General features: G+C 38.4%; 47 protein-coding genes, 1 pseudogene and 2 riboswitches. Of the genes and pseudogenes, 36 read left to right on the forward strand and 12 right to left on the reverse strand.

What is annotated here, in order from left to right; translation table 11 throughout:
• The first annotated feature begins 370 nt into the window (after positions 1-370).
• Positions 371-1,228, forward strand: a complete 858-nt coding sequence (locus tag ABDZ63_RS00005; protein ID WP_343780772.1) for a MurR/RpiR family transcriptional regulator — start codon at positions 371-373, stop codon at positions 1,226-1,228.
• A gap of 307 nt (positions 1,229-1,535) precedes the next feature.
• Here the strand turns inward: ABDZ63_RS00005 and ABDZ63_RS00010 are convergent, their stop codons facing one another.
• The 3 genes from ABDZ63_RS00010 to ABDZ63_RS00020 form a co-directional block, all read right to left on the reverse strand.
• On the reverse strand, positions 1,536-2,384 hold the full coding sequence (locus tag ABDZ63_RS00010; RefSeq protein WP_343780774.1) for a PucR family transcriptional regulator: 849 nt from the start codon (positions 2,382-2,384) through the stop codon (positions 1,536-1,538).
• A 221-nt stretch (positions 2,385-2,605) separates the two neighbouring features.
• A complete protein-coding gene (locus ABDZ63_RS00015) occupies positions 2,606-3,967 on the reverse strand; it encodes a hypothetical protein (protein WP_343780776.1) in 1,362 nt (453 codons plus the stop codon).
• Positions 3,968-4,430: 463 nt separating this feature from the next.
• A complete protein-coding gene (locus tag ABDZ63_RS00020) occupies positions 4,431-5,666 on the reverse strand; it encodes an IS110 family RNA-guided transposase (RefSeq protein WP_343780778.1) in 1,236 nt (411 codons plus the stop codon).
• A 285-nt stretch (positions 5,667-5,951) separates the two neighbouring features.
• On the opposite strand from ABDZ63_RS00020, the gene ABDZ63_RS00025 reads away from it, so the two are divergent.
• The 3 genes from ABDZ63_RS00025 to ABDZ63_RS00035 all read left to right on the forward strand — a co-directional run bounded on the left by ABDZ63_RS00025 (position 5,952) and on the right by ABDZ63_RS00035 (position 7,238).
• The gene (locus tag ABDZ63_RS00025; RefSeq protein WP_343780781.1) at positions 5,952-6,338 is read left to right on the forward strand and encodes an SH3 domain-containing protein; all 387 of its coding nucleotides are present in this window, start codon (positions 5,952-5,954) and stop codon (positions 6,336-6,338) included.
• Positions 6,339-6,541: 203 nt separating this feature from the next.
• On the forward strand, positions 6,542-6,709 hold the full coding sequence (locus ABDZ63_RS00030; RefSeq protein WP_343780783.1) for a nucleoside triphosphate pyrophosphohydrolase family protein: 168 nt from the start codon (positions 6,542-6,544) through the stop codon (positions 6,707-6,709).
• Positions 6,710-6,836: 127 nt separating this feature from the next.
• Positions 6,837-7,238: a cytidine deaminase gene (locus ABDZ63_RS00035; RefSeq protein WP_343780785.1), complete on the forward strand. Its 402-nt coding sequence runs from the start codon at positions 6,837-6,839 to the stop codon at positions 7,236-7,238.
• A 154-nt stretch (positions 7,239-7,392) separates the two neighbouring features.
• Here the strand turns inward: ABDZ63_RS00035 and ABDZ63_RS00040 are convergent, their stop codons facing one another.
• Entirely contained in the window at positions 7,393-7,599 is a 207-nt protein-coding gene (locus tag ABDZ63_RS00040; protein ID WP_343780788.1) for a zinc ribbon domain-containing protein, read from the reverse strand.
• Between the two features lie 166 nt (positions 7,600-7,765).
• On the opposite strand from ABDZ63_RS00040, the gene ABDZ63_RS00045 reads away from it, so the two are divergent.
• From ABDZ63_RS00045 to ABDZ63_RS00115, 15 genes and pseudogenes are all read left to right on the forward strand, one after another.
• Complete coding sequence (locus ABDZ63_RS00045) at positions 7,766-8,701, forward strand: nucleoside hydrolase (protein ID WP_343780791.1); 936 nt, start codon at positions 7,766-7,768, stop codon at positions 8,699-8,701.
• Between the two features lie 156 nt (positions 8,702-8,857).
• Positions 8,858-9,145: a YhdT family protein gene (locus ABDZ63_RS00050; protein ID WP_343780793.1), complete on the forward strand. Its 288-nt coding sequence runs from the start codon at positions 8,858-8,860 to the stop codon at positions 9,143-9,145.
• Positions 9,142-10,584 carry a sodium/pantothenate symporter gene (gene panF / locus ABDZ63_RS00055; RefSeq protein WP_343780795.1) on the forward strand — a complete coding sequence of 481 codons (1,443 nt, stop codon included), beginning with the start codon at positions 9,142-9,144 and terminating at the stop codon, positions 10,582-10,584. Before ABDZ63_RS00050 ends, panF begins: the two co-directional genes overlap by 4 nt.
• 13 nt (positions 10,585-10,597) lie before the next feature.
• Positions 10,598-11,476, forward strand: a complete 879-nt coding sequence (locus ABDZ63_RS00060) for a DUF1028 domain-containing protein (protein WP_343780798.1) — start codon at positions 10,598-10,600, stop codon at positions 11,474-11,476.
• Positions 11,477-11,607: 131 nt separating this feature from the next.
• Positions 11,608-12,504: a ribokinase gene (gene rbsK / locus ABDZ63_RS00065; protein WP_343780800.1), complete on the forward strand. Its 897-nt coding sequence runs from the start codon at positions 11,608-11,610 to the stop codon at positions 12,502-12,504.
• A 93-nt stretch (positions 12,505-12,597) separates the two neighbouring features.
• Positions 12,598-12,680, forward strand: a riboswitch (cyclic di-GMP riboswitch).
• Between the two features lie 574 nt (positions 12,681-13,254).
• Positions 13,255-13,575 (forward strand): annotated as a pseudogene (locus ABDZ63_RS15800) (methyl-accepting chemotaxis protein); the annotation flags it as partial.
• 17 nt (positions 13,576-13,592) lie between these two features.
• Positions 13,593-15,059: an aldehyde dehydrogenase family protein gene (locus ABDZ63_RS00075; protein ID WP_343780804.1), complete on the forward strand. Its 1,467-nt coding sequence runs from the start codon at positions 13,593-13,595 to the stop codon at positions 15,057-15,059.
• A 171-nt stretch (positions 15,060-15,230) separates the two neighbouring features.
• Entirely contained in the window at positions 15,231-15,692 is a 462-nt protein-coding gene (locus tag ABDZ63_RS00080; RefSeq protein WP_343780806.1) for a flavin reductase family protein, read from the forward strand.
• A gap of 361 nt (positions 15,693-16,053) precedes the next feature.
• Positions 16,054-17,595, forward strand: coding sequence for a 4-hydroxyphenylacetate 3-hydroxylase N-terminal domain-containing protein (locus tag ABDZ63_RS00085; protein ID WP_425541923.1), 1,542 nt, complete (start codon positions 16,054-16,056; stop codon positions 17,593-17,595).
• A gap of 348 nt (positions 17,596-17,943) precedes the next feature.
• Positions 17,944-18,717 (forward strand): dioxygenase family protein, encoded by a 774-nt coding sequence (locus ABDZ63_RS00090; protein ID WP_343780812.1) that lies wholly within the window; start codon positions 17,944-17,946, stop codon positions 18,715-18,717.
• A 72-nt stretch (positions 18,718-18,789) separates the two neighbouring features.
• Positions 18,790-19,923, forward strand: a complete 1,134-nt coding sequence (locus tag ABDZ63_RS00095) for a muconate/chloromuconate family cycloisomerase (RefSeq protein WP_343780814.1) — start codon at positions 18,790-18,792, stop codon at positions 19,921-19,923.
• A gap of 2 nt (positions 19,924-19,925) precedes the next feature.
• On the forward strand, positions 19,926-20,402 hold the full coding sequence (locus ABDZ63_RS00100) for a DUF3237 domain-containing protein (protein WP_343780816.1): 477 nt from the start codon (positions 19,926-19,928) through the stop codon (positions 20,400-20,402).
• 34 nt (positions 20,403-20,436) lie between these two features.
• A complete protein-coding gene (locus ABDZ63_RS00105; RefSeq protein WP_343780818.1) occupies positions 20,437-21,258 on the forward strand; it encodes an alpha/beta fold hydrolase in 822 nt (273 codons plus the stop codon).
• 94 nt (positions 21,259-21,352) lie between these two features.
• Positions 21,353-22,045 (forward strand): CoA transferase subunit A, encoded by a 693-nt coding sequence (locus tag ABDZ63_RS00110; protein WP_425541922.1) that lies wholly within the window; start codon positions 21,353-21,355, stop codon positions 22,043-22,045.
• A 10-nt stretch (positions 22,046-22,055) separates the two neighbouring features.
• Positions 22,056-22,682, forward strand: a complete 627-nt coding sequence (locus ABDZ63_RS00115; RefSeq protein ID WP_343780880.1) for a 3-oxoacid CoA-transferase subunit B — start codon at positions 22,056-22,058, stop codon at positions 22,680-22,682.
• Positions 22,683-22,862: 180 nt separating this feature from the next.
• Here ABDZ63_RS00115 and ABDZ63_RS00120 read toward each other — a convergent pair whose 3' ends face one another.
• Positions 22,863-23,651: a carbon-nitrogen family hydrolase gene (locus ABDZ63_RS00120; RefSeq protein ID WP_343780820.1), complete on the reverse strand. Its 789-nt coding sequence runs from the start codon at positions 23,649-23,651 to the stop codon at positions 22,863-22,865.
• 112 nt (positions 23,652-23,763) lie between these two features.
• On the opposite strand from ABDZ63_RS00120, the gene ABDZ63_RS00125 reads away from it, so the two are divergent.
• Positions 23,764-24,660: an AEC family transporter gene (locus ABDZ63_RS00125; RefSeq protein WP_343780822.1), complete on the forward strand. Its 897-nt coding sequence runs from the start codon at positions 23,764-23,766 to the stop codon at positions 24,658-24,660.
• A gap of 80 nt (positions 24,661-24,740) precedes the next feature.
• Positions 24,741-25,586: a fumarylacetoacetate hydrolase family protein gene (locus tag ABDZ63_RS00130; RefSeq protein WP_343780825.1), complete on the forward strand. Its 846-nt coding sequence runs from the start codon at positions 24,741-24,743 to the stop codon at positions 25,584-25,586.
• Here the strand turns inward: ABDZ63_RS00130 and gltC are convergent, their stop codons facing one another.
• Positions 25,587-26,492, reverse strand: a complete 906-nt coding sequence (gene gltC, locus ABDZ63_RS00135; RefSeq protein ID WP_343780828.1) for a glutamate biosynthesis transcriptional regulator GltC — start codon at positions 26,490-26,492, stop codon at positions 25,587-25,589. It lies immediately after the preceding gene.
• Positions 26,493-26,634: 142 nt separating this feature from the next.
• Here gltC and gltB point away from each other — a divergent pair, with 142 nt between their 5' ends.
• The 5 genes from gltB to ABDZ63_RS00160 all read left to right on the forward strand — a co-directional run bounded on the left by gltB (position 26,635) and on the right by ABDZ63_RS00160 (position 35,513).
• Positions 26,635-31,155, forward strand: coding sequence for a glutamate synthase large subunit (gene gltB, locus ABDZ63_RS00140; protein WP_343780831.1), 4,521 nt, complete (start codon positions 26,635-26,637; stop codon positions 31,153-31,155).
• Between the two features lie 21 nt (positions 31,156-31,176).
• The gene (locus ABDZ63_RS00145) at positions 31,177-32,664 is read left to right on the forward strand and encodes a glutamate synthase subunit beta (RefSeq protein ID WP_343780833.1); all 1,488 of its coding nucleotides are present in this window, start codon (positions 31,177-31,179) and stop codon (positions 32,662-32,664) included.
• Positions 32,665-32,822: 158 nt separating this feature from the next.
• A complete protein-coding gene (gene proC, locus ABDZ63_RS00150; protein WP_343780835.1) occupies positions 32,823-33,614 on the forward strand; it encodes a pyrroline-5-carboxylate reductase in 792 nt (263 codons plus the stop codon).
• A gap of 79 nt (positions 33,615-33,693) precedes the next feature.
• Positions 33,694-34,680, forward strand: coding sequence for a nuclease-related domain-containing protein (locus tag ABDZ63_RS00155; RefSeq protein ID WP_343780837.1), 987 nt, complete (start codon positions 33,694-33,696; stop codon positions 34,678-34,680).
• Positions 34,677-35,513, forward strand: a complete 837-nt coding sequence (locus ABDZ63_RS00160; protein WP_343780840.1) for a coiled-coil domain-containing protein — start codon at positions 34,677-34,679, stop codon at positions 35,511-35,513. The genes ABDZ63_RS00155 and ABDZ63_RS00160 overlap by 4 nt, the downstream gene beginning before the upstream one ends.
• On the opposite strand, the gene ABDZ63_RS00165 is transcribed toward ABDZ63_RS00160, so the two are convergent.
• Positions 35,474-36,637 (reverse strand): M20 metallopeptidase family protein, encoded by a 1,164-nt coding sequence (locus ABDZ63_RS00165; RefSeq protein ID WP_343780843.1) that lies wholly within the window; start codon positions 36,635-36,637, stop codon positions 35,474-35,476. The genes ABDZ63_RS00160 and ABDZ63_RS00165 overlap by 40 nt on opposite strands.
• A gap of 129 nt (positions 36,638-36,766) precedes the next feature.
• Here ABDZ63_RS00165 and ABDZ63_RS00170 point away from each other — a divergent pair, with 129 nt between their 5' ends.
• The 5 genes from ABDZ63_RS00170 to ABDZ63_RS00190 all read left to right on the forward strand — a co-directional run bounded on the left by ABDZ63_RS00170 (position 36,767) and on the right by ABDZ63_RS00190 (position 42,348).
• Positions 36,767-37,156 carry a GntR family transcriptional regulator gene (locus tag ABDZ63_RS00170; protein ID WP_343780845.1) on the forward strand — a complete coding sequence of 130 codons (390 nt, stop codon included), beginning with the start codon at positions 36,767-36,769 and terminating at the stop codon, positions 37,154-37,156.
• Entirely contained in the window at positions 37,149-38,027 is an 879-nt protein-coding gene (locus ABDZ63_RS00175) for an ABC transporter ATP-binding protein (protein WP_343780847.1), read from the forward strand. Before ABDZ63_RS00170 ends, ABDZ63_RS00175 begins: the two co-directional genes overlap by 8 nt.
• Positions 38,017-39,003, forward strand: coding sequence for an ABC-2 transporter permease (locus ABDZ63_RS00180; protein ID WP_343780849.1), 987 nt, complete (start codon positions 38,017-38,019; stop codon positions 39,001-39,003). Before ABDZ63_RS00175 ends, ABDZ63_RS00180 begins: the two co-directional genes overlap by 11 nt.
• 208 nt (positions 39,004-39,211) lie before the next feature.
• Positions 39,212-40,702: a sodium:solute symporter family protein gene (locus ABDZ63_RS00185; protein WP_343780851.1), complete on the forward strand. Its 1,491-nt coding sequence runs from the start codon at positions 39,212-39,214 to the stop codon at positions 40,700-40,702.
• Positions 40,703-40,713: 11 nt separating this feature from the next.
• Entirely contained in the window at positions 40,714-42,348 is a 1,635-nt protein-coding gene (locus ABDZ63_RS00190; RefSeq protein ID WP_343780853.1) for an amidohydrolase, read from the forward strand.
• A 39-nt stretch (positions 42,349-42,387) separates the two neighbouring features.
• Here the strand turns inward: ABDZ63_RS00190 and ABDZ63_RS00195 are convergent, their stop codons facing one another.
• Positions 42,388-43,473 (reverse strand): AI-2E family transporter, encoded by a 1,086-nt coding sequence (locus ABDZ63_RS00195; RefSeq protein WP_343780855.1) that lies wholly within the window; start codon positions 43,471-43,473, stop codon positions 42,388-42,390.
• A 212-nt stretch (positions 43,474-43,685) separates the two neighbouring features.
• Between ABDZ63_RS00195 and ABDZ63_RS00200 the strand changes: the two genes are divergently transcribed.
• The gene (locus ABDZ63_RS00200; protein ID WP_343780857.1) at positions 43,686-44,135 is read left to right on the forward strand and encodes an IDEAL domain-containing protein; all 450 of its coding nucleotides are present in this window, start codon (positions 43,686-43,688) and stop codon (positions 44,133-44,135) included.
• A 238-nt stretch (positions 44,136-44,373) separates the two neighbouring features.
• On the opposite strand, the gene ABDZ63_RS00205 is transcribed toward ABDZ63_RS00200, so the two are convergent.
• Positions 44,374-44,502, reverse strand: coding sequence for an anti-repressor SinI family protein (locus ABDZ63_RS00205; protein ID WP_343780860.1), 129 nt, complete (start codon positions 44,500-44,502; stop codon positions 44,374-44,376).
• A gap of 21 nt (positions 44,503-44,523) precedes the next feature.
• Positions 44,524-44,606, reverse strand: a riboswitch (cyclic di-GMP riboswitch).
• 114 nt (positions 44,607-44,720) lie between these two features.
• Complete coding sequence (locus ABDZ63_RS00210) at positions 44,721-45,284, reverse strand: hypothetical protein (protein WP_343780862.1); 564 nt, start codon at positions 45,282-45,284, stop codon at positions 44,721-44,723.
• Between the two features lie 252 nt (positions 45,285-45,536).
• On the opposite strand from ABDZ63_RS00210, the gene ABDZ63_RS00215 reads away from it, so the two are divergent.
• A complete protein-coding gene (locus ABDZ63_RS00215; RefSeq protein WP_343780864.1) occupies positions 45,537-47,024 on the forward strand; it encodes an APC family permease in 1,488 nt (495 codons plus the stop codon).
• 443 nt (positions 47,025-47,467) lie between these two features.
• On the opposite strand, the gene ABDZ63_RS00220 is transcribed toward ABDZ63_RS00215, so the two are convergent.
• Both ABDZ63_RS00220 and ABDZ63_RS00225 read right to left on the reverse strand, forming a co-directional pair.
• Positions 47,468-48,454 carry an LCP family protein gene (locus ABDZ63_RS00220; protein WP_343780866.1) on the reverse strand — a complete coding sequence of 329 codons (987 nt, stop codon included), beginning with the start codon at positions 48,452-48,454 and terminating at the stop codon, positions 47,468-47,470.
• A 14-nt stretch (positions 48,455-48,468) separates the two neighbouring features.
• Positions 48,469-49,107 (reverse strand): YigZ family protein, encoded by a 639-nt coding sequence (locus ABDZ63_RS00225; RefSeq protein ID WP_343780869.1) that lies wholly within the window; start codon positions 49,105-49,107, stop codon positions 48,469-48,471.
• A 178-nt stretch (positions 49,108-49,285) separates the two neighbouring features.
• Here ABDZ63_RS00225 and ABDZ63_RS00230 point away from each other — a divergent pair, with 178 nt between their 5' ends.
• The 3 genes from ABDZ63_RS00230 (at position 49,286) to ABDZ63_RS00240 (ending at position 52,526) form a co-directional block, all read left to right on the forward strand.
• A complete protein-coding gene (locus ABDZ63_RS00230) occupies positions 49,286-50,425 on the forward strand; it encodes a sensor histidine kinase (protein ID WP_343780871.1) in 1,140 nt (379 codons plus the stop codon).
• Positions 50,426-50,548: 123 nt separating this feature from the next.
• Positions 50,549-51,235, forward strand: coding sequence for a response regulator transcription factor (locus tag ABDZ63_RS00235; RefSeq protein WP_343780873.1), 687 nt, complete (start codon positions 50,549-50,551; stop codon positions 51,233-51,235).
• A gap of 445 nt (positions 51,236-51,680) precedes the next feature.
• Positions 51,681-52,526, forward strand: a complete 846-nt coding sequence (locus tag ABDZ63_RS00240; RefSeq protein WP_343780876.1) for a DegV family protein — start codon at positions 51,681-51,683, stop codon at positions 52,524-52,526.
• Positions 52,527-52,773: the final 247 nt, after the last annotated feature.

Here is a 52,773-nt window from a genome sequence, read left to right on the forward strand (position 1 = left end):
ATTATACCTTCTACCAATAAATGGTTTAAAAACTTGTATCAACTTTTACACATAACTAAGGACTTGACTGATAAAAACGAGTGAACGCTGATAAAAACGAGTGAGCGCTGATAAAATCATGTGAGCGCTGATAAAAGTTTTTGAACGCTGATAAAATCGATTGAACGCCGATAAAAGTTGTTGAGCGCCGATAAAAATCGATTGAACGCTGATAAATGTTTTTGAGCGCCGATAAAAATCGAGTGAGCGCCGATAAAATCGAGTGAGCGCTGATAAAAGTTTTTGAACGCTGATAAAATACGTAAACAAATGATATATATAAGTTTTTTTAACTAGATAATTCATTATCGATCAAAGGGAGTTGAGGTCTTTGGCAGATTTAAAAGGTGGTTTAATTATTTTAAAGGAGATGGTAAGTTATTTACCAAACTCTGAACGAAAGATTGCTGAATATGTGATTGATTATCCTGAGGAGTCTATCCAGATGACAGCGATGGCTTTAGGTAAGGCGAGTCAAACGAGTAGTGCAGCAGTTATTCGCATGTGTAAATCATTAGGCTTTAAAAGTTTCCAAGAATTTAAATTACGTGTAGCTGGTGATTTGCAAGTAGAATCATCGACCGATTATCGCGATATCGAGCCGAATGAAAGTTATGATAATATTATTGAAAAAATGACGTCTAATACGGTTCAAACTTTAAAAGAGTCTGTTGATATCTTAGATTCTAACCGTTTGAAAGAAGCGGTTGATTCGTTAGCTCAGGCGGAATCAATTATTTTTGTCGGATTTGGCGCATCATATATTGCAGCAAAGGATGCTGAGCAAAAGTTTGTTAGAATCAATAAGCCTGTTCAAGCATTTTCTGACTTACATATGGCAGCAACGACAGTAGCTAACAAAGGAGAGAAGGATACTGTTGTCGGGATTTCTTTTTCTGGAGAGACAAAAGAAGTTGAAAAAGTGTTAGCTTTAGCAAAGAAAAACGGGACTAAAACGATTAGTATTACTAAGTATGGACGTTCAAAAGTTGCTGACCTTTCCGATATTCAACTGTACACATCAGCTGCAAGAGAAGCGACATTTCGAAGTGGCGCAACCTCATCTCGAATTGCACAGTTACATATAATTGATATGCTATTCATGTGCTTAGCTTCTAAGCAATATGAACAAGCCGTTGATTACATTGACCAGACAAGAGAAGCAATCTCATTTATAAAAGAAGATTAGAAAGGAGCTTGGGGCAAAATTAGTTGTCATAATTGAAAGTCCGAACGCTGATAAAAGTTGCTAAGCGCTGATAAATCTGTTTGAACGCTGATAAAAGTTGCTAAGCGCTGATAAATCTGTTTGAACGCTGATAAAAGTTGCCGAACGCTGATAAAAGAGTACCAAGCGCTGATAAATCTGCCTGAACGCTGATAAAATCTACCTGAGCGCTGATAAAATTATCCGCTTGGGTAACTGCTCATCTTACACAAGGTATTAAATGTTCGTATTTTTACAACTCTTCATTCCTTTTGTCCCAACAACTCTTTCACAATAAATATTTTATACAAATATAAGCTTTTACCCCATCCTCAAACTTCCTGACATCAAGGCCACTTAACTCATGGAACTTATCAATTCGTTTTTGAACAGTATTGCGGTGCATGTAGAGCGATTTGGCGACAACAGAAATATTGACTTGATGTTGGATAACCGTTTGGATCGTTTCGAGTAATTCAGGTTCACTGACGGCTTCTTTTAACACAGAGCTAACAAATACTTGAGCATCATCTTCGGTTAAACTGGTGATCATTTTTGGAATTAAAGCATCTGATTGCGTGATGACGGATTGACGAGTATGTTTTAGAAGGTCGAAAGCAACAGTCCGGACCCAATTGAATAATGCTGGTGCTGTATCGATCTCTTGATAAACTTCTGATTGAAAAATTGCTAATTTCAGCTCTAAATCACTAGAGAGAATATCAATGACTTCATGGAATTGTAGCGCTTCTTCACTTTCTTCTAAAGGTTCCAGCATAATCGGTGTTTGATTGTCTTCCCATATAAAAATTAATGGCTTACTCAACACATCTTCCATCGTCTCTTTTAAAAGCGACTGATTATAAGGTGACTTAATCATAAGTGCGACTATTCTAAAAGCGTTGATTTCAGCTGGTGGCACAGTAGATTCTCCAGTTAAAAAGTGGAGCCACGCTTGTTCTTCCTGTGATTTAATTTGGTTAGGAAGTAGTGTTTTTAAAAGCGTTTCTGACTCTTCTGTTAAGCTGTCAGTTGGAATGCCGTACATCGTCCCATGAATCACAAATGTAATATAACCATCTGTTGGTTGATTGAGCTGAGTCATACTTGGATAAAGTGCTTGTAATTGTTCGATCATTTCTCTCACTCCAACAAATTAATTATTCGTATTATAGCATGGATTGATTGGTTAAAGCATAAATCCATTTTATTTACATGAATCTTACCTCTTGGTGATTTTTCATTATGATAATCAGGCGAAATTCACGATAATCAGGCGAAACTCCCGATAATCGGGCGAAATATTAATTAATCAGGCGAACGCCTAATTAATTAAACGAACGCCTAAAAAACTTTTATCTATGAAACAAAATATAGAACAACAATCACGAGGTAACAAATACTCCATAGACTTAAAGCAAATGCTAGGTTACTTTTTGGTCCTATTGCAATGGGGTTACTTTGAGCTAGTCCAGACATTAATAAATTAAGTCCAGAGAAAGGTGAGGAAATGACAGACACCATCCAACTCGCCAGTAATCCAAAGCTTAATAGTAGATGATCATCAATGAATAATGGTGATGTGCTTAATGTAATTGATAATGCAGTCATCGTAATGATTGGGTGAACACCGACAAATGATAAAGCATTGACAACTACTAATAGGATCGGAATTAAAACAAGCACATGTGATATACCAAATAAGTCTATAAAGTAAATAATCCAATCACTAGCTCCTGCAGTCAATATAGCAGCACCAAATGCACCTGCCGCAATAAATAGTGATAATTCATTACCCATAGCAGGAAGCCTTTCTTGTGTAAAGTTATAAAAGCTTCTGGCTAGGCCTCGCGGTGATTGGTAAATAAGTCCCCAACCAATTGATAAAATAATAGCAATAAGCGGAATGATGGTTAATACAGATAAATCGAGAAAATACTCTATGACCATAATAACCGTTGTCATGACAATGATAATGACTAGTAATTCGAATAACTTCTTTTGTGCTTGTTGGATCGAAACTGAACTTTCTTTCGATTGATCTTGTAATGGAATGACTTCACTATGTTTCCGTTCAAATAAAGCCCCTAATAAAATCCCAACAATCGCCATGGATATACCGATCGGAAAGAGTTGGATCCACTCCACGTTAAAATATGAAATAATTAAAGCGACTGAAATAAAATAAGGTGACCACATGAACGCCATCGCAAAACCACGCCCTAAGGCACGCGCTCGAACCATGTTGTACGGTTTGTACGAATCGGTATCAGTCAACTGAAATAAGATTGGCACCGTTCCTAAATTCATGACGGAACCAACACCCATAAGCGAGACTTTAGTGTAACTATAAAGCTGCCTCGTCGTTTTAATATAATGGTTAAAGACCGTCTCTAAATAGACGAGATAGTTTCCTTGCTTAATCGGAATTGAAATTAATGGGACAAATATAAAAATAGCCAACACCGAAACGTTAGTGCTAAGGCCTAGTAACATGTTAGAAAGCCCTTCACCTTGAATAAAGAATAAGAATGATAACCCTAGTAAAGAACCAATTAATATCATCGGTACCTTCTTTAAGTATGGTAGAAAAGAAATGATTGTAATAAGTGCAAAAATACTAACTAAAATAGGGAGAAGGTCATGTTGGATAAACTCTGACAGTAAATATGTAACCCCCATTAGTAATGTTGAGGTAGGTCTAATGATGGCTGGTTTCAAAATATAGCTCCTTTCTCAAGTGGTTTAATAGATATTTTGGTATTAATTATAACATTACATTTATAAATCTAGCTTAATTATAGAGAAGTAGTTCAGTTTTGGTGTACAAAAGTGTAATTTGTACCCTTAATTGAACTGCATTTTTCATTACCTAATAAGGTTTGTACAAATTTGCTAATAGTTTATAAGCTTTCTTTTAAAGAAATACCTTCAAATTTTTTATCGGCTTCAAATGAAATAACAGCTTCAAATGTTTTTCTGAAACATAAAAATTCGATATTTTCGAACAATTAAGTGGAATGAAATGATAAAATAGTGGTTATTAACTAAACCAGCTAATAGTTGTCAATATTTTTCTCTAAAAATCTAAATTAGCTTATGATATACTAAATTTGCGCATGCCAAATAACCCTCCTGCAATTTTGGATTGGAAGGTTTTGGGGTATTTGATTAAGTTGTTTATTTAAGCAATATCTTGGAAGGTAGTATTACTTTTCAATAATGCGTAAATCCAATGTGATAACTTGTTTGCACATGCTATTATGGCTACCTTGTAAGGTTTCCCTTCTTCGCGCTTTTTATCATAAAAGGCTCGTAACTTCCTGTTACGTGGAATGATTTCATCCGTAGTTTTCTGTTTCCGAGAATCACGGATGGCGGAGCGAACTGCCATAAATAAGGCATGTCTTAATCGGCTAGAACCTCTTTTGGTGATTCGATTCACGGTTCCTTTGAATCGACCAGATTCATAAACTTTAGGATCCATGCCTGCAAATGCTACTAGTTTTTTAGGATTATCAAATAAATCTATCTCCCCAATTTCTGAAATAATCGTTGCCGCGATTTTTTCACCGATACCGGGTATGGATTGGATAATCTTACATTCTTCAATTTGATGTGCCAAAGCATCTATTTGATCCTCAAGTTTAGATAGATGCTTTTGGTACTCAAGCAACATCTTGATATACATTTCAATACTTATCATATGACTCTCATAGAGTGTTTCCTGAAATGGATCACGAAGTGCTGCTTCTATTAGCTTATCAGCCTTTGTAGCTGCCCAATCAGATGAGCGTCTTGGGCATAATTCATGAATGTGCTCAGCTAAAATATCTTTATCTCCCTGTAAAACATCTTTAGATGTTGGATAGTTTAATAGGGTAAATAGAGAAACGGTAGAATATAAGTCCCCAAAAACCCCACGATACTCAGGGAATACCTGATCCAACACAGAATGAAATTGTAATTTCGTTTGTACATATAAACCAGTAATATTTTCATGTTGTCGAGTAAGGTTACGTAAATTTAGTAATTGTATTCCACGTTTCTTTTGCGGCTCAAGGTCTTCTTTATAGTACAGCTCGCAGAGGTGTCTCGCGTCTATAACATCTGTTTTAACCTTTCGTAAACTAGAACTCTTTGCCTTATAAGGGATAAGTGGATTAACAATAATGGTTAAGTAACCCTTTTTATCTAAGAATTGAACAACTGGTGCTTGATAATGCCCGGTTGATTCTAGTACGACAGGAGGTCGTACTCCAGTATTATTTTCTATCTCGATTAAGAAGTGAAGCAATTTCTCTAGACCATCCAAGGTATGCGGTACTTTAAAACTAGTTTTATAAGGCTTCTTCTTATCTAGGAAACCTTGAATCTGGCTTTCTCCTTTAGCTACATCCAGACCTACTACTGGATTCATGGATTATCTCCTCCTAAGAATTATTTGCCGGTACCCCTAATTCTTCTTGTAGTATCACAGCTTCGCTTGTTATACGGGATCTTAGTCCCAACCAGCCTCAATCATGTTTCTACAAGTAGGGGGCGAACAGTTTAGCTGACGGGATCTATCTCCCACGAGCAGGGACGTTCTACCCCGGCTACAATGTAAATGATAAGACCTAATAAAATTAGGTCAACCAGCAATTTCTGGTTAATCTTATAATACGAACGAAGCAGGATTGTTAAAAAAGGGGGGCTGACAATTATGGGAGATGAAAAATATAAAAATGCTTATATAGTAACCAAGCAACATACAAGCAACTATCCCAACCCAATTAAACTTTTTAAAGGGCAGGTTGTTATTGTAGGTAAAAAGTATGAAGGCAAAGAAGAATGGAATAACTGGATATATTGTTACACTGAAGATAAACATTTAGAGGGCTGGGTACCCGAACAAATAATTCATATTCAAGGTGAGCAAGGGTTGATTTTAGAGGATTATATTGCAAAAGAATTAGAGGTTAATGTTTATGAACAGCTTATTAAATATAAGGAACTAAATGGTTGGATGTGGGTTAAAAGCCTAACTAATTCTGAAGAAGGTTGGGTACCTAAAGAAAACGTACAAGCAGTAAACGGAAATTTGTGCTAATGGGGGCGATTGTTCAATAAGGTCAGTCTCTTCGTAATAAGGAAATGGTTATGTAATTACGTTAAAAAGAGGAGAGTAAAATGAATAAGAATATTACTATTAAAGAATTGCAAAATTACATTAAGTAAAAAGATTACAAGCCAGAATTAAAAAACGCTTATTTGCAAAAATTAATTGAAGAAGTTGGAGAACTCTAGGAGGTATTGCGTAAGGATAAGAGATTGGAACAACAAGGTTCAATTAAAGGTACAATTGAAGAAGAACTTTATGATGTCTTATATTATGTCATTGGATTAGCTAATGTATATGATATTGATTTGGAAGCGTGTTTTAAACTAAAAGAAGAACTTAATAAAGAAAAATATAATTAAAGTTATTCAGCTAACGGGTGGCGGTTGTTCAATATAAGGGTTTGAGCTTGAGTTAACAAATTATAATATTGTAAATAGACAAATTCTGTTTCAGGTTTTTTAGATTAAAATGGAGGGGAGTATGAAAATGGACATCGAACAAAAACTTTATCAAGCAGCAATAGAAATGATTGAAAAAAGGTATCCTTCTGGTTGGGGTGGAGCCGCAGCAATGTATACCGAAGATGGTCTAATCTTAACAAGTGTATCGCCAGACGTGATCAACGCTTCAACTGAATTATGTATTGAAACTGGAGCAATTCTTGAAGCACATAAACACAATACTAAGGTTACACATACTATTTGCGTTGCAAGAGAAGATGAAAATGCTGATTTTACAGTTTTAACACCATGTGGGGTATGTCAAGAAAGACTATTTTACTGGGGGGAAAATGTAAAAGCTGCTGTAACTAATCCAAATAGCAAACTGGTTTATAAAACTTTAAAAGAAATCCAACCACATCATTGGTATAAAGCGTATAAAGAGTAATCTTATATAATATTCCAAACACAATTAAATATTGAAGTGACAATAAAAAACGAGCATCAAATTGCTATGCAACTCAACACTCATTTCAAATACATTTTTAATGTTTGTACTCCAAAACTGAACTACTTAATTCAAAGAGCGTGGCCTAAAATCATTATCCTCCAAAGAAAAAATCAATCACATTACCCGCTGTTGACGTTTGAGCATTATAAAATTCAGAGTAACCACAGTTCTTACAAAAGACGACGCGGAATTTATTGTTTTGAACATCAAATATTTTTGACAATCCGCCTCCAGTCATAGCAACTTCCTTTTGATCAGCGTCACGACTCCCACATTTGATGCAACCTTTTTCTTCCATATCATTTCCCCCTTTTTCTTACTGAATCCATTTCGAGAAAGGTTTTAAAACTCCTTGTAAGGTTTTAAAATTTGTCGGACAAGATGCTGTCTTTTGAAAGCGTTTGCTTGTAAACTGTAAATGCAAGCATAAAGTCGAATTAGAGATAAACATTGGAGGTAGGAAGATGGTAGAACAGCGTAGAGTGATTTTAGATTGTGATCCGGGACATGATGATGCTATATCCATGATTTTGGCAAATGCGAATGACAAAATAAAGATTGAAGCTGTGACAACAGTGGCTGGGAACGTTGAAGTTGATAAAACGACGCTTAATGCAAGGCGTGTTTGCGATATTATTGGGCTAGATGTCCCAGTTGCTCAAGGTTCAAATCGTCCAATGGTTCGTGAAACTCAAATAGCAGAATCAATCCATGGTGACTCCGGTCTTGATGGTCCGAACTTACCGGACGTGCCGAATACGCCAGTTGCAAGGAAGCATGCGGTTGATTTAATTATTGAAAAAGTGATGGAATCAGATGGTGATCTAACATTAGTGCCAACTGGTCCTTTAACGAATATTGCGATGGCGATGGTTAAGGAGCCTAAAATTGTTCCAAAAATTCAAGAGATCGTTTTAATGGGTGGTGGCACTTTTGGGAATTGGACACCAGCGGCAGAGTTTAACATCTGGGTTGATGCTGAAGCGGCTAAAGTGGTATTTGAAAGTGGCGTTCCAATCGCGATGTTTGGCTTAGATGTCACTCATCAAGCACAAGCAACAGATGAGACGATTGACCGCTTTGCTGCAATCGACAATCCAGTTTCAGAGTTTGTTGTTGAATTGTTGCGTTTCTTTAAAAAGACATATAAAGAAGTGTTTGGATTTGATGGAGCACCAATTCACGATGCTTGTACAGTTGCTTATTTAATTGACCCATCGATTTTTCAAACAGTTGATGTCCGTGTTGATATTGAAACTAAAGGTGAATTCGCTTATGGGATGACTTGTGTTGATTTGTTAGAAGTAACTGGGCGTACCCCGAATACGAAATTTGCACAGTCTCTCAATCAAGAAAAGTTTTGGGGACTTCTATCAGACGCATTAGCGACTTATAAGTAAGGTGAGAGCGAGTCCATAACGGCTCGCTTTTTCATTCCGGGTTATTCTAAAGTAAAGGTTTTCAGACTAAAATAAACTAATTCCAATGATTTTTGGGCTCACCTGTTTTACAATATAATTATTCATTACTTTAATTTGGTGAAAGGAGATGTTGAAATGCCAAAAGGGGAGAAGCGTACGGATTGGCGTTTTCGGATCGCGAATCGTGAAGCGTTAATTGGTTGTGGATTGGCAATTTTTAACATCATTTGGTGGTATGGGTTTGCTTATACTTTAGGTTCAAAGCCACCTTTAGAATATACATATATTTTGGGTTTTCCGGCATGGTTTTTCTTTAGCTGTATCGTTGGTTTTATAGTTATGGTATTCCTCGTTTTTTTAGTCGTTAAATTTGTGTTAAAAGAAGTGCCATTTGACGAAGAAGAGGGGAGTGAAAAACGGTGAATTGGGAAGTTTTGATTCCTCTTTTATCCCTGCTTGCGATCATATTCTTAATCGGGATGTGGTCGAATCGGAAAATGAAGCAGTCTTCATCTTTTTTAAGTGATTATTTCCTTGGAAGTCGAGAGCTTGGTGGGCTTGTTTTAGCGATGACAATGGCTGCTACATATGGGAGTGCGTCAAGTTTCCTTGGAGGACCAGGTGCTGCTTATTCAATCGGATTAGGCTGGGTCTTACTAGCGATGACGCAAGTGGCAACGGGTTATTTCGTTCTATTAATTTTAGGGAAGAAGTTCGCCATTGTAACTCGTAAATTTAAAGCGGTCACTTTAATCGACTTTTTGAAAGAACGTTACCAAAGTAAATCAGTTGTTCTTATTTCGGCATTTAGTATTGTTGTTTTCTTATTTGCAGCGATGGCCGCCCAGTGGGTTGGTGGTGCCTATTTAATCCAGACTGTTACAGGATTGTCCTATTTAGGTGCATTGTTTCTATTCGCGGTCGCTGTTTTGATTTATGTCATTATTGGTGGTTTCAGAGCGGTTGCGGTGACGGATGCGACACAAGGAATTATTATGTTCATCGGCACACTTGTTTTACTAATCGGTGTTGTGATTGCTGGTGGTGGCATTCCAAATATTATGAATGACTTAGTAACGGAGAATCCTAATCTTATCACACCATTTGGAAATGATGGGCAGTTAACCGCTGCTTATGTGACGTCATTTTGGATTTTAGTCGGTGTTGGCGTTGTTGGTTTACCGCAAGTGGCTGTACGTGCCATGTCTTACCGTGATGCTCGTTCGATGCACCGAGCACTTATGATAGGGACGATCGTTGTTGGATTTATTATGTTGAACATGCATTTAATAGGCGTGTTTGCTAGACCGGTGTTACCAGGAATAGAAGTAGCTGATCAGGTCATTCCGCTCATTGCCTTGGAAACTTTACCACCATGGGTTGCTGGGATTGTACTCGCAGCGCCATTAGCAGCAATGATGTCTACGGTTGATTCATTGCTATTACTCGTTAGTTCATCAGTTGTAAAAGATGTATACATCAACTATTTCAAGCCAAATGCTAATCGAGAGCATGTCAAGAAGGTTAGTATTGGCTTTACAGCGATCTTGGGTATAGTTGTATTTCTACTAGCTATTAACCCTCCAGAACTATTAATCTATTTAAATTTATTTGCCTTTGGTGGTTTGGAAGCAGCCTTTATTTGGCCGATTGTGCTCGGCTTGTATTGGAAATATGCTAATAAGCATGGTGCGATCGCTTCGATGGTTGTAGGAATTAGTTCATATATCGCTATTTATCAATATAATGAAACTTATGGTGACTTGTTCGGTGTACACGCGGTTACGATTCCTGTTATTTTATCTTTACTAGCATTTATAAGCTTTAGTTTAATATTTAAAAAAGAGCCTTACCAATTTTAAGGAGGTTTAACTCATGACGAAAATTCCTGATCGTTTAGTAGCGACATTTTCAATTGTCGGAAGAGACCCAGAAACAGGGGAGCTTGGTATTGCTGTACAGTCTAAGTTTTTAGGTGTTGGGGCAGTTGTACCTTGGGCTGAGGCTGGAGTTGGTGCAATTGCAACACAATCTATGGCTAATACAGCATACGGAAAAGAAGGATTACAGTTGCTTAAAGAAGGCAAAACAGCTAAAGAAGTGATGGACATTTTAGTGGAAAAAGACCCAGACAAAGCAATGCGCCAAGCAGGTATTGTTGATGCAGGTGGTGGTGTTGCGACATTTACTGGTGATGGCTGTTATGATTGGGCTGGAGGTAAAACTGGTGAGAATTACGCTGTTCAAGGGAATATTTTAGTCAGTGAAGAAACAGTTGAAGCGATGGCAGCAGGTTTTGAAGAGAAAGCAGGAGATGCGTTAGCTGAGAAATTATTACACGCTTTAAAAGAAGGGCAAAAAGCTGGTGGTGATCGTCGCGGTATGCAATCAGCTGCTCTATTCATTGTTAAGGAAAAAGGTGGATATGCAGGCTATAATGATCGTATGGTTGATTTAAGAGTAGATGAACACGAGACACCTATTAATGAACTGGAACGAATTTATCGCTTGCACCAACTATATTTCACACGAACCCAAGAGAAAGATATAATTAATATTAACGAAGAGATGCGCGAAAACTTAGTCAGACGATTAACTCAATTAAATTACTTACATGATGCGACAGATGTAACAGATGACACCTTTTACAAAGCATTAAGAAACTACATTCACACAGAAAACTTTGAAGAACGAGAACAAGAACAAGGGAAAATCGATTTAAAGTTATATCAATTTATTTTAATGGAAAAATAAATGAATGTGTGTGTCTAGTGCCTATGTTTTTCGCATAGGCACTTTCTAGGTTGTTGAACAGGGAAATTTCCCGGGAAATTTATATATTATTGTCGGCGAGTGTCATTATGGCGACTTTAAGGAGGGGCTATATGTCTTCACATGCAATTACAGTTATTGGAAGCATTAATATGGATTTAGTAACAGAATCAGATCAATTTCCGAATAAGGGCGAAACTATATTAGGTCAATCTTTTTCAATGATCCCTGGCGGAAAAGGGGCGAATCAGGCAGTGGCTGCTAGTAAATTAGGAGCCGACGTTAATTTAATTGGTTGCGTTGGAACTGATGCATTCTCCCAAACATTATCTGACCATTTTAAAAGCCAAGGGATCAATACAAATTATATAGAAGAAATAAGTGATCAACCAACTGGTACTGCTGCAATTACGATTGCAGAAAACGATAACCATATTATCGCAGTACCAGGAGCTAATTACTCAGTCACTCCTGAATTAGTCGAAAAGTATGAAGATGTCATTGCAGCTAGTGAAACGATTATATTACAGTTTGAAATTCCGATTGCAAGTGTTGAAAAGGCAATCGAGATCGCTCATCGTCATGAAGTGCGTGTTATCTTAAACCCTGCTCCCATACAACCTATTTCACGATCTGTTATGGAAAAGGTTGATTATATTACACCAAACGAACATGAGTTAACTCTACTTTTAGACGATGAAGAGAAGAAATCTTTTTATGAGCAAAATCTTGAAAAATTTATTGTTACTCACGGGTCAAAAGGTGTCCTTTACTATAAAGAAGGAGAAGAGCATTTAGTACCAGCATTCTCAGTAGACGTAGTTGACACAACAGGTGCTGGCGACTCATTTAACGGTGCACTAGCTGTGGCGTTAACTAATGGTGAAACGCTAGAAGAAAGCTTGCGGTTTGGTAATGCGGTTGGAGCTTTGTCTGTTAGTAAACTCGGAGCGCAGACTGGGATGCCGATATTGAGTGAAGTTAGAAGGTTTTTAGAAGACCAAGCATAAATCTCAAGTCGTATCTTTATTAAAGCTTTTGAAATTGTGTTAATATCTTTTTGTATAGGTATTTTTTTGCATTTAATAACACATATGAGTGAACCGATAAGATGGCAAATCACTTGAAAGAGTGAGTCGCAAAGTTACGGACCTAAAGTGCTGACTAAGGTGGCCGAACTGCCGGGAATTAAATCAAACGGTTTACCTCTAGAAAGGAAATTGGGAGGTTATAGTTTGGAAACGAAGCAACAAAACGATAGTTTATTAGATGCGTTTCAAAAAGTCGCACCATTATTAAATCCTTTATTACAAGATGATGTGACAGTTGGAATATATGATACAGAGAAGTTATTGTTAAACATTCCGGGTGAAACATTCCAACTGCCGGTTAAACAAGGTGATCTTCTTCAAGAAGGAGATATTATTACTAAAGCCATCCAAGAAGGAGAATCACAAACGATGAAGGTACCTAAAGAAGTATTTGGTGTACCTGTTATTGCAAGAGCCATACCCATTAGGTCTCTAGAAGGGGATATTATTGGTGGTGTTGGAATTGGAACAAGTGTTGAGAGAGCTGAAATATTATCAGAGGTTAGTAATAAACTATATGAAACTTTTGAAGATATAACTGCAGCAATTGAAGAGATTACATCAACTAGTGATGAACTTTCTAGTAATTTAGCTCAAACAAAAGAACAGTTTAGCTATATGAATGGCAATATTAGTAGTATTAATACTTTTTCACAAGATGTAACTAAGATTTCTGAGCAAAGTAATATATTAGGTCTGAATGCCTCTATTGAAGCTGCTAGGGCTGGAGAGTATGGGAAAGGATTCTCGGTTGTTGCAGATGAAGTAAGAAAGTTAGCAAATGAATCGAAAAAGTCTTCGGAAGAGATTAGTGGAATAACATCAGAATTAGTACAAAATGTGCAGTATTTTGAGAAGATGGTTCATAGTGTTAATCAACAATCAGCTGAACAATCTGATGCAATGGAAAGCATATCAAAAGCTATACAGGATGTATTAGTAGATGTCGAAAAGCTAAATCAATTAATTGATGCCAATTTAGAAAATTAAAACGGAGGGAACATAATATGAGTCATTTCACATTGGAACAACTATCAAAACAAGGAATTGCTGGAAAGTGGCGAGAAGGTAACGGATCGAATGAAATGAGTAATATTAACCCTTTTAACCAGGAGATAATCGCTACAATGACAAGCGCTTCAAAAGATGATTTAGATCAAGCTTTTGAAAGTGCTCACAATGTACAAAAAGAATGGGAAGCTGTTAATCCTTACGAACGACGTGACCTATTGTTAGAAGCAGCAAAAGTCGTAGAAGAACATCATGATGAAATTACTGAATTAATAATTGAAGAATTAGGCGGAACAAAATTAAAAGCAGGATTTGAAATTGGATTAGTTACCAATATTATTAAAGAGGCTTCTACATATCCTCTTAGAATAACCGGAGAAATCTTACCTTCACCTGTAGATGGTAAAGAAAACCGTGTTTACCAAGAGCCGGTCGGAGTAGTTGGAGTAATAAGCCCTTTTAATTTTCCGTTTTATTTATCAATGAAATCAGTAGCAACAGCGATTGGTGCTGGCAATGGAGTAGTAATTAAACCACATGAAGATACTCCTGTGACGGGTGGAACATTGTTAGTTAAGATTTTTGAATTAGCAGGTTTACCTAAAGGGTTAGTTAATTCAGTGGTAACAGAGATATCAGAAATAGGAGATCGTTTCGTTGAACATCCCTTAAATAAAGTCGTGTCGTTTACAGGTTCAACGGTAGTAGGTAAGAAAATAGGGGAAGTTGCAGGTCGCAACCTTAAAAAAGCATCATTAGAATTAGGTGGAAATAGTGCATTGATTGTGTTAGAAGATGCAGACATTGATTATGCAGTAAGTGCTGCAGTCTTTAGCCGGTTTACCCACCAAGGTCAAATTTGTATGTCAGCAAATAGAGTGTTAGTTCATGAAGATATAAAAGATGAGTTTTTAAATAAATATAAAGCAAAAGTTGAATCACTAAAAGCTGGCGATCCACGTGAAGAGGATACGATCATTGGACCTTTAATTAATAAACGCCAAGTGGAAACTTTAGAGCAAACCATTGAGGAAAGTATCGATGAAGGTGCATTCCCATTAATTCGTGGAGAAGTCCAAGGTAATGTCGTGACACCTACTATTTTAACGGAAGTAACACCTGATATGGCTGCTGCCAAAAAAGAAATGTTTGGACCTGCTGTAGCAGTTACAACTTTCAAATCAGATGAAGAAGTTATTGAAATTGTCAATGCTTCTGATTTTGGATTAAGTGGAGCAGTTCATACTTCAAACATTGAACGTGGAGCCGAGTTAGGTAAGCGTATTGAAACAGGCATGATTCATGTTAATGATGGTACGATTAATGATGAACCAATCGTAGCTTTTGGTGGGGAGAAAATGTCAGGTGTTGGACGTTTAAATGGTAATGAAAGCTTAGAGTCATTTACAACTAAAAAATGGATCTCAATTCAGCATAAAAAGCGTCAATTCCCATATTCATAACCTTTAAGAGTCTCGGTCAAAAGCCGAGACTTTTTACATAGTGTTAAATTTAGTATGATAGTGATGTTGGTGGATTTAATAGAACATATATATAAAACAAGCATATTGTATGATGAATTGAATATTTTTAATAGTAACCGGTTCTAGCAATGGTACAAAGGAGAGGGTTAAATGGACCAACGCGATTTTCGTAATTGTATGGGGCGGTTTGCAACTGGGGTAACAGTTGTAACTTGTGAAACAGATGGGCAAACACACGGATTTACAGTTAACTCATTTACTTCTGTTTCATTAGATCCGCCACTAGTTTTAGTGTCAGTAGACCGGAATACTAAAGCTTTGGAAAAATTACGCGGTAATGATTTTATCGTCAATGTATTAAAAGAAGGTCAACAAGATACAGCGATGCATTTTGCTGGTAAACCCAAGGATGAACGACCGTTTGAATGGGAACAGACTGAAGGTGGTCATCGAATTAAAAACAGCCTATCTCATATTGAATGTGCTCCTTGGGCTGAGTATGATGGTGGCGATCACGTCTTGTTTTTGGGGGAAGTGCAAAACTACAGCTACGAAGAAGGTAACCCATTAGGTTTTTACTGCGGTAAATTCGCGAAGATTTTACCAGAATAATAGAATGTTAATCCCTAGCGTCTAGCTTAGACGCTAGGGATTATTTTTTATGCTTTTTGATTGCTATTAATCAGTGTAATGACGATTTTAAATACTAAACTATGAAACTGGTGATAGAATTTATCAGCGCTCGGGGTGGATTTATCAGCGCTCGCAGAATTTTATCAGCGCTCACGGAGTTTTATCAGCGCTCAAGCACGTTTATCAGCCCCCACACACATTCATCAACCATAAAATATAAAATCAATTCTAGTTCTATTTCACGTATGGGTACATAGGATGTAATGATAGATCAATTACAATCATTTGCTAAACATCATAGCAATTTGTTTATAAAAAGGAGGAGATATTTTTGAGTGAAGTGAATAGGCCTTTGACAGGTGAAGAGTATTTAGAAAGTTTGCGTGATGGACGAGAAGTGTGGATCTATGGTGAAAAAGTCGATGATGTCACGACTCATCCAGCTTTTCGTAACTCAGCTAGGTCAATTGCTAGATTGTATGATGCTTTGCATGATGATGAGAAGAAAGACATTTTAACAACTGAGACTGACACAGGAAATGGGGGTTATACGCAGAGGTTTTTCCGAGCGGACAAGTCAGCTGGTGATCTTCTTAAAAGTCGGGATGCAATTGCTGAATGGGCGAAACTGACTTACGGACAAATGGGACGTTCACCGGATTATAAGGCAGCATTCTTAGCTACTCTTGGTGCTGACCCTGACTACTATGCACCTTATCAAGATAATGCCAAAAAATGGTATCAGTTCGCACAAGAGACGAACTATTTCTTTAACCATGCGATTATTAATCCGCCAGTTGACCGTAATAAACCGATGGAAGCCGTTAATGACGTGTTCGTTCGTGCTGTTGGTGAGACTGATGAGGGGGTTATTGTAAGTGGTGCGAAGATGGTTGCAACCGGTTCAGCTTTAACTAACTATAATTTTGTTGCCCACTATGGTGCTGCACCAGTTACTTCTGAAGAAATGGCGCTCGTATTCATCGCATCAATGGACACACCAGGTGTGAAGCTAATTTCTAGGCAGTCTTATGAGATGAGTGCGGCAGTAATGGGTAGTCCATTTGATTATCCGTTAAGCAGTCGTTTTGATGAAAATGATGCGGTATTAGTATTTGAAGAAGCGTTAATTCCGTGGGAGAACATTTTAATATATAAAGATATTGAAAAGGCGAATTCCTTCTTCCCAGAAAGTGGGTTCTTAAATCGATTTACGTTCCATGGTGTTACGCGTCTTGCTGTGAAGCTTGATTTTGTAAGCGGTTTATTATTGAAAGCGGTTAAGACCAATGGGACGGATCAATTCCGTGGTGTTCAATCGAATGTGGGTGAGGTTTTAGCTTGGCGTAACATGTTCTGGTCGCTCAGTGATTCGATGGCGCTCAACCCAGATGAAGGGAGAAACGGCACCGCCTTACCTAATTTAAATTATGGTTTAGCTTATCGAGTGTTTATGGCAGAGGGTTGGCCGCGCGTTAAAGAAATTATCGAAAATGTCGTAGCTGGTAATTTAATTGTTCAACCATCTAGTGCTCTAGACTTTAAAAACTCTGAAATAAGTGACACGATTCATAAGCTTTATCGCGGCTCTTATGGTATTGAATCACAGGATAAGATTAAGCTGATCAAGCTACTTTGGGATGTGATTGGCTCAGAGTACGGTGGCCGCCATGAATTATATGAGCGTAATTACTCGGGTAACCACGAAAACATTCGACTTGAAAATTTAGTTACAGCTGAAGCATCTGGACAAGCCGAAGAATATATGAAGTTTGCAGAAGCTTGTATGGCTGACTATGACTTAGATGGATGGGTCAATGATACGTGGTTTAACAATGATGACGTAAGCATCGTGAAAAAAGATCCATCGAACATTAAGTGATTTTGCTTAATAAATGAATCATAGAGCTCGAACTGCTAGGTGAAAGGTTGAGCCGCCTCGTCATAATTAGGCGAAATTAATAATAATTGAGCGAACCACACGACCACACGATAATCGATCCAAGCGAATAAACGAAATTCCAATAAATGAGTGGGCCTCATGATAATCGGGCGAAAATCTCGATATTCAGGCGAAATCCACGATAATCAGGCGAAAATCTCGATAATCGGGCGAAAATCTCGATAATCGGGCGAAAATCTCGATAATCGGGCGAAATCCCAATTAATCAGGCGAACGCCTAATTAATTAAACGTTCGCCTGGTCCAAATAAAAAAGGAGGAATATGACATGACGCAAAACGCGACTAAGAATGAGCGTGTTGTAGAAATCTTTGATATTTTTAAAAAGCATTTGGTGAAGTTTTTAGAAGAGGCACAGCCGAATCATGAGGAGTATACAGAGTTTGTCAAGTGGGCGGACCGTTTAGGAAGAGCGGGGGAGTTGCCACTATATATGGATGTTTTTGTGGAAACGCATGTCTTACGGACGGTTTACGGTGATAAGCCAGGGACAGAGCCGTCACTTCTAGGTCCTTTCTATTTAGAAAATGCGCCTCTAGTAACTGAAAAGCCTTATAAACTACCAATGCGTGAAGATGAAAAAGGTGAGAAATTAATTTTTAAAGGACAGGTTACGGATGTTGATGGTAAGCCACTAGCGAACACGTTAGTTGATTTCTGGCAAGATGATGCAAATGGTGACTACTCATCATTTGGTGCAGACGCGCCTCCGTATAACTTAAGGGGACGTTTCTATACTGATGATCAAGGTTATTTTGAAGTAGAAACGATTGAACCAATTCCTTACAAAATCCCGACAGAAGGGCCAACTGGTGAATTCTTAGACTTTATTGATCAGCACCCTTATCGTCCGGCTCACTTACACATTAAGTTTGATCAAGAAGGTTATGAGTCGTTGATTACGCAAGTATTCTTCTCAGGTGATAAATGGTTAGAATCGGATGTAGCTGATGGTGTTCGTAATTCACTAATGACTGACCTTCATGACCGTGGTGATCACAAAGAGGCTAGATTAGATTTCGTTATGCGAAAGGATCAATAATTTAGGCTTAATGAAGGTGTGAAGGCTACTTTAATGTAGCCTTTTTCTTCTAATATAAATAGAGGTGACATGATGAGTGGGTTTAATATTAAGAAGGTTTCGACTAGGATCGTTGACTTGCCAATTAAAAGGCCGCATCAGTTTTCGACGACGACGGTTTCGACTAAAGCTTTTGTCATTGTTGAGGTGACGTTAAATAATGGTGTTGTCGGTTACGGTGAGGGGACAACGCCTGGTATTTGGTGGAATGGAGAAAGTGTAGAGTCTATGGATCTTGTCATAAATCAATACTTATCACCAATTGTACTTAACCAAGATGCGCGCTCAATTGAAAAGATACTAACCTTAATGGACCGCCATGTTAGGGCTAATTCATTTGCCAAAGCGGCTGTGGAGATGGCGTTATATGATGCTTTAGGAAAAGCATATGGTGTTCCAGTGTATCAGCTTTTAGGCGGGTTATCTCATGAATCGATTCCAGTATGTTGGGCGCTAGCGACTGGCTCAGTTGAAGGTGATGTAAAAGAGGCGAAAGAGTATGTTGAAGCGGGGCGTTATCAACATTTCAAAGTAAAGGCTGGTAAATTAGCGACTACGATTGATGTTAAGAGGAATATTGAATTATCTAGTGGGTTAGATGGTGTTGCACAAATTGGGATTGACCCTAATGGATCATGGGATCGAGTGAACACAGTCCAAGCAATGGATTTATTAAAAGAAGCGAACATAGCCTTTTTAGAACAGCCTTTAGCACCGCATGACTTTGAAGGGATGGCACGTTTAAGCTCAATGAATAGTGTTCCAGTAATGGCTGATGAGTCTGTTCAATCCATTCAAGATGCGTATAACTTAGCGAAACAATTTGCTTGCAACCTGTTCTCTTTAAAGATTCATAAGTTCGGTGGGTTAAAAAATACAGTGAAAGTCGCTGCGATTGCTGAAGCGGCTGGTATTGATTGTTTTGGTGGTACATCACTTGAAAGCTCAATCGGTACAGCCGCTTCATTACATGCATTTGCAACTGTTCGAAACCTCTCGTATGGTTGTGAGTCTTTTGGTCCGGACTGGTTGAAATACGATTTAGTTAAAGAGCCATTGCCGATTAATAATGGCCAAATTTCAGTGCCACAAGGTCCCGGATTAGGTGTTGAGGTAAGTGAAGAGATGGTAGAAAAGTTTTCACGAAAAGCTGTAAAGGAGGTATGAAGGTGCCAGTACTCCCAAAGCCAGAATTGAATCATTTGTTTGATTTAGAATTAACCGTTGATACACCCCATTTGCCTGGTGAGACGCCGATCGGAAATAGGAGAGTCATTCGGGTGACTGGTGGTGCATTTAATGGAAATTATTTACAAGGTCGCGTTGTTCCAGGTGGTGATGACTGGATCACAGTACGAGATGATGGCACGATCATTCAAGATGTGCGTATTTTACTAGAAACAGATGATAAGCAGTTAATCATGATGACTTATCGTGGTGTTAGAACAGGTACTAAGTCAGTATTAGAACGATTAGATGCGGGGGATGAAGTAGGTATAGATGAGTATTATTTTCATACGACGCCTGTCTTTGAAACAGCTTCAGAACAATACTATTGGCTCAATAATAGATTATATGTTTCAAGAGGGAAACGAATGGCAGGGAAAGTCGTTTACTCCATATTTCAAGTAGGTCAAATGAAATAGAGTTGAGGTGTTGGTTTTGGAGTGGAATGTGGTTATGACAAATAATAAAAAGCTTCATATATGTGAAGAGGGACAAGGGGAAAAGACAGTTATATTAGTCCATGGTTTAACCGGTAATCATAAACAAATGGCTTATTATCAAGAGGCATTAGGTGAGCATTACCGCGTCATAAGCTATGATTTACGCGGAAGAGGGTTAAGTGATGAGGCTAGCGAACCAACGTCAATTGACCATCATGTTGGTGACTTAGTTGATTTAATTATGAGATTAGATTTAGAAACGGTTACGCTAATTGGCTATTCAATTGGGGCTTATATTTGTGCTAAAGTAACGGCACTAAGTAGCCGCGTTACCTCACTTGTATTACTAGATGGAGCAGGAGTTGCTGATTTGGGACAAAAGGAGTTAATTTTACCTTCTTTAGAACGGCTTAGGAAAACGTATCAATCAAAAGATGACTATATCAGACAAACGAAACAAACTTATGAAAAGCTTCAGATCAAGTGGACAAACCATTTAGAAGACCTAGCTCATTACGAAACAAAAGAAACGAATGAAGGTGTGGTTCATCGTTCGAAGGTGTCTGTTATGGAGCAAGATTTTAATAGTTTCTTCGATTATAAGCATGAAGAGATCTTACCCAATATTGATATCCCAGTACTTTTAGTTAAAGCAACAGGCTATCTCGGGCCTCACCGTCCATTATTTTTTAATGAGTCGTTTACTGAGTTAGAGAAGTCGATTAGGAAGATTGATGTCATGATAACAGGTGCCGATCACTTATCATTAGTATTCGAAAAGCAAAAGGATGTACTACTGTCGGTCGAGCGGTTTTTACAAAGGGCAACGGTTTAACTAAATTGCTCTGTTAAAGTCCGACTTAGAGCAACCTTTTAAATAATCAACACTAATCTTTAACAGAGCCTAACTAAAAGGGGGAGGGAATGAATTGACTAATGAATTGATTTGTACAGCGAAAGAAGCTGTTTATCACATAGATGATGGTGCGTGCATTATGGTTGGTGGCTTTGGGTTAATTGGTGCGCCTTTAACATTGATTGATGCGCTGACTAAAAGTGATTTATATGATTTAACAGTAATTAGTAATAATGTGGGTGAAGCAGGGAAAGGTCTTGGTATGTTACTGAGGCAAGGTAAACTTAATAAAGCAATCGGCTCATATTTTACGAGTAATCGGGAAGTAGCGAAAGCCTATCATCAAGGTCAAATTGATTTGGAGCTTTTACCACAAGGGACATTTTCTGAAGCGATTCGTGCAGGTGGTGCAGGAATTGGTGGCTTTTATACTAAGACAGCAGTCGGGACAGAACTTGCTTATGGTAAAGAAACGAAAGTCATTGATGGTGAGGAATATTTATTTGAAAAAGCGCTAACGGCTGATGTTGCTTTAATTCGTGCAAAAAAAGCGGACCGAAAAGGAAATTTAGTTTATTACAAAACAGCCAGAAACTTTAATCCAATGATGGCAACCGCAGCCAGAACTGTCATTGCTGAAGTCGATGAAATCGTCGAAGTAGGAGAATTATTACCAGAAGAAATTGTAACACCTCATTTATATGTTGACCAGGTCGTTCAAAGTGAATTAGTCCTAACGAAAGATGGGGTGAAGTCTGTTGTCTAATGTAAAAGATATGATCGCAAAAAGGGCAGCCGAGGAAATTAAGCCGAATTCGATTGTTAATTTAGGCATCGGAATACCGACACTAGTCGCTGATTATTTAAATGATGACCATTTTGATTTACATACAGAAAATGGTCTGCTTGGAGTGAGTGCTGTTCGTGAAGATGATATTGACCCATTACGTGTCAATGCTGGCAAGCTTCCAGTTGGCGAGGCAGTAGGGGCAGCTTATTTCCACAGTGCTGATTCATTTGCGATGATTCGAGGTGGACATGTAGATGCAGCTATATTAGGGGCACTACAAGTTGATTCAAAAGGGCGCGTAGCCAACTGGGCCATCCCAGGAAAAGATATTATCGGTGTCGGTGGAGCGATGGATCTATTAGTAGGTGCTAAAAAGATCATTATTACAACAAGACACGTTTCAAAAGACGGATCGCCTAAACTAGTCGGAGAATGTACGTATCCCATCACTTCAACTCGAATAGCTGATACGATTATTACAGATTTAGCCGTTTTTCAGTGGAATGGTGAGAAGTATGTATTAACGGAGCTAATGGGAGATGCGTCGTTAGAAGAAGTAGTAAACAATACGACTCTCGATTTTGAAGTTGGCGTTAATGTGGGTGAAGGTTGAGATAAATCCACACGAAGCAACATAAGCTTTGTGTGGATTTCATGTTAGGTCAATTGAACTTTAACTTTATCAGAAACAGGTTTTGTCATTATGCAACTCTTCAATCCTGTAATTCTAGTATTAATCAACCGACATTTATTACACCTCATTTATCGTTTGCTGCCTTAAGCGTGAAGTTTACTACTTATATAGATCAGGTACACGACTTTCGAAAATCGGGACGTCTTGACGAACTTGTTTCACTCTTTCTAGATCTAAACTAGCCGTAATCACTTGTTCTTCACTTTGAGAGCCTTCTTCTAAAACATCACCCCAAGGATTAATGATCATGGAACGTCCGCTAAATTCAACGTCATTATACTCACCTATGCGATTAGATGAAATGACGTACATTTGGTTTTCGATTGCACGGGCAATTTGTAAGTGTTGCCAATGGTTTGCACGTGCTTCTGGCCATTCGGCTACGATACATAAGACTTGTGCTTCATTTAAGGCTAGTGGTCTAATTAATTCTGGAAAGCGTAAATCATAACAAATGATTAAACCTATTTTGATTCCGTCTAGTTCAAATACTTCTGGGGCGTGTTTACCCCCTTTTAAATAGGAAGGTTCATCAAGCATTGGGACAAGATGAGCTTTGTCGTATTCATAAATCAATTGCCCATTTCGGTCGATGACAAGAGCGGTATTGTATATGCCGTCTTCTTTTTTGTTAGCAATTGAACCTGCAATTAAATTGACGTTATGTGATTGAGCTAATTCTTTTAAAAGGCTTAGTGTTGGCTCACTGTTCACATCAGCAACTTCTTCTAATTCAGGTAACGTATAGGCTGTTGTCCACATTTCAGGTAAGACAATGGTATCTGGTTGATCAGTTTTCATGATTGATTCAATCCATGATTGTACACGCCTTCTATTCGCCTTTGGTTCCCCTGGTGCAATATCCATTTGACATAAAGAGAATTTCAATTCAACCCCTCCTTGATTTAAAATTTCATGCGTCTATTATTATATACATAGTGTACAGTAAAGTTATGAAACTTTAAAATAGAGTTAATATGATCTAAGAAGGTGTCTTACTTTGGGTGTATTCATTGAAGTCGTTTTACCGATTGTTTTTATATTTTTTATAGGGTATGTCCTGCAAAAATGGCGTAAGCTTGACGTTCGGTCCGTATCAGCTGTTACGATTTATATCTTCATCCCGGCTTTAGTATTTCAAGTGTTTTATGAAGCGGAGTTAGGAAGGGAATTTTGGACAATTGTATTGTTCGCTTTTCTATTACTTTTTGCTTTAATTATATTGAATAAGATTTTAAAGTGGATCTTTAAATGGAATCATGAAGAGGAAAGTGGCATGATCTTGTCTACGGCCTTTATGAACGCAGGGAACTACGGAACGCCTGTTGTGTTGTTTGCTTTTGGGCAAGAAGCGTTTATGATTGCGGTCATTTTCATGTCTTTACAAACGTTAATTATGAACTTCTTTGGTGTTTATTATGCTTCAAGGAGTGCTAGTGGATTTCGCTTAGCTATGATCGCTGTTATGAAGATGCCAGCTACTTACGCGATTATTGCAGCCTTTATGGTACAAGGGCTTAACATTGAAATCACAGGTAATATAGCTGAAACGATTGAGTTTATGGCGGATGTCGCGATTCCGCTTATGATGGTTGGATTAGGTATGCAGCTAGCCAATATTTCGTTTAAAGAGTTTGAAACAGGAAAAGTCGTGACCGGAACAGTCTTAAGATTAATCGTTTCACCCTTGATCGCCTGGGGATTAGTAAGTTTACTTCCGGTATCTTCACTTGCTGAGATTACCTTAATCGTCTTAACAGCGACACCAGCAGCTGCGACGACAACGATGTATGCTTTAGAGTTCCGTTCAAAGCCTGAGCTCGTCTCTAGTGTGACGTTAGTGTCGACAGTTGCAAGCGTCATAACGCTATCAATACTATTAATGCTCTTAATGTAGCGGGTCAGTCTTTTTATTAACGGGAAGAAAGCCATTCATGCTAAACTGAAATAAACTGATCAAGCTTGGAGGAAGTAGCCATGCGTTTTGTTACATTTAAACAGGGTCGCCAGATTTTTTGGGGAGTTTTAGAAGAGGGTGGAATCTATTATTCTGCTAAGTTAATGAGTGTCTTTCCAACGCTTCACTCTGTTATTGAAAATTATGATAGCATTAATTTTTTCCAAGAAATCAATCAATATATTTCACGAAATGAAGTAGAAATTCTAGCGCCGTTTCGACCTAAGAAAAATATAATGTGTATCGGGAAGAATTATCGTGAGCATGCTTTAGAGATGACGGGCAATGATGAAAGTCAGATCCCGCTAGACCCGGTTATTTTTACGAAATCCCCAAGTGCTGTTATTGGACCAAATGACGAAATTGATGCCCATGAAATGGAAACGAATCAGCTTGATTATGAAGGTGAATTAGCCGTAATCATCGGAAAAGAAGGGAAAAACATATCGCGGGAAAATGCACATGATTACATTTTTGGTTACACCATACTTAATGACCTTACAGCGCGTGATTTACAAAAGAAACACCAACAATTTTTTAGAGGGAAGTCTTTAGATACTTTTGCTCCTTTTGGGCCGGCGATTGTCACAAAGGATCAGATTCGTGATGATCAAAACTTAAATCTAAAAACATATGTCAATGATGAGTTACGCCAGCAGTCTAACACTTCTCATATGATCTTTTCTATTGGTGAATTAATTGAAACATTATCAGATGGAATGACGTTAGAGCCTGGCGATGTCATTGCAACCGGAACGCCAAGTGGGGTTGGAAAAGGATTTAACCCACCGAAATTTTTACAAGTTAATGACCGCATCAGAATCGAAATTGAAAATATAGGCGTTTTAGAAAATACAGTTAGTTAATTACCAGCCAAATTGGTCTAACTTTCTGTAATAACTTAATAAAAAGTCAAAGAAAATCTGCTCTGATGGTGCGACCTCACGATGTTTAGGTCGCACCATTCCTACTGTTCGAGTCATATTCGGCTCAACAACATCGATGACCCGTGTATCTCTTGATGGCCTTTGACTCAGTGTGATTTCTGGCAGTAAACTAACCCCTAAACCAGCAGCAACTAACCCTTTAATTGTATCAACATCTTCTCCTTCAAATGCTGCTCTCGGTTGAAATCCAACTTGCTGACAAGCTTCTGTGACTAAGTCTCGCATAATATAGCCTTGACGGAACAAGACGAACGGCTCGTGTTTTAATTGGTCTAATCGTAAGTGCTCGTTTTCAGCGAATTGATGGTGAGATGGAAGGAGTGCTTGAATCTTCTCAGTAAAGAAGATATCACCTATAACATCTGTGTGGTTTAATGGCACTGGTGAGACGAATGCTAGGTCAACTTGGCCAAATCTCACAGCATCAATTAGCTCATTAACAGTCCCTTGCTGTAATTGAAAGCCGATCTGCGGGTGTTCCTTTCTAAATGCAGAGATGACACTTGGCAATGTTTTAGCGGCTAAACTAGTCGGGAAGCCTAATCGGATGGTACCTGATTCAGGATTTAAAAATTCCAGAACGTCACGCTCGGCATTCTCTAATTCTGTCATGGCCAGTTTAATTCTTTCTAAGAATACTTCTCCCACTGGTGTTAAGCGAATCTTCCTCCCACCTCGAAGGAATAATGCAACACCGAGTTCTTCTTCTAAATTAGCAATCTGCCTGCTAACAGCAGATTGAGCAACGTGTAATTGCTCTGCTGCATCACTAACGTGTTCTAATTCTGCAACTTTTATGAAATATTTTAATTGTCTTAACTCCATGTATACCAACCCTTGTAAGCGCTTAATCTCATTTTGCGATCGTTTTAATCGAATATATATATTGAAAGCATAACAGAAAAACCATAAGATAGAAACACGATACTGTCTGAAAATTTAAACTTTCGAAAGATGAGGTGACACGATGATACGAACAGGTTTTCCACAAAAGCAAGGACTTTACGACCCGAAATATGAGCGTGATGCATGTGGGATAGGTTTTGTCGCACAGATCGATGGTGTTTCGACTCATCAAATGATTGAAGATGCGATCACAATTTTAATTCGATTAGACCATAGAGGCGGTCGTGGGGCTGATGGCCATACGGGTGATGGTGCTGGTCTTATGTTAGAAATACCTGATGAACTATTTCGTCGCACGTGGAATGAGGTGCTACCAGAACGAGGAGAGTATGCTGTTGGAATGGTATTTTTACCTCAAGATAAAACGCGCCGCGACGAAATAAAAGCTATTTTTAACGGAGTAGTCGAGCGTGTTGGTCATCGTGTCATCGGTTGGCGCGATGTCCCAGTCGATGAACGTGTTATTTCTGAAAGTGCAAAGAGCAATAAACCTTATATTGAGCAAATTTTTATCAAGAAGTCGGAGTCAGTTGAATTAGAAGAGAAGTTTGAGCGTGACCTTTACTTGATCCGTAGAATTGTAGAGAAGAAAATCGAGGCTTTAGAAGAATTACAAGAAGGGCCGTTTTATGTTGCAAGTCTTTCTTCTAATACGATTGTCTATAAAGGGATGCTAAATGCTGAACAACTAGATCAATTTTATCTAGATTTAGCAAGTCCCTATGCGAAGACAAACTTTGGTATGGTTCATTCGCGTTACAGTACAAACACATTCCCGTCTTGGGAGCGTGCTCATCCGAATCGAATGATTATGCACAATGGTGAAATCAATACAATTACAGGTAATGTAAATTGGATGAAAGCGCGTGAGACAGCTGCGAAGTCACATGTTTTTCGTGAGCGTCATAAGGACCTTTTACCAGTTATTGATGAAACGTCAAGTGACTCAGGGATGTTAGACCAAGCATTTGAATATTTAGTCATGAATGGTCGTACGTTATCGGAAACGGCGATGATGATGGTTCCTGAAGCATGGGATTTAAATGATCAAATGAGTGATCCTGAGCGTGCTTGTTATGAATATTTAAGCTGTATTATGGAACCTTGGGATGGTCCAACAGCGATTGCTTATAGTGATGGGAAGAGAATAGGGGCGTCAATTGATCGTAATGGGTTAAGGCCAGCTCGTTATTACATTACAGATGACCGCCGAATCATTTACTCATCAGAAGTCGGAGTTTTAGATGTCGAGGCGGATCGAGTCGTTGAGAAAGGACGTCTAGGACCTGGTGACATGCTACTGTTAGACTTAGAAGAAAAAGAGATTTATTACAGTGAAGATATAAAACGTAAAATCGCAACTAAACACCCTTATCGTAAGTGGTTAAATGATTCGTTAGTCCAATTAAGTGGCTTACCCATGAACCGTGATCACGAGAAGATGTCAGATGAAACGTTACTTCAATATCAACTTGCCAATGGATTTACGAAAGAAGAAGTGATGAAAAATATATTGCCAATGGTTGAAGAGAAGCGTGACCCAATTGGCTCGATGGGTAATGATACGCCGCTTGCGGTATTATCTGAACAACCACAATTACTGTTTAACTATTTCAAACAGCTATTTGCCCAAGTGACGAACCCGCCAATTGATGCGATCCGTGAAAAATTGGTCACGTCAACGACTTCTTATTTAGGACCCAAGCCTAACGTATTAGACGATGGTCCAGAGCATTGTAAGCGTATAAGGTTATATACGCCAATCTTGAAAAGGTCTGAGTTTGATGCTGTAATTCATAACTCACGGAGCGATTTTCGTTTTGAGAAAGTATCAACGTGCTACCCAGTTAAAAATGGAGCAAAAGGGCTTGAGGCAGCTCTAGATCAGTTATTCAAACGAGTAGAAAGAGCGATTAATCAAGGCGTGTCGTTAATTATTTTAACTGACCGTAAGCTATCAGAAGACTATGTGGCGATTCCATCATTACTAGCTGTAAGTGGTTTGCATCACTATTTAGTAGAAAAAGGCTTACGAACAAAGGCAAGTTTAATCATTGAGACATCTGAAGCACGCGATGTTCATCAATTTTCAACATTAATCGGCTTCGGTGCAGATATGATTTATCCATACCTTGCTTATCAAACGATTGGGAAGTTAATTCAAGATGAGTTCATTAAAGACGTTTCAGTAGATGAAGCGTTTGATCATTACCGTGATGCCGCTACCTCTGGAATTGTTAAAGTCATGTCTAAGATGGGGATTGCGACGATTCAAAGTTATCGTGGCGCGCAAATTTTTGAAGCGATTGGTTTAAGTGAAGATGTGATGGAGAAATATTTTAAAGGTACCGCTTCAAAACTGGGCGGTATTGACTTAAAGACGATTGCTGAAGAGAGCTTAGAGCGTCACCGTCTGGCATTCTCACAGGTGGAAAATAGACTCCCTTCTGGTGGGGATATGCAGTGGCGTAGCGATGGTGAACATCACTCATTTAACCCGAAAACGATTCACACATTGCAACATGCTGCTAGAATGAACAGTCGTGAGAAATATGATCAATTTACTAATTTAGTAGAAAACGAGAAAGTCACCTATTTACGCGATTTATTAGACGTTAATTTGGAAGGAAAAGAACCGATTTCACTTGAAGAAGTCGAATCAGTTGAATCCATTTGGAAAAGGTTTAAAACCGGTGCCATGTCTTACGGAGCCTTAAGCCAAGAAGCGCATGAAATCTTAGCGGTTGCGATGAATCGAATTGGTGGTAAAAGTAACAGTGGTGAAGGTGGAGAGGACCCTGATCGTTTCACACCAGATGAAAATGGTGATAGCCGTCGCAGTGCGATTAAGCAGATCGCATCGGGACGCTTCGGTGTTACGAGCTATTATTTATCTAATGCTGAAGAACTGCAAATTAAAATGGCACAAGGTGCAAAGCCAGGTGAAGGTGGTCACTTACCAGGAAAGAAAGTTCACCCATGGATTGCAGACGTACGTAAATCAACGCCAGGTGTTGGTTTAATTTCACCACCACCGCACCACGATATTTATTCAATAGAAGATTTGGCTCAGCTCATTTACGACTTGAAGAAGTCTAACACGAGTGCAAGAGTTAATGTGAAGCTTGTCTCTAAGGCTGGTGTTGGTACGATTGCAGCTGGTGTCGCTAAAGGTAAGGCTGATGTCATTTTAATAAGTGGGTATGAAGGCGGAACAGGTGCTTCACCGAAAACAAGTATTCGTCATGCTGGTTTACCGTGGGAGTTGGGTTTAGCTGAGGCGCATCAAACCTTAGTGCTCAACAACTTACGAGAAAAAGTAAGACTCGAAACTGACGGGAAACTTATGACAGGAAAGGATGTCGTCAAAGCCGCGTTACTAGGTGCTGAAGAGTTTGGTTTCTCAACAGCTCCAATGGTTGTATTGGGTTGTATTTTAATGCGTGCTTGTCATTTAGACACTTGTCCTGTTGGTATTGCGACACAAGACCCTGATTTACGTAAGATATTTACCGGCCAAGCCGACCACGTCGTTAACTACATGCGTTTTATTGCTGATGAAGTACGTGAACTAATGGCGCAGTTAGGGGTCCGCTCTTTAGATGAAATGATTGGTCGTACGGACTTATTAAAAGTCCATCCACGTAAAGAAGCGCACCAAAAAGCGAATCAGCTTAACTTAAAGCCATTAATGCAACATTCTAATGATGAATGGAAAACACGTGAGCGTCCTGTTATTAATCGTTATGATGAAATCCATATCGATCAAACGGAAATTATTCCAAATGTTATGGAGAGTATCGAAAAGCAAAAGCCAACAACATTGCACTTACCCATTCGAAATACTGATCGAACAGTTGGTACTGAACTAGGTCATGAAGTAACGAAACGTCATGGTGAGGCAGGATTACCAGATGATACGATCAATCTTCATTTTACAGGTTCAGCTGGTCAAAGTTTTGGAGCTTTTTTACCTAAAGGGATTACGATGCATGTTACGGGTGATGCCAACGATTATGTTGGAAAAGGCTTATCAGGTGGTAAGATTGCGATTAAACCACACAACCCACCTTCAATTCATCGTATGGCTGAAACCATCATTGGTAATGTAACATTCTTTGGTGCAACAAGTGGTGAAGCTTACATTAACGGTGCAGCGGGTGAACGTTTTGCTGTAAGAAATAGTGGTGTCAAAGTCGTTGTTGAAGGTGTAGGCGATAATGGTTGTGAGTATATGACAGGTGGCCGTGTGGTGATCTTAGGTGAAATTGGTAAAAACTTTGCAGCCGGTATGTCTGGTGGGATTGCCTACATTTGGAATCAGGACTTAGAAGCTGTAAAAGAAAAAGCAAATCAAGATATGGTGTTATTTGAATCAATTGAGGAATCGGATGAATTAAATGAAATTAAACAAATGTTAGTAGATCACGTGGACTTTACAGGTAGTAAGCGCGCGAAACATTTGCTTAATAATTGGAGTGAGGCAGCTAGTCAATTAGTTAAAGTCATTCCAATTGAATATAAAGAAAAGCTCCTTAAAGAAAGAGAAGAACAAAAGCATATAAACAAAGTCGTTCAATAGATCACTTAAGGAGGTTAGAAGATGGGATATTTACGCGGATTTATGGAGTTTTCCCGAAAAGATCAGAAGATGAGAGATCCAATTGAGCGTATTAAAGATTGGGAAGAATATACGATTTCCTTAGATGAGGAAGACCTAAAACAACAAGGTGCTCGTTGTATGGATTGTGGTACACCATTTTGTCATACAGGTATTAGTTTTGACCAATCTGACATTGGCTGTCCTGTTAATAACTTTATTCCTGAGTGGAATGAATTAGTCAGTGAAGGGGACTGGAAGCACGCACTTGAAAGGTTAGAAGAAACGAATAACTTCCCTGAATTTACTGGTCGTGTTTGCCCAGCACCTTGTGAAGGCTCTTGTACGTTAGCGATTAATGATGACCCAGTTGCAATCAAAACGATTGAAAATGAAATTATCGAGCGTGGGTTTGAAGAAGGATGGGTTGAGGCTAACCCGCCAACCCATCGTACAGGTAAGCACGTTTGTGTCATTGGTTCTGGTCCGGCTGGCTTAGCAGCAGCAGACCAATTAAATCAACAAGGGCATTATGTTACTGTGTATGAGCGTGATGACCGTCCGGGTGGCTTATTAATGTATGGGATTCCAAATATGAAATTAGAAAAAGACACTATCGACCGCCGTGTGAATTTGCTTAAAGAAGAAGGTATAACATTTCAGTGTAATACAGAAGTGGGTAAAGATGTGACTTATGAACAGTTAAAAAAACAGCACGATGCCGTTATTCTATGTACAGGAGCACAAGAGCATCGTGATGTACCAGCTGAAAATCGCGATAGTAAAGGGATTCACTTTGCGATGGAATATTTAACTGAATCAACAAAGGCATTAGAAACAGACCCAGATGATGCTATGATTCATGCTCGCGGTAAAAATGTCATCGTCATTGGTGGCGGTGACACAGGAGCTGACTGTGTAGCAACCGCGCTAAGGCAAAAGTGCGCCCGCGTCGTTCAGTTCGGTAAACACCCAGCAAGTCCTGAAGAGAGAGATGAAGATAACCCGTGGCCATTGTATCCCATGACATTTAAATTGGATTATGGTTATCAAGAGTCTGTTGAAGCATATGATGAAGACCCGCGTAAGTATGAAATCTTAACCCAGGCCTTTGAAGCAGACGATCAAGGGCACGTGAAATCTTTACGTACTGTGCGCGTGGAGAAAGTAATAGAAGATGGTAAGTTAGTGACAAAAGAACTCCCAGGAACAGAAGAAATATGGAAAGCTGACCTAGTGTTAGTCGCAATTGGCTTTACAGGTCCAGAACGTGAAGTGTTAGAGCATTTTGGATTAAGGTTAGATGAACGGGGCCGTATTTGGACGATTGACGGGATGAATGATTACCGTACAAGTGAAGATCACGTCTTTGCAGCAGGTGATGCAAGACGTGGGCAAAGCTTAGTCGTATGGGCGATTCGTGAAGGGCGAGAAGTTGCTTTACAAGTTGGTGAATTTTTAAAAACGGAAGAAACGGCAAAACTTATATAAGAGAGAAGTTGGTGTCTTTAGAGGCATCAACTTTTTTCATCTATTGAGTGTGATTTTAAATGGAAATTAATGGGCGTTGATTTTTCTTTTTATTGGAAATTATTAAGTGATATGCGTACAATAAAATGTATTAGATGTGCGTAAAGGAGGACTTATTCATGGTCAATGAACAGATCGGTTTTATAGGTTGCGGTAAAATGGCCCAAGCTATTATTAATGGAATGATTCAATATGGTGGTTTAAACCCTAGTCAGATCCATGCTTCTGCGGTGAGTGAAGAAACGATTGATTATGTTAAAGATCAATTTGAGATCGATGTTGCGCGGGGAAATAAACGTGTAGCAAGTGAAAGTGACTTATTATTTTTAGCCGTGAAGCCTCACACATACCCGAATGTTATTGAAGAGATTAGAAAGCATATAAACCCTAACACGATCATTATTACGATTGCCATCGGAGTCCGTCTTAAGGATATAGAGCTTGCTTTTGGGAAAGAAACGAAAATTGTTCGTACTATGCCGAATACACCATCATTAGTCGGTGAAGGGATGACGGTGTATAGTCCGAATGAACATGTTACAGATGAAGAATTAAAATTAGTACATGATTTGTTTACGTTGTACGGTAAAGCGGATCAAGTAGATGAGAAGTTAATGGACGCAATCCCAGCTATAAGTGGCTCATCACCAGCGTATGGCTATATGTTTATCGAAGCTTTAGCTGATGGAGCGGTTAAACAAGGAATTCCACGTGAAAAAGCCTATCAGTACGCATCACAAGCGATACTAGGTGCAGCCAAAATGGTTCTAGAAACAGGTAAACACCCAGGAGAGTTAAAAGATGACGTTTGCACACCAGGTGGAGCAACCATTAAAGCTGTCGATGCTTTAGAGCAAAATGGTTTTAGAGGTGCGGTCATTCAAGCTATGGACAAATGTTCAGGGAAATAGTATATTTTATTAATAATGAATGGCTTGCCTTGTGCAAGCCATTTTAAATTCAAATCCCCCCCTAAGGAGGCCTCCTCTCATGATCGTGAAAGACATTTCATTATCACCTTACCATCTTAAACTATTAAGCTTAGCCAACCGCATCGATCCTTATCACGCAAAACACCAACTCATCAAAGACAGACTTAAACGCGAACAATCTGGTTACTTTGGTGAAACAAGAGTCCTCTACCCGCTGAATAAACTCACCTTCCAGAACTTCATTTTACATAATGTCCGACTTCAAACAGTTTCTTTAAATAAACATTTCCAAATGGATTTTATTTTAGTCACAAGAAACTTTATACTAATCATCGAATCCAAAAACTTCAGCGGAGAAGTCAATATGCATGAAGGATCCCACCAAATCTCCCATTACGACAAAGCATATGATGACCCCCTTAACCAAGTCACCGAACAAAAATTTCAGCTGAATAATTGGCTAGAACAGCGAGAGTATGAACACATTCCAATCGAAACCGTTGTCGTTATGACTAACCCAAACGTTCGGATGAAGATCCACCCATCGCACCAACAGCACATTAAGAAAATGATCCCAATCGCCAAACTCCCTGGATATATAAGGCGTATTCATGAACATTACAGCCACCCTATCTTATCGACCAGCTCCGCCAGGCAATTAGCTCAATTATTTAAACAATCGCATGAAGATTATGAGCCCGATATTTTGAACCATTTTGATATTTTATTCGATGGGCTACTACAAGGCGTGCGCTGTGAAAAATGCAAGTTCTTAACTATGGTAATGAATAACTTAAGGTGGAGATGTACGAAATGCGGGCATGTTTGCCGAGATGGCGTGCACACTGCTTTAAAAGATTACTATCTATTAAATGGGAATAGGATTACTAGTAGTGAGTTTATTCGTTTTACTGGAATCAACTCTCGACATACAGCAAGAAATATTTTGAATAAGTATGCCAGCAGTAAAGAAGGAAATAGAAGATCCACTATCTATTCACTAGATTTTGACTATGAAAAAGACTTTAACTATCTAAAAGAATGATAGAATCGCTCGAGAGGCTCAAACCCGCGCTTAAGAGGCTCAAACTCGAACTCGAGAGGCTCAAACCCGCGCTCAAGAGGCTCAAACCCGCGCTCAAGAGGCTCAAACCCGAGCTCAAGAAGCTCAAACCCGAGCTCAAGAGGCTCAAACCCGCGCACGAGAGGCTCAAACTCGATCACGAGAGGCTCAAACCCGCGCACGAGAGGCTCAAACCGGGGCTCAAGAGGCTCAAACTCGCGCTCGAGAGGCTCAAACTCGCGCTCGAGAGGCTCAAACTCGAACTCGAGAGGCTCAAACCCGAGCACGAGAGGCTCAAACCCGAGCTCAAGAGGCTCAAACCCGCGCTCAAGAGGCTCAAACCCGAGCACGAGAGGCTCAAACTCGAACTCGAGAGGCTCAAACTCGCGCTCGAGAGGCTCAAACTCGCGCTCGAGAGGCTCAAACTCGATCACGAGAGGCTCAAACCCGCGCTCAAGAGGCTCAAACCCGCGCACGAGAGGCTCAAACCCGCGCTCGAGAGGCTCAAACTCGATCACGAGAGGCTCAAACCCGCGCTCAAGAGGCTCAAACCCGCGCTCAAGAGGCTCAAACCCGCGCTCGAGAGGCTCAAACTCGCGCACGAGAGGCTCAAACTCGATCACGAGAGGCTCAAACCCGCGCTCAAGAGGCTCAAACTCGCGCTCAAGAGGCTCAAACTCGCGCACGAGAGGCTCAAACCCGAGCACGAGAGGCTCAAACTCGCGCTCAAGAGCCTCAATAAAAACCTGCCCGCGGGCAGGTTTTTACCTTTAACTTATTTCATAACAGAGGCGATCATCATTTTAGCGATATGACTAATTGCGCGTTCATCGACGTCAAACATCGGGTGGTGGTGCGGATAGTCAGCGCCGATATCAGGGTTTCCGCCACCGATCACGAAATAAACGCCTGGGACTTCTTCTTGAAAGTAGGCAAAATCTTCACTTCCCATTAAGGGTTCCATTTCTACAACTTTCTCTTCGCCGAAAACTTTTGCACCTAATTGAGCGATGCGTTCAGTCTCAATGGGGTCGTTATACATGGATGGACAGTCTCGAACATAATCAATTTCAAAGCTTGCGCCTGCTGCTTCACAGGTCATTTTCGTTATTTCGTGCATGGCTTGTTCAATCATGTCGCGCACCTCAGCACTATATGTTCTTACAGTCCCTTTAAGTATGGCTTTTTCAGGAATAATATTATGCCCTTCGCCGCTATGAAAAGAACCTACTGTTACAGCTGCAGAGTCCATTGGGCTGACGCGGCGGCTAACAATTTGTTGGAGGTTTGTCACTAGTTGGCTCCCTGTTACAAGCGCATCAACTGTCATATGTGGCATCGCACCATGACCGCCTTTTCCGTTCACTTCAATCACAAAATCATCTTGAGCAGATGATACATAGCCAGAACGAACGCCGAATTGGCCAACCGGAACATTAGACATGACATGAGCGCCATAAATAAGGTCGACACCTTCTAAACAACCATCATCAATCATCGGTTTAGCACCCCCAGGCGTCATCTCCTCACCAAATTGATGAACGAAAATAATCGTTCCAGGCACTTCATCTTTAAATTGACTTAAAACATTGGCTACTCCTAATAAAGCGGACGTGTGTACATCATGTCCGCACGCATGCATAACCCCATCAACCCGAGATTTGTAGTCAACATCTTTTTCATCTTGGATCGGAAGTGCATCAAAATCCGCACGTAAAGCAATCGTCTTACCAGGTTTGCCTCCGTGTAATATTCCGATGACACCTTGGCCACCAACACCCGTTTTCACTTCTAAATCTAGCTTGTCTAAATAAGCTGCTATTTTCTTTGGTGTTTCAACTTCTTGGTGTGAAACCTCAGGATACATATGGAGGTCTCGCCTAAATTCTACTAACTGTGGATGGATCGCTTCTAACTGTTGGAATAGTCTTTCAATCACAGGTCATTCCCCCCTAATTCTTTATCCCATTATAGCACCAAAAAGTCCCAAAATCATAAAATCATAAAAGTGTTGCAAGTGTACTATTAGATGTAGTACACTTAATACAGATGAGAAAGAGGTGATTGTTTGCATATTTTATTGAACCCGACAAGTAACAATCCCATTTATGAACAAATCATCCAACAAGTCAAAGAACGGATCCTCCAAGGTGTTGTCATTGCAGGGGATAAGGTTCCTTCAGTTAGGGAAATGTCTGCACAACTAACGGTCAACCCGAACACAGTAAGTAAAGCGTATAAAGAATTAGAACGAGAAGGGATTTTTGTAACTTTTCGAGGAAAAGGAACGTTCATAAGTGAGGATGTTCATGAACTGGTACAAGAAAGGGAAGTGAAACATTTGAAAGAGCAAGCGGAACAATTAGTCCAGTCAGCCAAACAAGCTGGCGTTTCAAAAGAAGAGATGAAAAGCTGGATCGATGAATTATTTCAAAAAGGCGGTGAAAGGCATGATTGAAGTAAAAAATGTGTCTAAGTCCATTCATAAAACGGATGTCCTTAATAATGTCCAATTCAATATAAGACCAGGCACGATTACAGGTGTTGTCGGTCGTAACGGTGCAGGTAAGACAACGTTACTTAGAATGATTTCAGGGATTATTAAACCTGATACTGGTGATATTTCTGTTGACAGTCAAGATATCTTTCAACAACCTCAAATTAAACAAAATATCGTCTTCGTCCCGGATTCAACTGATGCTTTAAAAACTTACACGATCAAAGAAATCGTGAAGTTTTATAAAGTCGTTTATCCAAACTTTGATGAAGATTATTACTTTTCATTATTAGATCAGTTCAAATTTAAAAAATCGGGTAAAATTAAACAACTTTCTAAAGGGCAAGAAGCGCTGTTCTCACTGATTTTAGCTTTCTCAACGAATTCTAAATACATTTTACTTGATGAACCGACAGATGGATTAGATGTCATCATTAAAAAAGAAATTTTAAAGTTTATTGCTGAGGAAGTCGCGAAAAAAGATGTGTCAATTATCATTTCCTCGCACCGTTTAGATGAGTTAGAAAAAATGGCAGATCATATTGTCGTTTTAAAAGACGGTTCAGTGGATTCAGAAATTGAAATGGAATCGTTGAAAGAACAATATAAAAAGATTCAAGTGGCTTATCAGGATCAATTCCCAGAGGACGTGTTACAAAATATCGAAGTGTTGAGCCAAAATGGTCGAGTTGGCATTGTATTGTTAGAAGCTTTAGATGAAGAGGGAGAAGCGATTCTTAAAAGCTATGAACCTATTTTATATGAAGAATTACCGTTATCGTTAGAGGATATTTTCGTTACGAAATTAGGAGGTGAGCTGTATGTTTCGTAAAGCATTATGGATGAAAGAGTGGAAGCATAACTCCTTAGTGTCATTTGGGTTGTTAATCGTTTATTTATTAGCATACGTCGCAACAGCTTTTATGCAGTTTGATACATGGCGTGTTTGGCAAAATCATCAGCCTGATCTTTGGGAACAAAGACAAGTCCATGAGATTAACAGCATTTTCGAACCGGGCTTTTTCGGAATGGTCGCAATACTGATCATCATTTTGTTAGCTGGATATTTAATTGGATTAGAGAGAAATACGAAGCGTCATGACTTTTCGTTGGCATTACCATTTTCAAGAAGAGAAATGTTTATGACGAAATATATCATGGGCCTTTTGGTCATATTAATCGGCTATAACGTATCTTATTGGTTGGCTTATTTTGCGATTTATCAGTCTGAGTTTAGCTCTTTATTAACTGAAGTGAACCATACCAATACGTATTGGATGCCACTTGTTGCTTACTTTGTGATTTATTCATTTGCGATGTTGATAGGAACGATCTCAGGTGAAATTAAATCACAAATAGCACTGACGTTCATCTTTTTAATCTTCCCACAAGGTATATTTATACTGGTTGGTCAATTTTTAGATGTTCATGGTGTTAATCTTGAGCTTAATATAGCTGAATGGGTATTCCAAGATCTCTTTTGGCTAAATTATCTTAATCAAATTTTCTTCGATCAATTAATCATTTGGATTCCAATCGTTGCAGGTATCATTTTCACAGTTATTGGCTTAATTATTTATGAAAAATCACCTTCTGAATATAGTGGTGAGTTCCTTATGTTCCGTTCACTTCACCCTGTATTCGCATTTGGAATTCCGTTTTGTAGTGCATTATTAGGCGGTTTATTTCTGTCTTCAATGCTATCGTACAATTCCCCAGATTCATTAAGCTTAATCCTATATTGGATTGGTTTCTTAGTGGCCTTGTTCTTCTCATGGATCATTACGAAGAGGTTACTTAATAAGTAATTGTTTATTTAAACTAGCGTCATGACGTGTGACGCTAGTTTTTTCATGTCTAAAATTAGTCATTTCCCCCTTTCTCGAGTATTTTTTCAGCAAAATTCACCAAATTATTCTTATATGCTCTAAAATATTAGTTCATCGGATATTCGTCAGCGCTTTTAAAAACAAGTATCCTTAACGTTATCTGTTTTAATAAGGAGGACTTTGTACAATGGCCTGGTATATAGGTTATTTTATCGTTTATTTTGGAATAGTCTTTGGATTTGGCATTTATTATTATTTTAAAGTTAAAGATTCCGATGACTATTTAATTGCTGGTTGGAATATGGGATTCTGGCCGATTGTGGGTACAATTATTAGTACGTTTTGTGGAGCGGCCGTTTTTATTGGTTGGGTCGGTATGGGCTTCACAGTTGGTATGTCAGGCTTTTTTGAGTTTGCGTTACCGGCTTATTTCTTTACATTGATTTTAGTTGTATTCTTTGCTAAACAGCTTAGGCGACAGAAGCTTTATACGCTGGCTGATTTATTTAGTGAACGTTTCGGTGGTAGGTTAGGGATTTTCCCATCAGTTTTATCAGCGCTAATATACTCTGTTCCGACATTAGCCTTACAAATTGTCGGTATGTCTACCGTATTTAATATTGCATTTGGTATGACACCTCAAACTGGAATCTTAGTGGCGTTTGCACTTATTTTAGGTTTTACAATTTTAGGCGGTTTACCAGCTACGATCATTACGGATGCACTGCAGTCGATTGTATTAACGTTAGGAATCATTGTATTATTTATTGCTAGCTTAAATTATAGTGGTGGGTTAGGTGAGGTTTTCGAAAATACACCAGCTCACTATTTAACGCCGTTTGGTGAACAAGGGGGGCTAGCTGTATTAATATTTGCTTTATCAGTTGGTCCGTTCTATTTAATTTGGCAATCAACCTGGCAGCGTATTTTTGCCGCGCGTACCGAGGAAATCGCCCAAAAAGCAGGCTTAACGGCGATTGTTATTGGTACAGCGATCTCAATATTACCTTATACAATTGGTGTTATGGCACGTCAATACGTCCCAAGTGATATTGACCCTGATTTAATCTTTTCTTATGTCACAGTTGAACTGTTACCACCATTTATCGGTGGACTCGTCTTAGTTGGTTTGTTATCAGCATTAATGACAGGTGCTAACTCATTTATTTTACAAGGTAGTTCGAACTTAACTCAGGATTTATATGCACGAATGATTAATCCTCATGCAGACAACCGAAAAATGATGTTTATTTCACGTTTAAGTGTTGTCATCATTTCTGGATTAGGTTTAATCATCGCATTTCAAGTTCAAGACATTGTGACGTTATATCAGTGGGCTTTAAGGCTATCTGCTGTTACACTAGTATTACCATTTTTAGCGATTATGTTCTGGCGTCGTGTTACAGTGGCTGGCGCATTATCATCAATGGTCATCTCAGGTATAGTCACGGTTATCTGGCCGTATATTAAACAAGGAGCGACAGATAATTTCGTGTCCTTAACTTCAGGAATCTTGTCGACAGAAACGATCAATATTATAACAGCATTTTTTGATGAGACGATTGTCGGGTTTTTAACTTCATTTATTGTGTTAGTCGTTGTCAGCTTATTAACAAATCATTCTCATGCAGAAAATGTTAAAGCAGTTTATAAGGAAGACTTTAACACGAGAGGTTAGTAGGAAAGGTGATGAATATGACCTACGATTTAATTATTTATAACGGTGAAATAATCACATTAGAAGATGAACTTCCACACATCAAAGCTCTAGGCATAGAAGACGGCACGATTACGAAAGTATGGACTGATGTCTTTGACTTTGAAGAAGTTACTTCAAAAAAGTGGTATAACTTAGAAGGGAAGACACTTATTCCAGGGTTTATTGATACGCATAACCACATTTTAATGTATGCGAAAATGAAAAGTCAGGTTTACTGCGGGTCACCAGCTAATAAAAATGTTCAAGAGTTGTTAGACACGATCGAAAATGAAACGAAAAATCAGAACTCGAATCAATGGATTATTGGCTTTGGCTATGACGATACGATGTTAAAAGAACAGCGTCATATAACCCGAGAAGAAATAGACAAAATAGCTCCAGATCATCCTGTTTTTATCCGTCATATTTCTGGGCATTTGGCTGTAGTTAATTCAAAAGCACTAGAAGTTAGTGGCATAAGTGATGATATAGAGGACCCTTCAGGTGGACATTTTGGAAGACATTCTAATGGTAAACTAGATGGTGTTTTATTTGAGTTACCAGTATTAGAAATGGTGATGCGTCATTTAGATCAATTAACTAAAGATGAATTGACACGGTTGATGATTGAAGCGTCTCGGGATTATATTAAACAAGGAATTACGACTAATACAGATGCTGCTGTTGGCCTAGATGGTGGCTATAGTGAGTATGAAGAGCATATTCGTGCTATAACACACCCTGATTTTAAATTGAAAATGCGTTACATGGTCATGGATGATGTGTTAAATGAAAAGCCTTTTGATGGTATGTCAGCAGATGAAGTCGATTCTTATATTAGCTTCCAATCCAATGGTCAAGCGCGTCTTGATAGTGCGAAGTTTTTCCAAGATGGGTCGATTCAAGGCTATACAGGTGCGCTTCGAGATGGCTATTATTTAGAGTCAGAACATAACGGGGCATTGATTCATGAGCAAGAGACATTAAATGAAATGTTCCAAAATGCTCATGATCGTGGCTTTAGAATAGCTTGTCATGGTAATGGTGATTTAGCAATTGACTCGATTATTCAAGCCTTAATTAAAGCCATTGAAAAGTTCACTCGTGAAGGACATCTTCACCGGATCGAACATTTACAAACGGCAAGGGAAGAGGATTTAAAACGAATGGCTGAGTACGATATTGCCGCCTCACTGTTTATTAATCATGTGTATTACTGGGGTGATCGGCACCGCGATATCTTTTTAGGACCTAAGCGAGCGGAAAAACTAGACCCATTAAACAGTGTACGTGAACATGACCTCTTATACACAATCCATTCAGACAACCCTATTACAGCTATATCACCGTTATTCTCAATTTGGGCTGCTGTCAACCGAGTGACACGTGATGGGCATGTATTAGGCGAAGCGGAGAAAATCGATGCCTTAGAAGCCCTTAAATCGATGACTTTATACGGTGCTCGATTAAATGATACAGAAGAGACAAACGGGTCAATTCAAGTTGGGAAGGAAGCGGATTTTGCAGTGCTTGATGAAAACCCATTAACGATTGATCCCATGAAAATTAAAGACATTCAAATAGAGCAAACGTTCATTGACGGAGAACCATGTATTAAGCAATAACAAAAAGATCCTAGGCCAAATTAATGGCCTAGGATCTTTTTACTCAAAGGCGTCTTTATTTTTCAATTTAATAATACGGTATATGTGACTCACGATTACTTTAGCAACGGCATAAGTCGGAACAGCAATAATCATTGCTAAAACACCACCGAATCGTGCGGCAAAGAGTAAGAGGAATATAATTGTAATCGGGTGGATTTGTAATTTCTTACCCATGACTTGTGGAGCAATTAAGTTACTCTCTAACTGCTGAATAATCACAACGATAATAATAACAAGTAAAGCTTGAAACGGTGACTCTAGTAAACCAACAATAACACCCGGAATCGTCCCAATCCAGGGTCCGATAAACGGAATGAAGTTCGTAAATAAAGCGACAACGGCTAAGATTAAAGCAAATTGTAAATCGATAATCGTATAACCAATATAGACAAGGATACCAACGAAACAGCTAACGATAATTTGTCCTTGGATATAAGAGCTTAACGCTTCATCCATCTCAATTAAAATACCTTCAACATCATCTTGATAACGTTTTGGTAAAAAACCAATCAATCGATTTGGCAGGCGCTTACCGTCTTTAAGTAAATAAAATAAAATAAACGGCACGACAATAATTGAAATTAAAATGTTTGCTACAACGCCTAAGTAATGCGTAATTTGAGATGCAATAGTTGAAAGGATGTTATCAATGTTTGCTTGCAAGCCTTCAAAAAACTCAGTGATCGCATCTTCTTCTGGTGATATTCTTGAGAACCAATCGCTTGCTTGAATGTTTAATAACATCTGATTAGCATCGTCAATAAGGTCTGGTAACGTATTGACCAAATTGTTAAATTGTCGTTGCAACTCTGGTGCAATAACCATTACTAAACCTGTAATAATTCCGAGTCCAGCCACAAACACTAACAAGACAGAGAGCGGCCGTGGTATGTATTTTGAAGAAAAATCAACAAAAGGTCGCGTTAAATAGTATAAAATCCCAGCAATAATAATAGGTATGAATAAGGTTTGAAAAAGAATGAAAATAGGCTCAAAAATAAATCGAACTTGTGTAGCTAAAAATATAATGAGCAAAATCAGAATAATCGCATATCCAACTCTAAACCATTTTCCATTCGGCATATACTCACCAACTTTCTTTGGCTTCTCTCTCCAATAATTTTATTTTAACTTAGCGGAAAAATTTGTGAAACTATTATCTTTCATTATAGCTAAATTTTTTACTGTATATAAGTTAAAAGTCTAAATAATTCGTATTTCTTTAATTTTTCTCAATTTTAGTGCATAATAATAATAAACAGAATATTCAAACTTTACACTGTGGGGTGGTGGCGATGCAATCAGTAAAAATGTTAAAGCCTTATTATGTTAAAAAGGATGAACGTTTTATTCGGGTTATCTTAGCGTTTCAGTATTTTTCAGTTGTCATGGATGAACAGCTATATCACTTTATTCCTTTAGAGGCAAGAGAGATTGTGATGGACCGTTATAACCGAGAAATTGTTAATAAACAGGACCAGTTTGTGTTTCAAAAAGGGGTCAACTATGTAAAATTACCACTCTATAAACTAATGAAGTTTGAATCGTTTGAAGAACAATTAAATAGTATAACAGATGAGTATTTTGATGAAGAGGCAAGAGTTAGTCCAACTGAAGTTGATTTAGTCATCTCACATTTAATTGAAGAGAATATTTATAGATTAATTGATCATTCTTTAAAGGATCGAGATGAGGAGAAGTTCCTAGAGTTAACGAATTACTTGTATTCTTCACCTGGTGAGTAGAGAAGAGGTAGTGGAATAACCTGTTGTCATAATAGAAATCCGAACAGTTCATTATAAATGAACTCGTTCGGATTTTTAGCTCTCATATCGCTGCGTCAAAATTGGATGAACGCTGATAAAAGTGGCCTGAGCGCTGATAAAAGTGCCTGAGCGCTGATAAATATAGCCCGAACGCTGATAAATATGCGCACATAAACAACGGGATGGTGTTGGCCATCCCGTTTTAACCGATCTCTCTTTATTCTTTGTTGAGGAATTCTTTTATCTCTTTTTTGCTGATCCCAGCATTTTTCGCTTCTTTCATCAGTTGTACCCACTCTCGGTCTAATATCTCTTTTGAACGAACACCTAATTTTTCCGTCCGCATTCCCCAATTCCCCCATTTAGATGAGGCAGCTTTGCAATCATAGGTTTCCCCTTAGATCAATAGCTTTGCGTCCCTTTCTTTCAAAAGGTTTGCCTTTTTCTACACCGAAAGTTTAACCTATTTCTATCTTATACTGAATGATAAAAGATGGGTAGTCCCTTTTCATCCAAAAATTTCTACAAAAAGGAAGTTAATTCTATACTATTGTCAATTAAGAGCTAAATTTCTTCATTTTTACTTAACCATTCATTGACTTCATCAAATATCGAGTTTTTAATTTCAGACTTTCGGGTTTCATACTGATCTATAATGTCATCTACAGCTTGTTCTGGTATGAGGTGGTCGAAAGCAGCAGCTTCCATATCTGCCTTTAGCTGATTGAACCGCTCATCAGCCTGCTCTTCAATTTCTGTCGCTTGGCGTTCATACTTTAAAAAATTCATACCCTGGGTTAAAATATTCTGCTCAGAGTCCACTTCTTCTAATACTTCATCTCTTAAATCTTCAATATCATGTAAGATCGATTGTTCAAGGTCTTCGAATTGCGTTTCGTATTGTTTCATTAAATTCGTTTCATTAAGGTTAACGACGTCTTCTGTATAAGAAGCTTCTAAGTAGTCTTCTTCGACAAATTTAGTAGTCGTTTCTTCATGTATTTCTAAATCGTTAGCTTCACCGTTATTAGGATTTTCTTCGTAAGAATGTAGATCAAAATAATGGAAGGTAAAGTGATACGTTGTATAAGCAATCATTAAAGTTAGAATTAATAAAGCTTTACGCATAGAGGACAACCTGCCTTTCTAAAAAGCATTGTTGCCCAATTTCTTGATAATTATACTTATGATTTTATAAAATATCGACAAAATATTCTAATATTTTTGATTTAAAGTTATTGGAGGAAAATATTGTAGGTATAAGGCCTGTTGCTTAAAAATGCTTTCATATAATATGCCAATCTTCGGTTCCTAATAAGATAGAATTATGCGACAATAACCCCCTAAGTATAAATTCATTTTTAAAAAGGGGAAGTTTTAGTGAGTGATCGGATTGATAAATCTTTAACTAGAAAGAAATTAGACAAAACACTCAAGCCGCATTGGGTTTGGGCGATTGCGTTAGGTTCATCGATTGGTTGGGCATCGTTTGTTATGCCAGCTACTTGGATGGGTGAAGCAGGACCATTAGGTGTTATATTAGGGCTAACGCTTGGTGCACTGTTAATGATTGTGATCTCAATAAGTTATGGTGTTCTTATTCGAAATTATCCTGTATCAGGTGGAGAGTTTGCTTATGCTTTTCTTGGATTAAGTCGACTGCACGCTTATATTAGTGGTTGGTTCTTAACGCTTGGTTACATATGTATCGTGGCTTTAAATGCAACTGCTTTTTCGTTAATGTTGAAGTTCATATTCCCTAATTTTATCGAACAAGTAAAAGTTTATGAGATCGCTGGTTGGGAAGTTTATTTAACAGAAATTTTATTAGCTACGATATTAATAGGTATTTTCACTGTCTTAAATATTCGTGGGACAACGATCTCAGGGCGTATGCAGTTTATATTCGTTGCTATTTTAATTGTAGGTGTACTAACGATTACAATTGGTATGACTTCAAGTGCTGAAACGTCATTTAGTAACTTAACGCCACTGTTCACACCTGAAATATCAGCATTAGCTGCGATTTTAACGATTGTCGCGATTGCCCCTTTTGCTTATGTAGGGTTTGACAATGTCCCGCAAGCAGCTGAGGAGTTTAAGTTTTCATCTAAAAAGGCGTTAACTTTAATTGTCTTAGCTATTCTATTTGCAGCGGCCATTTATTCATTAATGATTTTAGCAACAGGTGTAGCAGCACCATGGCAGGAAATATCACAAGCTAATCATGCATGGGGAACAGGATTTGTTGTTCAAGAAGTCTTAGGAACTGGCGGATTAATTGTCTTAGCTACAGCTTTAACCATGGGGATCTTTACAGGCTTGAATGGATTTTTAATTTCATCAAGTCGCGTGTTATTTGCGATGTCACGTGGAAAAGTATTACCTAAAGCATTTTCGAATTTACACAGTCGATATAATACACCCTATTTTGCGCTTATATTTGCTGCAGTGATCGCGATCATCGCACCGTGGTTTGGACGTGAAGTATTAGGTTGGGTTGTTGATATGTCATCTGTAGGTGTGTCAATTGCATTCTTCTATACGACATATACAGCTTATAAGTTGTTAAAGTGGAGTGAGCAAGATGAAGGGTATAACCCTGAGTTGCACATTGTCTCACCAGGTAAAAAGGTCGTCACATTACTTGGCATGATTGCGAGTGTGTCGTTCTTAGTATTGTTACTATATCCAGAATCACCAGCAGCTTTAGGAATGGAGTCAATCGTTGCATTACTGGTATGGATTGCGATTGGCGCTATATTCTACATGATTAGAAGAAAAGAGTTAGCTAAGTATACACGTGAAGAGTTAGCGTACTTAATTCTTGGAAAAGATCAATTTAAATTGAAGAAGGAAGAGGAGTAAAGCGAAGAGGACGAATTGAAAAGTAGTTATTTATAACGATTATCACATAATAATTATTATAAAAACTTGTTTAAAAAACGAAATAAACTATAGTTTATTTCAAGTTTATTAAAATTATTTTTCAATCGTGTAAACATTGTAAATGATATATAACTATAATAGAATGAAATTAACCTCGATCATAAAGGTTGATTAGACGCTATCTTTTTACTTTGACCATCTAATTTTTAGGTGGTCCTTTTTTTGTCTTATTACAAGATGGATTCAGAGTAGACTTAGACATTATAACCTCCAGCCTTCCTCCATTAGGACTTTAGAAAGACATGAAGCTATATAGAAATTATTATCGTAATATATTGATTAAAAAAACAGTTCTAAAAGTTATATTCATAACCCTTGGAACTGTTTTTGTTAGCAGTTAAAGTATAAACACTTGCCACTCTTTATAAATCTTTATCCTCATCTTCTCTTGATTTGCGTTCAACATAGTGTGAATCGATCTCTAAGTGCGTTCGCAATTTATTACTAATATCATCCAGATTTTCACCAAATAGTTCAAAGTAGTAAATATTATCGATCCACAAATCGTTTCCTTCTAGTTGATGCTGGTCAATATCAATCCCATCATTTCCTGTTACATATTCATGCAAACTAACGAGTTCATCAAAAGAGATGTTAGTCGTCATTCTTTCACCAATTGAATCAATTAATGAATTATAGCGTGTAATCGATGAAAATGATAACGTTTGATCAATGATTGAGTCTAGTAGCTCCATTTGGCGTTGGCCTCTTTCAAGGTCATTATCGAGCTGTCTCGTTCTAGCCATTGCAAGAGCTTCTTCGCCGTTAAGTGTCTGTTCACCAGGCTGAATAACAACTGTTCCTTGGTCAGTGCTATCAGTTTCTTCCAAGTAGTAAGGCACTTCAAAATCTACTCCACCTAACGCATCAACTGTATCGACGAAAGCCATGAAATCGAGCCTGACGTAATAATCAACCGGTACATCTAATAAGTCTTCAACGACTGATACAGTTTCATCAAGTCCTCCGAAACCATGCGTGTGGTTAATTTTATCTTTTGTATGCTGGTAGCTGACATCGACATATGAATCTCGCGGAATACTGACCATGTTAATCGAGAGGTCTTCTTTATTAAACGTAGCTAATACTAATGCATCTGCTAGACTCGAAGACCCAACTCTCGTATCGTTGTCATCAACCCCAATGAATAACATCGAAATGTTATCCTCACTCGGGTCAACGACTTCTTCTCTTTGTTCAGAATGATCACCCCGCCCAAGGTCCTCATATGAATCTGTTACAACTTGCTCTGCGCCTTGGTAGAGACTGTAAGCATAGTAAGAAACCCCACCGACCGCAATAAAGGCAGTTATTAAAAAACCAATCAACAGCTTTTTCTTTAAACTCATTATTTTATTCCCCTTTAAATCTCTACATCCTTTTCGATGTATTTCTCTTTGCCAAGTTGAAGCTTAACTTGGTCACTTGTAAAATCAATCATCCAATTTTTAAACGTGTCAACCTCAGAAGTCAGTACAAATACATGGAAATTAACTTGTTCAGCATAATCAATGGTTTCTATCAATTGATCATGGTTTCTTAGTTCGTTTTCTAACTTTCCTAACAGTCCATAATCAGCTGTTACTATGACTTCTTGCATAAGTGATCGCTTCACAACGCCGATATTTCGGATCGCTTCAGAAGTAGAATTAGAATAAGCGCGAATTAATCCTCCTGCTCCTAGTTTAATCCCGCCAAAATATCGTGTGACTACTACAGTCGTATCTTTCAAATTCATCTGTTTTAACACTTCAAGCATCGGAACACCAGCAGTACCACTTGGTTCACCATCATCATGGGCTTTTTGGATTAAATTTTGCTCACCGATCATGTAAGCTTGACAGTTATGGGCTGCATTATGATGTTCTTTTTTAATTTTTTGGATAAAAGCTTGTGCTTCTTCTTCAGTTTCGGTACGTTTAACATAACCGATAAAACGTGATTTTTGTATAGTTATTTCGTGGTTGCCTTCTTGTTTAATGGTTAAATAATGTTCTAGCATGACTAATAGCCCCCTAAACTATTATTATATATAAATGGCATTTAGTGGGCAATTATATAGACGTATTTTTTACTGTTTTCGTTACAAATTAATGATAAAATATACAAAATAAATCAAAACCCCCAAAAATGCTTGTATAAACAGCGAAGGCTATAGTTATAATGATGGAGGAATCACTATGTCTAAAGTATTAGAACAAGACCAAACCCTAGATAAAATTATCGAACAAATGGTTAATGTTGTTTCTAATAGTAAACAAGAGATTTTCGACCTTGGAGAGGATTCGCGTAAGCAACAGCAAGCGCTGGCTAAAGAAGTGATTCAGATTAGAAAAGATGTCAGCAAGATGATTAATGAAAATGATCAACTCGAAAAAAAGCTAAAATTAGCACGCCAACGTCTAACTCAGGTAAGCAAAAATTTCAATCAATTTTCAGAAGAACAAGTACAAAAAGCCTATAATGATACACATGAATTGCAAACGAAGCTAGTCGTACAGCGTCAACAAGAAGTCGGTTTAATTAAGAGGCGTGATGAGTTAGAACACCGGATTCGTTCATTAGATCAAAGTATAGAACGAACAGAAAATGTCATGAGTAAGATTAATGTCGTACTGAATTATTTAACAACGGACTTAAAAGACGTCAATAAAGCATTAACATCAGCGAAGGAAAAGTATGACTTTGGCCTACAAATCATTGATGCTCAAGAAGAAGAGCGTCGGAAGCTATCACGTGAAATTCATGATGGTCCAGCTCAAATGTTAGCTAATGTAATGATCCGCTCTGATATCGTGTCGAGAACCATCCGTGATCATGGTGTTGATGAAGCATTAAAAGAAATGAAGGATGTTAAAGAAATGGTGCGGGGTGCTTTATACGAGGTTCGAAAAATTATTTATGATCTTAGACCCATGGCTTTAGACGACTTAGGATTGGTTCCAACATTAAGAAAATATTTATCTACAATTGAAGAATATCACGACATTAAGGTTGAGTTTAAATCATTTGGTGAAGAAAAAAGATATGCTCAAAAATTTGAAGCGGCTGTATTTCGTCTGATACAAGAAGGGGTTCAAAACGCAATCAAACACGCAGCTACAAGCTTAATTCGAGTACGCTTTGAAGAATCATATAATAAATTGAACATCCATGTGGTTGATGAAGGCAAAGGATTTGATATGACTGAAACAAAAGATGACTCATTCGGATTAACCGGCATGCGTGAGCGAGTCGATATGCTAGATGGTGAAATGAATATCAAATCGAAGAAGGATGAAGGTACTAGGATCACCATATCATTACCTATTATATATTAATCAAAGCTATATTTTACATGAAACAGTACCTACATGATTGAAATTGTAGTATAATTGAAGTTATATTTATACGGGGGATAAAAGAGCGGCTTGAGTAACGATTTGGATTGAAGGAGGAGTAACATGCCAACAAGTATCGTACTGATAGACGATCATAAGCTGTTCCGTGAAGGGATTAAGCGTATATTAGAATTTGAAGAAGGTTTTAACGTCGTTGCTGAAGCAAGCGATGGTTCAGAAGCTTTAGCCGTCATAGAAGAAAATCAACCAGATATTGTCATTATGGATATTAATATGCCAGGTGTTAATGGGGTTGAGGCAACCAAGCAATTAATTGACCAATATAATGAACTGAAAGTAATCATACTTTCAATCCATGATGATGAATCTTACGTTACACACGCTCTTAAATCAGGTGCTTTAGGCTATATGCTTAAAGAAATGGATACAGATGAGTTAGTGAATGCCATTAAAGTAGTTAGAAAAGGTGGCTCTTACATTCATCCGAAAGTGACACATAATTTAATAAAAGAGTACCGCCGCTTATCAACAGCAGGTGGGAATGGTAGTGAAGCTGCATTTGAATATATCGAATATCGTAAACCCCTTCATCTACTTACTCGCCGTGAATGTGAAGTCTTACAACTGATGACAGATGGCCGCAGTAATCGCGGGATCTCAGAAGACCTTTATATCAGTGAGAAAACAGTCAAAAACCATGTCTCCAACATTTTACAAAAAATGAATGTGAATGACCGCACACAAGCTGTTGTCACAGCCATTAAGAATGGTTGGGTACAAGTTAGATAAAAGCTATATTGAGAGAGTTTAGGACAAAAAAGCTGTCATAATAGAAAATCCGAACGAGTTCATTTATGATGAATCGTTCGGATTTTTGCATGTCGTTCCCGCGACATTAAAAGTAGCCTGAGCGCTGATAAAAGTAGCCTGAGCGCTGATAAAAGTAGCCTGAGCGCTGATAAAAGTAGCCTGAGCGCTGATAAAAGTAGTTCGAGCGCTGATAAAAGTAGCCTAAGCGCCGATAAAGTAGCCCGAACGCTGATAAAATGATCTGCTCAGAGTCAACTGCTCAACTTACACAAGGCATCAAATGCTCGTATTTCACCAACACTTGACCTGTTTTTTCTCACGCCTTTATTTACATTAGTAGCTGAACGACTTGTGACAGAATTAAAATTATCGATGCAAAATACAAGCTGTTGTTGTAAAATATGTTCAAGAGGAGGTAGATGTTATGAAAACAGCTGTTTTAACTGATAGTACGGCATACATACCTCAAGAACAATTAGATCAGTGGAATATATATATGGTGCCGCTCAGTGTAACGTTTGGTGATGAAAGCTATCGTGAATTATTAGATATTACAACAAAAGAATTTTATGAGAAAGTAGAAGTAGAAAAAGAATTACCCAAAACAAGTCAACCATCAGTAGGTGATTTCACAACAAAGTTTGAAGAAATCGCGGAGAACTACGATACAGTTATTTCTATCCATTTATCAAGTGGAATAAGTGGAACGTATCAAGCTGCCGTTTCAGCAGGTGACATGATCGAAGGATTAGAAGTTTATCCGTTTGACTCTGAAATAAGCTGTATGGTACAAGGATTCTACGTCCTTGAAGCAGCGAAAATGGCACAAGATGGAGCGACGCCAGATGAAATATTAGACCGACTAAAGGTAATGAAAGAAGATATGAAAGCCTACTTCATGGTTGATGACTTAAGTCACTTAGCACGAGGCGGCCGCTTATCAGGTGCACAAGCCATGGTCGGAAGCCTACTACAAGTTAAGCCATTATTACACTTTGAAGATACGAAAATTGTCCCATTCGAAAAAATTCGTACAAGCAAAAAAGCTTATAAACGAATGGAAGGGCTACTTCAAGAGGCTGCAGATCAAGCAGAACAACTGAAAGCTGTCATCATTCATGCAGAGCGATTAGAGACAGCTGAGAAATGGAAAGCCGAACTTGAAGAGAAATATCCAAACGTCGACTTTACGATTAGCTACTTTGGCCCCGTAATCGGCACACACCTTGGCGAAGGCGGAATCGGCCTAGGCTGGTATAAAGTTAAGTAAAAGGTGCGCAGATGAGACGAGCTCATCTGCGGATTTTTTATGTTGCGAGCGAGCGCTGATAAATTGGGTTCGAGCGCTGATAAAATTGAGTGAGCGCTGATAAAGTTGAGTGAACGCTGATAAAACAAGTCTGAGCGCTGATAAAAGTTGCACGAGCGCTGATAAAATGGACACGACTAGTCAAGTCCTTAGTTATGTGTAAAAGTTGATACAAGTTTTTAAACCATTTATTGGTAGAAGGTATAAT

Source organism: Alkalibacillus silvisoli, assembly GCF_039521975.1.
Lineage (GTDB): Bacteria > Bacillota > Bacilli > Bacillales > Alkalibacillaceae > Alkalibacillus > Alkalibacillus silvisoli.

Excerpts from the sequence above, each read along its gene's own strand:
- ABDZ63_RS00025 (WP_343780781.1), top strand. The coding sequence starts at position 5,952 with ATGGGAGATGAAAAATATAAAAATGCTTATATAGTAACCAAGCAACAT.
- ABDZ63_RS00145 (WP_343780833.1), top strand. The coding sequence starts at position 31,177 with ATGGGATATTTACGCGGATTTATGGAGTTTTCCCGAAAAGATCAGAAG.
- ABDZ63_RS00020 (WP_343780778.1), bottom strand. The coding sequence starts at position 5,666 with ATGAATCCAGTAGTAGGTCTGGATGTAGCTAAAGGAGAAAGCCAGATT.
- ABDZ63_RS00155 (WP_343780837.1), top strand. The coding sequence starts at position 33,694 with ATGATCGTGAAAGACATTTCATTATCACCTTACCATCTTAAACTATTA.
- ABDZ63_RS00130 (WP_343780825.1), top strand. The coding sequence starts at position 24,741 with ATGCGTTTTGTTACATTTAAACAGGGTCGCCAGATTTTTTGGGGAGTT.
- ABDZ63_RS00195 (WP_343780855.1), bottom strand. The coding sequence starts at position 43,473 with ATGCCGAATGGAAAATGGTTTAGAGTTGGATATGCGATTATTCTGATT.
- ABDZ63_RS00200 (WP_343780857.1), top strand. The coding sequence starts at position 43,686 with ATGCAATCAGTAAAAATGTTAAAGCCTTATTATGTTAAAAAGGATGAA.
- ABDZ63_RS00115 (WP_343780880.1), top strand. The coding sequence starts at position 22,056 with ATGATCGCAAAAAGGGCAGCCGAGGAAATTAAGCCGAATTCGATTGTT.
- ABDZ63_RS00185 (WP_343780851.1), top strand. The coding sequence starts at position 39,212 with ATGGCCTGGTATATAGGTTATTTTATCGTTTATTTTGGAATAGTCTTT.
- ABDZ63_RS00075 (WP_343780804.1), top strand. The coding sequence starts at position 13,593 with ATGAGTCATTTCACATTGGAACAACTATCAAAACAAGGAATTGCTGGA.
- ABDZ63_RS00105 (WP_343780818.1), top strand. The coding sequence starts at position 20,437 with ATGACAAATAATAAAAAGCTTCATATATGTGAAGAGGGACAAGGGGAA.
- ABDZ63_RS00035 (WP_343780785.1), top strand. The coding sequence starts at position 6,837 with ATGGACATCGAACAAAAACTTTATCAAGCAGCAATAGAAATGATTGAA.
- ABDZ63_RS00235 (WP_343780873.1), top strand. The coding sequence starts at position 50,549 with ATGCCAACAAGTATCGTACTGATAGACGATCATAAGCTGTTCCGTGAA.
- rbsK (WP_343780800.1), top strand. The coding sequence starts at position 11,608 with ATGTCTTCACATGCAATTACAGTTATTGGAAGCATTAATATGGATTTA.
- ABDZ63_RS00205 (WP_343780860.1), bottom strand. The coding sequence starts at position 44,502 with ATGCGGACGGAAAAATTAGGTGTTCGTTCAAAAGAGATATTAGACCGA.
- ABDZ63_RS00040 (WP_343780788.1), bottom strand. The coding sequence starts at position 7,599 with ATGGAAGAAAAAGGTTGCATCAAATGTGGGAGTCGTGACGCTGATCAA.
- ABDZ63_RS00010 (WP_343780774.1), bottom strand. The coding sequence starts at position 2,384 with ATGATCGAACAATTACAAGCACTTTATCCAAGTATGACTCAGCTCAAT.
- ABDZ63_RS00190 (WP_343780853.1), top strand. The coding sequence starts at position 40,714 with ATGAATATGACCTACGATTTAATTATTTATAACGGTGAAATAATCACA.
- ABDZ63_RS00230 (WP_343780871.1), top strand. The coding sequence starts at position 49,286 with ATGTCTAAAGTATTAGAACAAGACCAAACCCTAGATAAAATTATCGAA.
- proC (WP_343780835.1), top strand. The coding sequence starts at position 32,823 with ATGGTCAATGAACAGATCGGTTTTATAGGTTGCGGTAAAATGGCCCAA.
- ABDZ63_RS00045 (WP_343780791.1), top strand. The coding sequence starts at position 7,766 with ATGGTAGAACAGCGTAGAGTGATTTTAGATTGTGATCCGGGACATGAT.
- ABDZ63_RS00080 (WP_343780806.1), top strand. The coding sequence starts at position 15,231 with ATGGACCAACGCGATTTTCGTAATTGTATGGGGCGGTTTGCAACTGGG.
- ABDZ63_RS00175 (WP_343780847.1), top strand. The coding sequence starts at position 37,149 with ATGATTGAAGTAAAAAATGTGTCTAAGTCCATTCATAAAACGGATGTC.
- ABDZ63_RS00160 (WP_343780840.1), top strand. The coding sequence starts at position 34,677 with ATGATAGAATCGCTCGAGAGGCTCAAACCCGCGCTTAAGAGGCTCAAA.
- gltB (WP_343780831.1), top strand. The coding sequence starts at position 26,635 with ATGATACGAACAGGTTTTCCACAAAAGCAAGGACTTTACGACCCGAAA.
- ABDZ63_RS00095 (WP_343780814.1), top strand. The coding sequence starts at position 18,790 with ATGAGTGGGTTTAATATTAAGAAGGTTTCGACTAGGATCGTTGACTTG.
- ABDZ63_RS00060 (WP_343780798.1), top strand. The coding sequence starts at position 10,598 with ATGACGAAAATTCCTGATCGTTTAGTAGCGACATTTTCAATTGTCGGA.
- ABDZ63_RS00210 (WP_343780862.1), bottom strand. The coding sequence starts at position 45,284 with ATGCGTAAAGCTTTATTAATTCTAACTTTAATGATTGCTTATACAACG.
- ABDZ63_RS00225 (WP_343780869.1), bottom strand. The coding sequence starts at position 49,107 with ATGCTAGAACATTATTTAACCATTAAACAAGAAGGCAACCACGAAATA.
- ABDZ63_RS00220 (WP_343780866.1), bottom strand. The coding sequence starts at position 48,454 with ATGAGTTTAAAGAAAAAGCTGTTGATTGGTTTTTTAATAACTGCCTTT.
- gltC (WP_343780828.1), bottom strand. The coding sequence starts at position 26,492 with ATGGAGTTAAGACAATTAAAATATTTCATAAAAGTTGCAGAATTAGAA.
- ABDZ63_RS00090 (WP_343780812.1), top strand. The coding sequence starts at position 17,944 with ATGACGCAAAACGCGACTAAGAATGAGCGTGTTGTAGAAATCTTTGAT.
- ABDZ63_RS00180 (WP_343780849.1), top strand. The coding sequence starts at position 38,017 with ATGTTTCGTAAAGCATTATGGATGAAAGAGTGGAAGCATAACTCCTTA.
- ABDZ63_RS00050 (WP_343780793.1), top strand. The coding sequence starts at position 8,858 with ATGCCAAAAGGGGAGAAGCGTACGGATTGGCGTTTTCGGATCGCGAAT.
- ABDZ63_RS00240 (WP_343780876.1), top strand. The coding sequence starts at position 51,681 with ATGAAAACAGCTGTTTTAACTGATAGTACGGCATACATACCTCAAGAA.